General features: G+C 64.2%; 53 protein-coding genes and 1 riboswitch (1 of these 54 only partly in view). Of the genes, 19 read left to right on the forward strand and 34 right to left on the reverse strand.

All coding sequences use genetic code 11. The features are described from left to right. The 6 genes from cobD to CAF78_RS11715 form a co-directional block, all read right to left on the reverse strand. On the reverse strand, positions 1-98 hold the 5' portion of the coding sequence (gene cobD, locus CAF78_RS11690; protein WP_085675351.1) for a threonine-phosphate decarboxylase CobD. The gene continues 895 nt to the left of window position 1, outside the view; only the first 98 of its 993 coding nucleotides appear in the window; the start codon lies at positions 96-98; its stop codon lies off the left edge, out of view. Beyond that, positions 91-999 (reverse strand): adenosylcobinamide-phosphate synthase CbiB, encoded by a 909-nt coding sequence (gene cbiB, locus CAF78_RS11695; RefSeq protein ID WP_085675350.1) that lies wholly within the window; start codon positions 997-999, stop codon positions 91-93. Before cbiB ends, cobD begins: the two co-directional genes overlap by 8 nt. After that, positions 996-1,646: a 5,6-dimethylbenzimidazole synthase gene (gene bluB, locus CAF78_RS11700; protein ID WP_085675349.1), complete on the reverse strand. Its 651-nt coding sequence runs from the start codon at positions 1,644-1,646 to the stop codon at positions 996-998. The genes cbiB and bluB overlap by 4 nt, the downstream gene beginning before the upstream one ends. Continuing rightward, positions 1,643-2,938, reverse strand: a complete 1,296-nt coding sequence (locus CAF78_RS11705) for a cobyrinate a,c-diamide synthase (protein ID WP_085675348.1) — start codon at positions 2,936-2,938, stop codon at positions 1,643-1,645. Before CAF78_RS11705 ends, bluB begins: the two co-directional genes overlap by 4 nt. Next, positions 2,935-3,546, reverse strand: a complete 612-nt coding sequence (cobO, locus tag CAF78_RS11710) for a cob(I)yrinic acid a,c-diamide adenosyltransferase (RefSeq protein ID WP_085675347.1) — start codon at positions 3,544-3,546, stop codon at positions 2,935-2,937. Before cobO ends, CAF78_RS11705 begins: the two co-directional genes overlap by 4 nt. A 118-nt stretch (positions 3,547-3,664) precedes the next feature. Further along, positions 3,665-3,887: riboswitch (cobalamin riboswitch) on the reverse strand. 130 nt (positions 3,888-4,017) lie between these two features. Continuing rightward, positions 4,018-5,079: a tartrate dehydrogenase gene (locus tag CAF78_RS11715; protein ID WP_085675346.1), complete on the reverse strand. Its 1,062-nt coding sequence runs from the start codon at positions 5,077-5,079 to the stop codon at positions 4,018-4,020. Between the two features lie 123 nt (positions 5,080-5,202). Here CAF78_RS11715 and CAF78_RS11720 point away from each other — a divergent pair, with 123 nt between their 5' ends. After that, on the forward strand, positions 5,203-6,120 hold the full coding sequence (locus CAF78_RS11720) for a LysR family transcriptional regulator (RefSeq protein WP_085675597.1): 918 nt from the start codon (positions 5,203-5,205) through the stop codon (positions 6,118-6,120). A 12-nt stretch (positions 6,121-6,132) separates the two neighbouring features. On the opposite strand, the gene CAF78_RS11725 is transcribed toward CAF78_RS11720, so the two are convergent. The 6 genes from CAF78_RS11725 to CAF78_RS11750 all read right to left on the reverse strand — a co-directional run bounded on the left by CAF78_RS11725 (position 6,133) and on the right by CAF78_RS11750 (position 13,255). Beyond that, entirely contained in the window at positions 6,133-8,766 is a 2,634-nt protein-coding gene (locus CAF78_RS11725) for a dermonecrotic toxin domain-containing protein (RefSeq protein ID WP_256573872.1), read from the reverse strand. A gap of 35 nt (positions 8,767-8,801) precedes the next feature. Further along, complete coding sequence (locus CAF78_RS11730) at positions 8,802-9,335, reverse strand: C40 family peptidase (protein ID WP_085675344.1); 534 nt, start codon at positions 9,333-9,335, stop codon at positions 8,802-8,804. A 138-nt stretch (positions 9,336-9,473) separates the two neighbouring features. Continuing rightward, on the reverse strand, positions 9,474-10,112 hold the full coding sequence (locus CAF78_RS11735) for a C40 family peptidase (RefSeq protein ID WP_060483695.1): 639 nt from the start codon (positions 10,110-10,112) through the stop codon (positions 9,474-9,476). 127 nt (positions 10,113-10,239) lie between these two features. Beyond that, complete coding sequence (hda, locus tag CAF78_RS11740; protein ID WP_008092169.1) at positions 10,240-10,947, reverse strand: DnaA regulatory inactivator Hda; 708 nt, start codon at positions 10,945-10,947, stop codon at positions 10,240-10,242. Positions 10,948-11,098: 151 nt separating this feature from the next. Beyond that, positions 11,099-12,172: an AI-2E family transporter gene (locus CAF78_RS11745; protein ID WP_085675343.1), complete on the reverse strand. Its 1,074-nt coding sequence runs from the start codon at positions 12,170-12,172 to the stop codon at positions 11,099-11,101. Between the two features lie 12 nt (positions 12,173-12,184). Then, the gene (locus CAF78_RS11750) at positions 12,185-13,255 is read right to left on the reverse strand and encodes a DUF2066 domain-containing protein (RefSeq protein WP_085675342.1); all 1,071 of its coding nucleotides are present in this window, start codon (positions 13,253-13,255) and stop codon (positions 12,185-12,187) included. Positions 13,256-13,510: 255 nt separating this feature from the next. Here CAF78_RS11750 and purM point away from each other — a divergent pair, with 255 nt between their 5' ends. The 4 genes from purM (at position 13,511) to CAF78_RS11770 (ending at position 16,328) form a co-directional block, all read left to right on the forward strand. Next, positions 13,511-14,569 (forward strand): phosphoribosylformylglycinamidine cyclo-ligase, encoded by a 1,059-nt coding sequence (gene purM / locus CAF78_RS11755; RefSeq protein WP_027918086.1) that lies wholly within the window; start codon positions 13,511-13,513, stop codon positions 14,567-14,569. Further along, positions 14,569-15,222 (forward strand): phosphoribosylglycinamide formyltransferase, encoded by a 654-nt coding sequence (gene purN / locus CAF78_RS11760; protein ID WP_085675341.1) that lies wholly within the window; start codon positions 14,569-14,571, stop codon positions 15,220-15,222. Before purM ends, purN begins: the two co-directional genes overlap by 1 nt. 8 nt (positions 15,223-15,230) lie before the next feature. Beyond that, positions 15,231-15,941 (forward strand): DUF3108 domain-containing protein, encoded by a 711-nt coding sequence (locus CAF78_RS11765; RefSeq protein WP_085675340.1) that lies wholly within the window; start codon positions 15,231-15,233, stop codon positions 15,939-15,941. Positions 15,942-16,145: 204 nt separating this feature from the next. After that, positions 16,146-16,328, forward strand: coding sequence for a hypothetical protein (locus tag CAF78_RS11770; RefSeq protein ID WP_085675339.1), 183 nt, complete (start codon positions 16,146-16,148; stop codon positions 16,326-16,328). 52 nt (positions 16,329-16,380) lie between these two features. On the opposite strand, the gene CAF78_RS11775 is transcribed toward CAF78_RS11770, so the two are convergent. The 7 genes from CAF78_RS11775 to CAF78_RS11805 all read right to left on the reverse strand — a co-directional run bounded on the left by CAF78_RS11775 (position 16,381) and on the right by CAF78_RS11805 (position 24,760). Beyond that, complete coding sequence (locus CAF78_RS11775) at positions 16,381-16,920, reverse strand: DUF2058 domain-containing protein (protein ID WP_085675338.1); 540 nt, start codon at positions 16,918-16,920, stop codon at positions 16,381-16,383. Positions 16,921-16,946: 26 nt separating this feature from the next. Further along, positions 16,947-17,780 carry a nucleoside triphosphate pyrophosphohydrolase gene (gene mazG, locus CAF78_RS11780; RefSeq protein ID WP_085675337.1) on the reverse strand — a complete coding sequence of 278 codons (834 nt, stop codon included), beginning with the start codon at positions 17,778-17,780 and terminating at the stop codon, positions 16,947-16,949. Positions 17,781-17,904: 124 nt separating this feature from the next. After that, positions 17,905-20,145 carry a GTP diphosphokinase gene (gene relA, locus CAF78_RS11785; RefSeq protein ID WP_085675336.1) on the reverse strand — a complete coding sequence of 747 codons (2,241 nt, stop codon included), beginning with the start codon at positions 20,143-20,145 and terminating at the stop codon, positions 17,905-17,907. Between the two features lie 96 nt (positions 20,146-20,241). Continuing rightward, positions 20,242-21,600, reverse strand: a complete 1,359-nt coding sequence (gene rlmD, locus CAF78_RS11790) for a 23S rRNA (uracil(1939)-C(5))-methyltransferase RlmD (RefSeq protein ID WP_085675335.1) — start codon at positions 21,598-21,600, stop codon at positions 20,242-20,244. Further along, positions 21,601-22,500: a cysteine synthase CysM gene (gene cysM, locus CAF78_RS11795; protein WP_085675334.1), complete on the reverse strand. Its 900-nt coding sequence runs from the start codon at positions 22,498-22,500 to the stop codon at positions 21,601-21,603. A 94-nt stretch (positions 22,501-22,594) separates the two neighbouring features. Next, positions 22,595-24,040 carry a sensor histidine kinase gene (locus CAF78_RS11800; RefSeq protein ID WP_085675333.1) on the reverse strand — a complete coding sequence of 482 codons (1,446 nt, stop codon included), beginning with the start codon at positions 24,038-24,040 and terminating at the stop codon, positions 22,595-22,597. 3 nt (positions 24,041-24,043) lie between these two features. Further along, complete coding sequence (locus CAF78_RS11805) at positions 24,044-24,760, reverse strand: response regulator transcription factor (RefSeq protein WP_085675332.1); 717 nt, start codon at positions 24,758-24,760, stop codon at positions 24,044-24,046. A 193-nt stretch (positions 24,761-24,953) separates the two neighbouring features. On the opposite strand from CAF78_RS11805, the gene CAF78_RS11810 reads away from it, so the two are divergent. The 4 genes from CAF78_RS11810 to CAF78_RS11825 all read left to right on the forward strand — a co-directional run bounded on the left by CAF78_RS11810 (position 24,954) and on the right by CAF78_RS11825 (position 29,735). After that, complete coding sequence (locus CAF78_RS11810; protein ID WP_085675331.1) at positions 24,954-27,713, forward strand: response regulator; 2,760 nt, start codon at positions 24,954-24,956, stop codon at positions 27,711-27,713. 162 nt (positions 27,714-27,875) lie between these two features. Beyond that, complete coding sequence (locus CAF78_RS11815; protein ID WP_085675330.1) at positions 27,876-28,865, forward strand: 2-hydroxyacid dehydrogenase; 990 nt, start codon at positions 27,876-27,878, stop codon at positions 28,863-28,865. 31 nt (positions 28,866-28,896) lie between these two features. Continuing rightward, positions 28,897-29,334 (forward strand): hypothetical protein, encoded by a 438-nt coding sequence (locus tag CAF78_RS11820; RefSeq protein WP_054885565.1) that lies wholly within the window; start codon positions 28,897-28,899, stop codon positions 29,332-29,334. Next, a complete protein-coding gene (locus CAF78_RS11825; protein ID WP_085675329.1) occupies positions 29,331-29,735 on the forward strand; it encodes an META domain-containing protein in 405 nt (134 codons plus the stop codon). The genes CAF78_RS11820 and CAF78_RS11825 overlap by 4 nt, the downstream gene beginning before the upstream one ends. Positions 29,736-29,768: 33 nt before the next feature. Here the strand turns inward: CAF78_RS11825 and CAF78_RS11830 are convergent, their stop codons facing one another. Next, on the reverse strand, positions 29,769-30,233 hold the full coding sequence (locus tag CAF78_RS11830; protein WP_085675328.1) for a TlpA disulfide reductase family protein: 465 nt from the start codon (positions 30,231-30,233) through the stop codon (positions 29,769-29,771). An 85-nt stretch (positions 30,234-30,318) separates the two neighbouring features. Between CAF78_RS11830 and arsC the strand changes: the two genes are divergently transcribed. From arsC to CAF78_RS11845, 3 genes are read left to right on the forward strand one after another with little or no spacing between them, the layout of a single operon-like run. Continuing rightward, on the forward strand, positions 30,319-30,672 hold the full coding sequence (gene arsC, locus CAF78_RS11835) for an arsenate reductase (glutaredoxin) (protein WP_085675327.1): 354 nt from the start codon (positions 30,319-30,321) through the stop codon (positions 30,670-30,672). Further along, the gene (gene wrbA, locus CAF78_RS11840) at positions 30,669-31,274 is read left to right on the forward strand and encodes an NAD(P)H:quinone oxidoreductase (RefSeq protein ID WP_054885569.1); all 606 of its coding nucleotides are present in this window, start codon (positions 30,669-30,671) and stop codon (positions 31,272-31,274) included. Before arsC ends, wrbA begins: the two co-directional genes overlap by 4 nt. Next, positions 31,267-31,680: a DUF2069 domain-containing protein gene (locus tag CAF78_RS11845; RefSeq protein ID WP_085675326.1), complete on the forward strand. Its 414-nt coding sequence runs from the start codon at positions 31,267-31,269 to the stop codon at positions 31,678-31,680. The genes wrbA and CAF78_RS11845 overlap by 8 nt, the downstream gene beginning before the upstream one ends. A gap of 103 nt (positions 31,681-31,783) precedes the next feature. On the opposite strand, the gene CAF78_RS11850 is transcribed toward CAF78_RS11845, so the two are convergent. Together CAF78_RS11850 and ttcA are read right to left on the reverse strand one after the other, a co-directional pair. Beyond that, positions 31,784-32,455: a DNA-3-methyladenine glycosylase I gene (locus CAF78_RS11850; RefSeq protein WP_085675325.1), complete on the reverse strand. Its 672-nt coding sequence runs from the start codon at positions 32,453-32,455 to the stop codon at positions 31,784-31,786. Between the two features lie 4 nt (positions 32,456-32,459). Then, the gene (ttcA, locus tag CAF78_RS11855) at positions 32,460-33,284 is read right to left on the reverse strand and encodes a tRNA 2-thiocytidine(32) synthetase TtcA (RefSeq protein ID WP_016715445.1); all 825 of its coding nucleotides are present in this window, start codon (positions 33,282-33,284) and stop codon (positions 32,460-32,462) included. Positions 33,285-33,547: 263 nt separating this feature from the next. On the opposite strand from ttcA, the gene CAF78_RS11860 reads away from it, so the two are divergent. Next, positions 33,548-34,147: a Yip1 family protein gene (locus tag CAF78_RS11860; protein WP_085675324.1), complete on the forward strand. Its 600-nt coding sequence runs from the start codon at positions 33,548-33,550 to the stop codon at positions 34,145-34,147. A gap of 145 nt (positions 34,148-34,292) precedes the next feature. Further along, the gene (locus tag CAF78_RS11865; protein WP_085675323.1) at positions 34,293-34,787 is read left to right on the forward strand and encodes a SprT family zinc-dependent metalloprotease; all 495 of its coding nucleotides are present in this window, start codon (positions 34,293-34,295) and stop codon (positions 34,785-34,787) included. A gap of 57 nt (positions 34,788-34,844) precedes the next feature. On the opposite strand, the gene CAF78_RS11870 is transcribed toward CAF78_RS11865, so the two are convergent. The 4 genes from CAF78_RS11870 to CAF78_RS11885 form a co-directional block, all read right to left on the reverse strand. Continuing rightward, positions 34,845-36,167, reverse strand: a complete 1,323-nt coding sequence (locus CAF78_RS11870) for a dicarboxylate/amino acid:cation symporter (protein WP_060509215.1) — start codon at positions 36,165-36,167, stop codon at positions 34,845-34,847. 414 nt (positions 36,168-36,581) lie between these two features. Next, a complete protein-coding gene (locus CAF78_RS11875; RefSeq protein ID WP_085675322.1) occupies positions 36,582-37,928 on the reverse strand; it encodes an ATP-binding protein in 1,347 nt (448 codons plus the stop codon). Continuing rightward, on the reverse strand, positions 37,925-38,602 hold the full coding sequence (locus CAF78_RS11880) for a response regulator (RefSeq protein WP_085675321.1): 678 nt from the start codon (positions 38,600-38,602) through the stop codon (positions 37,925-37,927). Before CAF78_RS11880 ends, CAF78_RS11875 begins: the two co-directional genes overlap by 4 nt. A gap of 150 nt (positions 38,603-38,752) precedes the next feature. Next, complete coding sequence (locus CAF78_RS11885) at positions 38,753-39,358, reverse strand: outer membrane beta-barrel protein (protein WP_085675320.1); 606 nt, start codon at positions 39,356-39,358, stop codon at positions 38,753-38,755. A 129-nt stretch (positions 39,359-39,487) separates the two neighbouring features. On the opposite strand from CAF78_RS11885, the gene CAF78_RS11890 reads away from it, so the two are divergent. Both CAF78_RS11890 and CAF78_RS11895 read left to right on the forward strand, forming a co-directional pair. Continuing rightward, positions 39,488-40,282, forward strand: a complete 795-nt coding sequence (locus CAF78_RS11890; protein WP_085675319.1) for a dienelactone hydrolase family protein — start codon at positions 39,488-39,490, stop codon at positions 40,280-40,282. A gap of 28 nt (positions 40,283-40,310) precedes the next feature. Then, the gene (locus CAF78_RS11895) at positions 40,311-41,012 is read left to right on the forward strand and encodes a 4'-phosphopantetheinyl transferase (RefSeq protein WP_085675318.1); all 702 of its coding nucleotides are present in this window, start codon (positions 40,311-40,313) and stop codon (positions 41,010-41,012) included. 3 nt (positions 41,013-41,015) lie between these two features. Here CAF78_RS11895 and CAF78_RS11900 read toward each other — a convergent pair whose 3' ends face one another. Both CAF78_RS11900 and CAF78_RS11905 read right to left on the reverse strand, forming a co-directional pair. After that, a complete protein-coding gene (locus CAF78_RS11900; RefSeq protein WP_085675317.1) occupies positions 41,016-42,617 on the reverse strand; it encodes an ATP-binding protein in 1,602 nt (533 codons plus the stop codon). Continuing rightward, on the reverse strand, positions 42,614-43,312 hold the full coding sequence (locus CAF78_RS11905; protein ID WP_085675316.1) for a response regulator transcription factor: 699 nt from the start codon (positions 43,310-43,312) through the stop codon (positions 42,614-42,616). Before CAF78_RS11905 ends, CAF78_RS11900 begins: the two co-directional genes overlap by 4 nt. A 659-nt stretch (positions 43,313-43,971) precedes the next feature. Here CAF78_RS11905 and CAF78_RS11910 point away from each other — a divergent pair. From CAF78_RS11910 to CAF78_RS11920, 3 genes are all read left to right on the forward strand, one after another. Beyond that, positions 43,972-46,851 carry a ribonucleoside-diphosphate reductase subunit alpha gene (locus CAF78_RS11910; RefSeq protein WP_085675315.1) on the forward strand — a complete coding sequence of 960 codons (2,880 nt, stop codon included), beginning with the start codon at positions 43,972-43,974 and terminating at the stop codon, positions 46,849-46,851. A 267-nt stretch (positions 46,852-47,118) separates the two neighbouring features. Further along, entirely contained in the window at positions 47,119-48,369 is a 1,251-nt protein-coding gene (locus CAF78_RS11915) for a ribonucleotide-diphosphate reductase subunit beta (protein WP_028634571.1), read from the forward strand. 195 nt (positions 48,370-48,564) lie between these two features. After that, entirely contained in the window at positions 48,565-49,206 is a 642-nt protein-coding gene (locus CAF78_RS11920) for a Bro-N domain-containing protein (protein ID WP_158090044.1), read from the forward strand. A 358-nt stretch (positions 49,207-49,564) separates the two neighbouring features. On the opposite strand, the gene CAF78_RS11925 is transcribed toward CAF78_RS11920, so the two are convergent. From CAF78_RS11925 to CAF78_RS11950, 6 genes are all read right to left on the reverse strand, one after another. Next, a complete protein-coding gene (locus CAF78_RS11925) occupies positions 49,565-50,401 on the reverse strand; it encodes a hypothetical protein (RefSeq protein WP_085675314.1) in 837 nt (278 codons plus the stop codon). 98 nt (positions 50,402-50,499) lie between these two features. Then, positions 50,500-51,291: an IclR family transcriptional regulator gene (locus CAF78_RS11930; RefSeq protein ID WP_085675313.1), complete on the reverse strand. Its 792-nt coding sequence runs from the start codon at positions 51,289-51,291 to the stop codon at positions 50,500-50,502. Positions 51,292-51,351: 60 nt separating this feature from the next. Further along, a complete protein-coding gene (locus CAF78_RS11935; RefSeq protein WP_085675312.1) occupies positions 51,352-52,662 on the reverse strand; it encodes an MFS transporter in 1,311 nt (436 codons plus the stop codon). A 58-nt stretch (positions 52,663-52,720) separates the two neighbouring features. Continuing rightward, positions 52,721-53,869 carry a galactonate dehydratase gene (gene dgoD / locus CAF78_RS11940; protein ID WP_085675311.1) on the reverse strand — a complete coding sequence of 383 codons (1,149 nt, stop codon included), beginning with the start codon at positions 53,867-53,869 and terminating at the stop codon, positions 52,721-52,723. A 38-nt stretch (positions 53,870-53,907) separates the two neighbouring features. Then, entirely contained in the window at positions 53,908-54,528 is a 621-nt protein-coding gene (locus CAF78_RS11945) for a 2-dehydro-3-deoxy-6-phosphogalactonate aldolase (RefSeq protein ID WP_085675310.1), read from the reverse strand. Positions 54,529-54,540: 12 nt separating this feature from the next. Next, complete coding sequence (locus tag CAF78_RS11950; protein ID WP_085675309.1) at positions 54,541-55,515, reverse strand: 2-dehydro-3-deoxygalactonokinase; 975 nt, start codon at positions 55,513-55,515, stop codon at positions 54,541-54,543. Positions 55,516-55,644: the final 129 nt, after the last annotated feature.

Here is a 55,644-nt window from a genome sequence, read left to right on the forward strand (position 1 = left end):
GGCCAAGGGGCGATGCCGCTGGACAGATCGAGCCAGTCTTCGCGCGCGATCCCGTATTGCCGTACCGCCCGCAACAAGCGGCCACCGTGCTCAAGCATTCACATAGGCTCCCACGCAGATCAGCAATACCCACAACCATACGCCACGCTGCACCAGGCTCCAGCCGCGCTCGATGGCCTCGGCATCGGCCATCGGCCCTTCACCCAGACGCGGGCGCTCGTGCAACTCGCCGTGGTACACCGCCGGGCCGCCGAGCTCGACAGCCAGCGCACCGGCACCAGCGGCCATCACCGGCCCGGCGTTTGGGCTGTCCCACATCGGCGCCTGTTTGCGCCAGCAGGCCAGGGCCAGGCGCGTCTTGCCAAGCAGTGCGTACGTCAACGCCACCAGCCTGGCGGGAATATAGTTCAGCACATCGTCGATGCGCGCCGCGCACCAGCCAAAGCGCTCGAAGCGTTCGTTGCGATAGCCCCACATGGCGTCCAGGGTATTGCTCAGGCGGTACAGCACCACGCCCGGCGCACCGGCCACCACGAACCAGAACAGCGCGGCGAACACCGCATCGCTGCCGTTCTCCAGCACCGATTCGGTGGCGGCACGGGCGACCGCTGGCGCGTCCAGTTCACGGGTTTCACGGCTGACCAGATAACCGACGCGGCGCCGCGCTTCTTCCAGATCGCCCTGGCGCAAGGCGTTGGCCACCGGCAGCACGTGCTCGCCGAGGCTGCGCAAGCCGAGGGCGCAATACAGCGCCAGCACGTCCACCAGCCAGCCGACATAGGGCAGCCAGGACAGGATCAGCGCCACCAGGGTCAGCGGCACCACAGCCAGGAACCAGGCGCTCACACCATGGCTGCGCCAGCCGCGCCCACCGGCATTCAGGCGGCGCTCCAGGTTCGACGCCAGGTTGCCGAAGCCCACCAGCGGGTGCCGGCGCTTGGGCTCGCCCAGCAGCGCATCGAGGGCCACGCCGGCCACAGTCAGCAAAGCGACGCTCATGGGCGCTCTCCCCATTGGTTCTCGAACAGCATTTCACTCAAGGGGCGCTCTTGCGCCCAGTTTTCCTGTACCAGCATCGGCTGTGCGTAGAATTCGCTGACCGGCCCCAGGCACAACACCGCCACCGGCTTGGCCCCGGCAGGCATGCCCAGCAGCGCAGCCAGGGCTTGCGGGTCGAACAGCGACACCCAGCCCAGCCCCAGACCCTCGGCCCGGGCGGCCAGCCACAGGTTCTGGATGGCGCAGGCCAAGGAGGCCAGGTCCATTTCCGGCAAAGTGCGGCGGCCGAAGATGTGCGGCTCGCGGTTTTCCATCAACGCCGCTACCAGTACTTCGGCGCAGTCGCTGATGCCTTCGACCTTGAGCTTCATGAACGCATCAGAGCGTTCGCCCAGCGCTTCGGCGGTACGCACCCGCTCCTCTTCGACCAAGGCCTGGATGCGCCCGCGCAGCTCGCGCTGGCTGATGCGGATGAACCGCCAAGGCTGCATCAGGCCGACACTCGGTGCCTGGTGCGCGGCGGCCAGCAGCCGGCCGAGCAGCTCAGGCGCGACCGTGCCGCCGGCAAAGTGGCGCATGTCGCGGCGCTCACCGATTGCGCGGTAGATAGCGGCGCGCTCGGCAGCGCTGTACGCGTGATCGCTCATGGCCGCAACAGCGCCGCCGCCGCATCAGGGTTGGACGGGAAGTAGAAGTGCACGTAAGAGGCTGTCAGCCGGCCCAGTCGATACACCGCTTCGTTGCCCCGCCCGCCATTGGGGCTCAGGCCTCGCGCGATCGGCTCCAGCTCGGTGCTGGTCAGCGAGTGGTGGTAAGTGTGCCCGCGCAGGGTACCTTCCGGCAACTCCACGGCCTGCAGGGCCAGGGCCGCCAGGCGCTTCTGCATGGTCGCCTCCCCCGGCAGCAGGCCCAGCAGTCTTGCACGCTCGCCAGCGACGTCGGTCAGGGCATCGAGCAGGTACAGCATGCCGCCGCATTCGGCCAGCAACGGCTTGCCCTGGGCATGGTGGGCACGGATCGCTTCGCACATTGGTGTATTGGCAGCCAGTGCGTGGTGATGCAGCTCGGGGTAGCCTCCCGGCAGATACAGGCTGTCCACGGCCGGCAGCTCACGATCGTGCAGCGGCGAGAAGAACACCAGCTGTGCGCCCAGGTCACGCAGCAGGTCGAGGTTGGCGCCATAGGTAAAGGCGAACGCTTCGTCACGCGCCACACCAATGCGCACACCACTCAGCGACGCAGTAGACGCTTTCGGCTCAGGCGCGGCAAAGGCCACCGCCGGCGGCAAGGTGGCATCGCAACTGGCGCCGAGGGCTTCGGCGGCAGCATCCAGGCGGGCATCCAGGTCATTCAGCTCGCTGGCCTGGACCAGCCCAAGGTGGCGGCTGGGCAGCTCGATACCACGCTCGCGCGACAGCCCACCATACCAGCGCAGGCCCTCGGTCAGGCTGCCTTCGAGCAGTTGCGCGTGGCGCAGGCTACCGACCCGGTTGGCCAGCACGCCGGCGAACGGCAGGTCGGCCTGATAACGTGCCAGGCCCAGGGCCAGGGCGCCGAAGGTCTGGGCCATGGCCGTGCCGTCGATCACCGCCAGCACCGGCACGCCGAAGTGGCGGGCCAGGTCGGCGCTCGACGGGGTGCCGTCGAACAGGCCCATCACCCCTTCGATCAGGATCAGGTCGGCCTCCTCTGCAGCTTGCCACAGCAGCCGGCGGCTTTCTTCGGCACCGATCATCCACAGATCGAGCTGGTACACCGGCGCGCCGCTGGCCCGTTCAAGGATCATCGGGTCGAGGAAGTCAGGGCCGCACTTGAACACCCGGACCCTACGCCCAAGGTTGCGGTGCAGGCGGGCCAGGGCTGCGGTCACGGTGGTCTTGCCCTGGCCAGAGGCGGGTGCTGCGATCAGCACCGCCGGGCAGCTGCGCGCTTCACTCACAGTTCGACGCCCTTCTGCGCGCGAATGCCGGCCTGGAAGGCGTGCTTGAGCATGCCCATCTCGGTGACGGTGTCGGCCAGTTCGACCATTTCAGGCTTGGCTGCGCGGCCGGTGACGATCACGTGCTGCATCGGCGGCCGGGCCTGAATGTCACTCAGCACCTGGTCGAGGTCCAGATAGCCGTGCTTGAGGGCGATGTTCAACTCGTCGAGCACCACAAACTGCACGCCCGGGTCTTGCAGCAGCTGGCGCGATACCGCCCAGGCCGCTTCGGCGGCAGCGATGTCACGCTGGCGGTCCTGGGTCTCCCAGGTGAAGCCCTCGCCCATCACGTGGTAGCGCACCTGCTCGGGGAAGCGGCGGAAGAACAGCTCCTCGCCGGTGCTGTTGCGGCCCTTGATGAACTGCACCACACCGCACTGCATGCCATGGCCCAGGGCCCGGGCAAGCATGCCGAAGGCCGAACTGCTCTTGCCCTTGCCGTTGCCGGTGAGCACCAGCAGCAGCCCGCATTCGTTGGGGGAATTGGCGATGCGTTCGTCGATGACCGCCTTCTTGCGCTGCATGCGCGCCAGGTGGCGTTCGTCGCGTTCGGTGGATTCGCTCATGAAGGGTTCTCCGCAGTCTGGCGCCACGCGAACGGCGGCGACAGGTAGTAGGCGAGCAGACGGAGAACGCGCAGGAGCCATGGCCGGAGCCACGGTGCACCGCGCATCACCCTCCGTGATGCCGTTGGCAGTATCAGGCCGGTCTCCGGGCTTGTGAGAGGGCCATTCGGCCCAGGCCTGCGCGCCTTCCCGGGTACCTGTACCCAGTGGCCCTGCGCGGCCGCTACTCACCTACCGTTGCGGGGGCAGCGCCGGAATCGCGCCATGCTGGCGACCACCGGCTTCCCAGTTTCACCCTGCCCAGTCTGGGCTGGCAGGGCACCTGAAACACGCCGCGAAGGTTAGAGGGTTGCACGGGGAGCGTCAAATCGATATGCGGGGTGTCTGGCCTGGTTTTTGCGCCAGGGCATGAATCGAGCGCCGCCCGCGCGGCGCTCGATCTTACAGGCGCTACAAAAACACCGACAGACGCTACCCCCGGCGGAGCAACGCCAGCACCGCGTCGGTCACCTCGCGGGTGGTAGCCCTGCCGCCCAGGTCCGGCGTGTGCAGGCCACTCTCGGTCACCGCCTCGATGGCCGCCATCAGCTCACGCGCAGCGGCGGCCTCGCCCAGGTGCTCAAGCATCATTACCGCCGTCCAGAAGGTCGCGATCGGGTTGGCCACGCCCTTGCCGGTGATGTCGAAGGCCGAGCCGTGGATCGGTTCGAACATCGACGGGAATTCGCGGCTCGGGTTGAGGTTTGCAGTGGGCGCGATGCCCAGGCTACCAGACAGTGCGGCGGCCAGGTCGGAGAGGATGTCGGCATGCAGGTTGGTGGCCACCACCACATCCAGCTGCTCGGGCTTGAGCACCATGGTGGTGGTCACGGCATCCACCAGCTCACGGGTGGTGCGCACATCCGGGTAATCCTTGGCCACGTCCGCGAACACTTCATCCCACAACACCATGCCATGGCGCTGGGCGTTGGACTTGGTCACCAGGGTCAGGTGCTTCGCCGGGCGAGTGCGGGCCAGTTCGAAGGCGAAGCGGTGGATGCGCTCCACGCCCACGCGGGTAAAGGTCGAGACCTCGGTGGCCACCTCGATCGGCAGCCCCGGGTGTACCCGGCCACCGCTGCCGGAGTATTCACCCTCGGAGTTCTCGCGCACGATCACCCAGTCGATTGCCTTGCCCTTGGCCAGCGGGCTGGTAACGCCAGGCAGCACACGCGCCGGGCGCACGTTGGCGTATTGGTCGAAACCCTGGCAGATCGGCAGGCGCAGGCCCCACAGGGACACATGGTCGGGCACTTGCTGGCTGCCCACGGCGCCGAAGAAGATGGCGTCGAAGGCCTTGAGCGACGCCAGGCCACCCTCGGGAATGTACTGGCCCTCACGCAGGTAGCGTTCCGAGCCCCAGTCGAAGTGCTGGACATCAATGCCGAAGGTACCGTGCCTGGCCGCCAGGGCCTGCAGCACTTCCACACCCGCCGCGATCACTTCGACGCCGATGCCGTCACCCGGGATGGCGGCGATCTTGTAATTGTTCATGTCTCGACTCCCATGCTGTTGTGGCCCGCCGGGCTTGTGCCTGCGGGGATGGGGCGAGTATATGTAGTGAAACCAGGGCAGCAGTTAACCCTGCATCACCTCTTAAGTAACCGTGGGTTAATGATGAATCCGACACAGGACCTGGGCTTCTTCCACCTGCTGGCCAAGCAAGGCAGCCTGGCCGCCACGGCCCGTGAACTGGGCGTGACACCCCCTGCGGTGAGCAAGCGCCTGGCCGCGCTGGAAGCACGCCTGGGCATTCGCCTGGTCAACCGCACCACCCGCTCCATGAGCTTGACCGCCGAGGGCGAGCTGTACTTCGCCCATGCGGCGCGGATCCTCGCCCAGGTCGACGAAGTGGAACAGTTGATCGGCCAGCACCGCGCCGAACCCAAGGGGCTGATCCGGGTCAACGCGTCGCTGGGCTTCGGCCGCCGCTACATCGGCCCGGCACTGGCCGACTTCTATGCCCGCCACCCCGACATCGAGGTGCAGTTGGAGATCAGCGACCATCCGCTGGACCTGGCCAGCCATGGCTTCGACCTGGGCATCCGTTTCGGCAGCCTGCCGGATGCATCCTTCCACGCCCGCAAGATCGCCTCCAACCGCCGCTTGCTGTGCGCCTCCCCGCTGTACCTGGAGAAGCACGGCACGCCGCAGAAGCTGACGGACCTGAGCCAGCACAACTGCATTTTCCTGCGCCAGAACGAATCGCCCTATGGCGTGTGGACCTTCACCAATGGCGGCCGTACCCAGAACATCAAGGTGCGCGGGGCATTAAGCTGCAATGACGGCGAGGTGGCGCTGAACTGGGCATTGCAGGGCCACGGCATCCTGCTGCGCGCCGAATGGGACATCGCCCGCTACGTGCGCAGCGGGCGCTTGCGCCTGTTATTGGAGGACCAGACACCCACCCGCGCCGATGTCTATGCCGTTTACCCGCAGCAATTGCACCTCTCGGCACGCGTACGGCGCCTGATCGACTTTCTCATCGAACGCTTTGAACGCATCGACCATCTCGACCTGGAAGACGTGACCTGAGCGCGTGCGCCGTCATGCCGGGAAGAATCGCTGTGGCAGTTGCGCCGATTTGAACTGCGCCCGATAGGCAGCAAGGTCGAAAGCAAGGCCGGTACGCAAGTCGTGAATCGGCCCGGAAGCAGGCGCGTCGATCTGCCTGAGCGTGACCTTGATGAAACGGTAGTGCTCACCATAGACCTGCTCCAGGCCATCAATGCGAAAGTAGTTGCCAGGCAGGAACATCGACTCCGCTTCATCCCAGTAGATGGAGAATGCACTGACCGGCGTCGCATCGCGATAAGCCCCGGCTTGCAGTTCGAACACCACTGAACTGTCATCGAACAACCCCGGCAACCCGCCTGGAGCCTCGGCGAAAGGCAAGGAAGCGAATTCGGCAACCTTGTAGGGATTTTCGGTAAATGAAGTGAAATCGGTGTTCACCAGCACATCACCGAGCCGCAGATGGCCATTGCGATAGAACTCGCCGCTGGTCCCTCGCGAGCGGTGCCCACCGCGATAGAGCGTGACTTCGTTGCTCTTGGGCAGTTGCCCGAGGCTATCGGCCAGATCGTTTATATAGCTGTCTTCATCGCCGTATTTGTAGATACCTGAGCGGAAAACATCATTTACCCTCGATTCGTCACTGGTGTAGTACTCGATCAGGACATTGAAGTATTCGTTGCCGTAGCGATACGAGTAGTTGGGCCGGCCATCCACCATGACGCACTCCAGCCCGTTGGCATCGATGGCGGGGGCCTGGCCGCGCTGGAGTTCGGCCACCGACCAGTGCTTGAGCAACGCTTTCTGCCGTTGCAGGGCACGGCTGGAAAGGCGCTTGCTCTGTTCTGCATTGATGGATGTATAGGTATCCCAGAATGAAGACGATGTGCTGTTCATGCCTTCCACTTCGGGTGGCACACCGCCGGCCAGCCGCGGCGATTGCAACAGTTCCCACTCGCCAAATTCATTCAGGCGCACAGGCCGCAACGGGCCGAAAGCAAACGGATTGTCTGCCGGTACCACCAGCCACACCTCGAGTTCATGGCTGTAGCGCACCCGGTAGGTAAAGCCGTTGAGCTCGATCCAGCAGCTGCCGTCCGCCCGGACCCTGATGCCTTGCAAGCGCCCGGTACGCGCCGCCACGGTATCGGGCAGTCGATTGCTTTCCTGCCCCTGCAGAGGCAAGGTGGCGGACTCCACGACCTCCCAGTCCTCCACGACGACACCTTGCTCATGGGGCGGTGACGGGTAGGCCAAGGCCGTCAGGGTCGACTGGAAACCGATATCGATCATGTTCAAGGTGGCGAAGATGCTTTCGACCATGGCCGAGCGCAGGGCGTCCTTGCGCCCCTGCTCATCCACGGCATGCAACGCCTCATCGACATCCAGCCCGACCTTGCCGATGCTGGCGCCGAGCAGGATCAGCGACATGGGCCACCCCAATGGCGCAAGCCCGCCGAACACGCCCAGAAATGCCGACAGATAACTGCTGCACATCGCCTTGCGCAGCCTGCTGTTGTCCTGCAGCAGCAGGGCATTGCGGCGCATTTCCTCGGCGGCCTGGCTGGCCAGCCAGGCAAAGAGGCTGGAATCAAGTCGGCGCTTGAACAGCGACAAGGCGATCAACCCGGCCTGATCCGTCCGGCTATCAGCAATGCCATGCAGGTGAACGCGAATCAGCTGGTTGACGGCCCTGTCGCGCGGGTTGCTGTGGCAACCTTCGATGAACGCCTCCAGTGTCGCCGCCGCCTGCAGTTGCTCTCGCAACCAACTGGCCATCATCAGCTCGGAATCAAACCCTTTGAGCGCTTCAGTGGCCCATGGCAGGTAGGCCATGGTCCGGCCATCCTCGGCCTGAAAGGTGAACAGCCCGCCCCTGTCTCCCTCGCCGAACACATAACGGTCTATCGCCAGGGCATTGCTTGAGCTGCCACGCTCAAGCTTGGCCAATGTCGGCAGTTCACCTTCGCTGAGATCATCAGCCACCATGGCGCGCAAACGCTGCCAATCGAGCCTGCTGATGTTGCCGTCGCGCAATACCTTTGCCCCCTGCCCCAGCAGGTTGATCTTGGCAAGCACGGCGAAACGGGCGTCGTTGGCGGACCAGAACCGTTCCACCTGTTCACGGAAAAGCACCGCGAAATCCAACGTCCACAAGGCCTTCTGCACATCGCTGCCCAGCATCCGGACTTCGTTTCGTTCGTCGTACTCAGCGGCATGCGGCCCCTGAAAATAAAAGCCCCCCACCTGATCGAGCTGGTCGGATGCGTCCTGGAAATGCAGGTCGAATCGCTCGATCACCAGTTCAGTCATCACCATCGACTTCTGAGGCGGCCCACTGTGGCGCCAGCCCGTGAAGCTGGTGCTACTGGAGCTTTCGGTATTGAACTGGTGCCACCAGACGAACCGGGGATCCAACTGCCTGCCGGTATGCCTGAGCATGATCTGCTGCGCTTGCTCGCTCGCCAGCAGGAAAGGGTCGGGGTAATCACCCAGCAGCTCATCTACCAGGAGCACCAGGGGGCGCCCGGCGTCCAGTGCCGCAAGGCTGCGATTCATGCGTTGCTCGATTGTGCTCATGGCCTCTCCAGGCGGTTGCATTCGGGCAACCAGCCTGGCACCGCCGAGCGAGGGCATTGAGGTAGATGTATGCTGCCGTCGGCGCAATCGGCCGCTCAGGGCAGTGGGGCGTTACACGAGGCTCAGCGGTTTTGCGCCAGGTTGCCCTGCGGGATGACCCGCTTGGCCTGCAGGTAGGCTTTGGACCAGTAGCTGTTGGACAGGTAATCCAGGCGTACCGTGCCACCTGTGCGAGGGGCATGCACGAAGCGCCCTTCGCCCACGTAGATGCCGGCATGGCTGACCTGCGAGCCACCACCGGTGGCGAAGAACACCAGGTCACCCGACTGCAGCGAGTTGATGTCCACGGTGGGCGCGCGCATGACGATCATTTCACGCGTCGAGCGCGGCAGGCTGATGCCCGCCGCATCGCGGTACACGTAACCGATCAGGCCGCTGCAGTCGAAGCCGGAGTCCGGCGTGTTGCCACCCCAGCGATACGGCGTGCCGACCAGGCCGATCGCGCGCATCAGCACGTCATCGGCGAGCGGCGAGCCTTCGGGCTGGCTGTAGGTAATCTGCGGCTGCACCACAGGAGCCGGTGCCGGAGCACGGCTGGAGCAGGCGGCAAGCAATGCCACCAGGGAAAGGAATGCGAAGCGCGCCATCATCGCCATGGCCAGAACTTCCTGTCTGAGACCGAACGGCCGCAGCCGAAAAGAGTTGAGAATTTAGATTAGACGCTTTCTGTAAATGCGCACGGCGGCGAGCTTTTTACAAGCTACGCCGCCGTGGCAGGGTACATCATTTTGATATCAGTTGCGCGCGATATTGGTGGTCGGCGCCATGGCCAAGGCACGCTTGGCTTCGATGAAGGTCTTGCTCCAGTAGCGATCACCGAGGCTGTCGATGCGTACACCACCGCTGCGGCGGCTGCTGGAGTGGATGAACTGATTGTCACCCAGGTAGATGCCGGCATGGCTGACACGGCCACGGCCATTGGTGCTGAAGAACAGCAGGTCACCGGGCTTGAGCTTGTTGCGAGCCACCTTCGGTGCATCGACGTTGATCATTTCGCGGGTCGAGCGCGGCAGGTTCATGCCGGCCTCTTCGCGGAACAGGTAGCCGATGAAACCGCTGCAGTCGAAACCGGAGGCTTCCGAAGTACCGCCGAAGCGGTAGCGGGTGCCGATCAGCGACATGCCGCGCTCGAGGATGCTGTCTGCCAGCACCGGGAGCTGATAAGGCTTGCTGCTGGAGAAGGCCTCCAGGTCATCTTCGGTGGCCTGTTCTTCTTCGCCGAAGACCGACGATGGCGAAGCCTTGGCCTTGTTGACCGATTGCGAGGCAACCGGGGTGTGATCCTGGGGCTGGGAAACCGGGCCTTGAGCCGCGCAGCCAAAAAGCAGGGTCACGAGTGCGAGTGGCACGAGGGGTGCGAAGCGCTTCAGCATGGGCACGACCGTGTCTGTAATCCTTTAGAAGGGTGAAACTATGCCCTCTATCATGGCCATTTGCAAATTTTATCGAAAAAGATGTGACTTTTTTGTTTTGCCCCTCAAAGCCCTGTGTTTACGGGGCTTACCAGCCGAGGGTTTCCTTCAGGAAAGGGATGGTGAGCTTGCGCTGGGCCTGCAGGGAGGCCTGGTCGAGGCGTTCGAGCAGGTCGAACAGCGCACTCATGCTGCGCGTGCCCCGGGTCAGGATGAAATGGCCGACTTCATCGGTCAGGTGCAAGCCGCGGCGCGAGGCCCGCAGTTGCAGGGCCCGCAGCTTGTCTTCGTCGGACAGGCCGCGCATCTGGAAGACCAGGGCCAGGGTCAGGCGAGACTTGAGGTCGGGCAGCTTGATCGGCAGTTCACGGGGCGAGGCCGAAGCGGCCAGCAACAGGCGGCGGCCGCTGTCACGCAGGCGGTTGAACAGGTGGAACATCGCCTCTTCCCAGTCTGCCTTGCCGGCGATCACATGCAGGTCGTCGATGCACACCAGCTCGTACTGAGCCAGGTAATCGAGCAGTTCCACACCACGATCGAGCAATTGCGCCAACGGCAGGTACACCGCAGGCTCGCCACGCTGCTGGAAGCGATGGGTGGCCGCCTGCAGCAGGTGGCTGCGACCAACGCCCTGTTTGCCCCACAGATAGATGAGGCTCTCGGTCCAGCCAGCGTCGGCTTCGCAAAGCCGCTCGACATAGCCCAACGCCGCGGCATTGGCGCCCGGATAGTAGTTGATGAAGGTGGCGTCATCGCGCAGGCGCACACCCAGGGGCAACTGGATCGGTGGTTTCATGCTCGCGGGCGGTCGACGGGACCGCAGGGGGCCTTTGGTGAACAATGTGCAAAGTCTATACCCGCATCGCAGGGCGCACAATCATGCAGGCGGATAGCACAAGTAAAATCAACGAGTTGCGCTGCTGCGGGGCTGCATTGCAGCCCCACCCTCACAGGTCCGGATCGACATCGCCGGCATACATGTCCGATTCCTTGTACAAATCATGCACATGTCGCAGCAGGACCATGATCACCGCCGCCACCGGCAATGCCAGCAACACACCGGTGAAGCCGAACAGCTCGCCGCCGGCGAGAATGGCGAAGATCACCGCCACCGGATGCAAGCCGATGCGGTCGCCGACCAGCAGCGGAGTCAGCACCATGCCCTCCAGCGCCTGCCCGACCATGAATACCGCGACGATGCCGAGCATGGGGTACAGATCACCGCCGAACTGGAACAACCCGGCCACCAACGCCGCGCCGATACCGATGATGAAGCCCATGTAAGGCACGATGGCCGCCAGGCCCGCGAGCATGCCGATCAGCAGGCCCAGCTCAAGCCCGACCAGCATCAGGCCGGCGGAATAGATGACGCCCAGCGCGACCATCACCATCAGCTGGCCACGCACGAACGCCCCCAGCACTTCATGGCATTCACCCGCCAGCCCCACCACCTGCGGCTCACGCTGACGCGGCAGCAGGCCACGCAGCTTGGCCATCATCAGGTCCCAGTCGCGCAGCAGGTAGAAGCCAACCACCGGGATCAGCACCATGTTGGCCAGCCAGGCTATCAGCGCCAGGCTCGAGGCGGTGGCATGGGACAGCAGCATGCCGACGATGTCGGTGGTCTGGCCCATGTGCGCGCCGATGGCGGCCTTGATCTTGTCGAACTTCCAGAACCCGTCGGCCAGGCCCAGCCGCCCCTGTACCCAGGGCAGTGCCACATGCTCAAGCCAGTCGAGCATCTGCGGCGCCAGTTCATACAGGCGCAGCAACTGCTTGGCCAGCAACGGCACCAGCACCAGCAGCAAGGCCAGCAGCAGCAGGGTGAAAAGGCCGAACACCACCACCACGCCCCAGGTACGTGACAGGCCCAGGCGCTCCAGGCGGTCGACCAGCGGGTCGGCCAGGTAGGCCAGCAAGATGCCGACCAGGAACGGCGTCAGAATGTTGTGCAGGCTATAGAGAAGCACGGCAATCAGCAGTGCAGCACCCCAGCCGATCCAGCGACGCATGTCAGTCATCGATAGCGCCCCTTACCAACGGAATCGCAGGCCGTCGAACGGCTTGACTGCAACAGCTGCAGGCGCGGCCGGCTGGCCCGGCGCAGCACCTGGGCCGGGCGCGGGCGTGACCGGGGTAGCCGGCACCTGCTCGACCGGCACCTCCTGCAACTTGGCCAGCCCCAGTTGGGCACGCAGCTGCTCGCGGTTGCCGGTGACCGCATAGGTCAGCGTGCCGCCTTCGGCCAGTTGCAGGCGTGGGCCATAGGGTTCCAGCACTCGGTTCAGCTCGGCATAGCGCTGCAGGTTCATGCCTTGCACCTGCACCTGCAACTGGCTGCTGGCACCCGCCTTGATCACGTAGCGCGGCGCCAGGCGGCTGCTGACCGCCAGCATGACAGCGTCCGCCAGGGCAGCCTGGTCAGCGCCTTCGGCGCTGCCCTGCTCGCGCTGCTCGCCCAGCCACAGCTGCCATTTACCTTGCCATTTGCCATCGGCCTCCTGGGCATGCACCGCCAACAGGGCATCGGCGCCGTAGCGCTCCGCCGCTGCGCGCAGCGGCGCCGGGTCGCTGCCTTCGAGTTGCTTGGCGTTGGCCACCAGTTGCTCCTGCAGATCGGCCAGCGGCAAGCGCAGCGGCAAGCCACGGTGCTGGGCAGCACGGCGCAGCGGCTGGGCGCCGGCCTGGCCGTCACCGACCAGGTTGCTGCCTTCGGCGCTGTCGTTGAGCCACCAGCCGAGGATGGAGGGCCGGTTGCTGCCCCACAGCGCCAGGCCAGCCTTGCGCAAGGCACGTTCGGTGCTGCCGGGGTCGAATTCGACCTGCACCGACTCCGGCGGCCCGGCCTCGGTGCCAACTTGGTTGATGATCTGTTGCGGGTCTTTGCGCAGCTCGGCCAGCGCCGGGTTCTGCGCCGCCTTGGGGTCACCGGTCAGGCGCAGCACCAAGGTCTCGAAGGCCTTGCCAGTGGCTGCCGTACGGGCTTCGGCGCCCTGCCCTTCGACTGGCTCGCGCACTTGATAGAGCCCGGAGACGGTTTCGGCCTGCGCAGCTAGGCTGGCCAGTGCCAGGCACCCTGCTGCCAGGTAATTGAGAAGTCGCATGGGGGATTCCTGTCCGGTTGCGCATGAAGCATGTGGTTTGCAGCTTATACAGAAGGCGGCGTATCAACCACCCGCACACCTTTTTCAGCAATTTACCGCCCTGCCCGTCGGCCTGAGGATGGCCGCTGCACGGCAACCCTGATAAAATCGCGCGCCTTCACAGACCACTGACGTTTCAGGCAGCCGCCGCTTCCCAGCCGGCCTTGGCCGTCATGGTCGTTTTTACGAATCCCTCCCTCTTAAAGGCCTGGATCAATGAGCAAGCAACCCTCCCTGAGCTACAAGGACGCCGGTGTAGACATCGACGCCGGCGAAGCACTGGTCGAACGCATCAAGGGCGTGGCAAAACGCACCGCACGCCCTGAAGTCATGGGTGGCCTGGGCGGCTTCGGCGCCCTCTGCGAGATCCCGGCCGGCTACAAGCAGCCGGTGCTGGTCTCCGGCACCGATGGCGTCGGCACCAAGCTGCGCCTGGCGCTGAACCTGAACAAGCACGACAGCATCGGCCAGGACCTGGTCGCCATGTGCGTCAACGACCTGGTGGTCTGCGGTGCCGAGCCACTGTTCTTCCTCGACTACTACGCCACCGGCAAGCTGAACGTCGACGTCGCCGCGACTGTGGTCACCGGCATCGGCGCTGGCTGTGAACTGGCCGGCTGCTCCCTGGTCGGTGGCGAAACCGCCGAAATGCCAGGCATGTACGAAGGTGAAGACTACGACCTGGCCGGCTTCTGCGTCGGCGTGGTGGAAAAGGCCGAGATCATCGACGGCTCCAAGGTTGCAACCGGTGACGCGCTGATCGCCCTGCCGTCCTCCGGCCCGCACTCCAACGGCTACTCGCTGATCCGCAAGATCCTCGAAGTGTCCGGCACCGACATCGAGAACACCCAGCTCGACGGCAAGCCGCTGACCGACCTGCTGATGGCGCCGACCCGCATCTACGTCAAGCCACTGCTGCAACTGATCAAGAACACCGGTGCAGTCAAGGCCATGGCCCACATCACCGGTGGTGGCCTGCTGGACAACATCCCGCGCGTACTGCCGAAAAATGCCCAGGCCGTGGTCGATGTGGCCAGCTGGCAGCGCCCGGCGGTGTTCGACTTCCTGCAGGAAAAGGGCAACGTCGACGAGCACGAAATGCACCGCGTTCTGAACTGCGGCGTCGGCATGGTCATCTGCGTTGCCCAGGATCAGGTCGAAGCCGCCCTGAACGAACTGCGCGCCGCCGGTGAGCAGCCTTGGGTCATCGGCCACATCGCCGAAGCCGCCGAAGGCGCTGCCCAGGTCGAACTGCAGAACCTCAAGGCACACTGATGCCGAGCAAGCCCTGCAATGTAGTGGTACTGCTGTCGGGTTCCGGCAGCAACCTGCAAGCCTTGATCGACAGTTGCCACGCGCAGGACAGCCTGGTGCGCATCGCCGCGGTGGTCTCCAACCGCGCCGATGCCTATGGCCTGCAACGGGCCCAGGCAGCCGGTATCGACACCGTGGTGCTCGACCACACCCAGTTCGACGGCCGTGAAGCCTTCGATGCCGCGCTGATGGCACGCATCGACGGTTTCACCCCGGACCTGGTGGTGCTGGCCGGTTTCATGCGCATCCTCAGTGGCGACTTCGTGCGCCACTACCAGGGCCGCCTGCTCAACATCCACCCGTCGCTGCTGCCCCGTTACAAGGGCCTGCATACCCACCGCCGGGCACTGGAGGCAGGCGACGCCGAGCACGGCTGCAGCGTACACTTCGTCACCGAGGAACTCGATGGCGGGCCTCTGGTCGTACAGGCTGTGGTACCGGTGCTGTCTGAGGACACGGTGGAAAGCCTGGCCCAAAGGGTCCACCATCAGGAACACCAGATCTACCCGCTGGCGGTGCACTGGTTTGCCCAAGGTCGCTTGCGCCTGGGTGAACAGGGTGCGTTACTGGACGACCAGCCGCTGCCGGCCAGTGGTCACTTGATTCGACCCTAGGAGAACTTATGCGTCGCGCCCTGCTATTGGCCCTTACCGTGCTCGCCCTGCCCCTCCAGGCAGCTGACCTGAAGCCGTTCTCGGCAAGCTACACCGCCGACTGGAAGCAACTGCCCATGAGCGGCACCGCCGAGCGCAGCCTGGTCAAGAATGCCAACGGTACCTGGGACCTGAATTTCAAGGCTTCCATGATGATCGCCAGCCTGACCGAGCAAAGCACCCTGCGCCTGGACAACGACACTTTGCTGCCGCAGAAGTACCACTTCGAACGTGGCGGCCTGGGCAAGGCCAAGAAAGTCGACCTGACCTTCGACTGGAGTGGCAAGAAAATCACCGGCAGCGATCGTGGCGATGCGATCAACCTGCCGCTCAACCGCGGTGTGCTGGACAAGTCATCCTACCAGCTGGCCCTGCAACACGATGTGGCCGCCGGCAAGAAGAGCATGACCTACCAGGTGGTCGACGGTGACGAGATCGACGCCTACGACTTCCGCGTATTGGGCACCGAGAAAGTCACCACCAAGACCGGCCAGGTCGAGGCGGTGAAGGTCGAACGCGTTCGCGATCCGAGCCAGAGCAAGCGCATCACCGAACTGTGGTTCGCCAAGGACTGGGACTACTTGCTGGTGCAGTTGCGCCAGGTCGAAACCGATGGCAAGGAATACGTCATCGTGCTGCAGGATGGCACGGTCGATGGCAAGTCGGTGAAGGGTAACTGATCCGATACAGCCCGCAATCTCCGGAGCCCCGCCAGTGCGGGGCTTTTTTGTGTCCGGATGATGGCCGCTCCTACAAAGTTGACCGCATTCGGGTCTTCATGAAACTTGTTTCATGGCCGTTTTATTTACTTAGCCTGCTAACAAACTCTATAAAGGGGTTGTGCGACACAGTGTCGCAGCAAACCCAAGCAGTGGAGTTTACCGATGACAGTCCAAGTAACCGAACGCGACGAATCGAAAATGTCCCACGAAGGCCTGGCCGCTGGCGTGCGGATCTGGGATGTGCACCAGCAGGGCCAATTGGTCGGGATGTTCCACAATGAACACGAAGCCCACCAGTACCGGGCGGAGCTGGAAGACCTGGAAAACCAGCGCACTACCCAATGACAAATGACACCGCCTTCAATAAAAAACCCCGCCTGAGCGGGGTTTTTGCTGTTTACCACATCAGATCGTCAGGGATCTTGTAGGCCGCGTACGGATCGTCCTCGTCCGCTTCCTCGACATGGGTGTTGAGCAGCAGAATGCGGCTCGGGTCGCGCTCCTGAATCTTCACCGCCGCCTCACGCGGGATCACTTCGTAACCGCCAGCATGCGACACGATGGCCAGCGCGCCGTTGCTCAGGCGGGTGCGCATCAGGGCGTTGACGGCAATGCGCTTGACCTTCTTGTCGTCGACGAAGTTGTAATAGTCCTCGGTGGTCAGCTTGGGCAGGCGGGTGGCTTCGATCAACTGCTTGATCTGCGCCACACGGGCCTTCTGCTCGGCCTTTTCCTGTTGCTGGCGATTCAGCTCCTGGTCACGCTTGGCCTTCTCGGCCATGGCTTCCTTGGCCATGCGCTGCTGGCTGTCGTCGACGTCGACCTGGCCCTTGTGCTCCAGGCGTTTCTGTTTCTTCTCGGCTTTGTTGGTCTGCGAGACCTGTTTCTGGTTGACCAGACCGGCTTTGAGCAATTGGTCGCGAAGGGAAAGGCTCATGAATGTTCACTCACTTATGCAACAGCTCAGCCGCAGCTGGGCAGGTTCTTTTCCTGACGCTTGGCTTCGCCCCAGAGGGCGTCCAGCTCGTCAAGGTTACAATCTTCAATCGGCCGGCCGCTGTCGCGCAATGCCTGTTCGATGAAGCGGAAACGCCGCTCGAACTTGCGGTTGGCGCGGCGCAGGGCGTTTTCCGGGTCTTGCTTGAGGTGGCGGGCCAGGTTCACGGCGGCAAACAGCAGGTCACCGACTTCATCCTCGAGGGCATCAGCGTCGTTGTCGGCCATGGCCTGCAACACTTCGTCGAGTTCCTCGCGCACCTTGTCCAGCACCGGCAGTGCCGCTGGCCAGTCGAAACCGACGGTGGCCGCGCGCTTCTGCAGTTTGGCCGCCCGCGACAGCGCCGGCAATGCCGCCGGCACGTCATCGAGCAGCGACAGTTGTTCAGGGGTGCTTTTCTCGGCGCGTTCCTCGGCCTTGATCTCCTCCCAGCGAGACTTGACCTGGGCTTCGTTCAGGCTGGGGGTGTCCAGCGGCGCGTACAGCTCGCCGGTCGGGAACACATGGGGGTGACGGCGGATCAGCTTGCGGGTGATGCTGTCGACCACGCCATCGAACTCGAAGCGCCCTTCTTCCCGGGCCAGCTGGCTGTAGTAGACCACCTGGAACAACAGGTCGCCGAGCTCGCCCTGCAGGTGCTCGAAATCGCCGCGCTCGATGGTGTCGGCGACTTCGTACGCCTCTTCGATGGTGTGCGGGACGATGCTCGCGTAGTTCTGCTTGAGGTCCCATGGGCAGCCGTACTGCGGGTCGCGCAGGCGGGCCATGAGGTGCAGCAGGTCTTCGAGGGTGTAGGTCATTTATGCAGGTCCTTCGGTGAAGCCTTCTTCGCGGGCAAGCCCGCTCCCACAGATACAGCGCACATCAGACAGATTGCACTCATCCTGTGGCAGCGGGCTTGCCCGCGAAGCAGGCGCCGCGGTCTCAAGGGGTACGGTTACGCCGCGTCTCGATGATGTTCGGCAACTGCGAAATCCTGCCCAGCAAGCGCCCCAGCGCATCCAGGCCCGGAATCTCGATGGTCAGCGACATCAGCGCGGTGTTGTCTTCCTTGTTCGAGCGGGTGTTGACCGCCAGCACGTTGATCTTCTCGTTCAGCAGCACCTGCGAAACGTCGCGCAGCAGCCCTGGGCGGTCGTAGGCGCGGATGATGATGTCGACCGGGTAGGTCTGCACCGGGATCGGCCCCCAGCTTACCTGGATCATCCGCTCCGGCTCGCGGCCGGCCAACTGCAACGCCGAGGCGCAATCCTGGCGGTGGATGCTGACGCCTCGGCCCTGGGTGATGTAGCCGACGATGGCATCGCCCGGCAGCGGCTGGCAGCAGCCGGCCATCTGCGTGAGCAGGTTGCCGACGCCCTGGATCTGGATGTCGCCACGCTTGCCGGTACGCGGGCCGGTAGGCTTGCGCGGCACCAGCTCGATCTGCTCGATGCGCTCGGGCTCGAGCAGCTGCTGAGCGGCGTTGACCAGGTGCGCCAGGCGCAGGTCACCGGCACCGAGCGAGGCAAACATGTCCTCGGCGGTCTTGACGTTGGTCTTCTCGGCCAAGCGCTCGAAGTCCACCTGCGGCAGGCCCAGGCGGCTGAGCTCGCGTTCGAGCAAGGTCTTGCCGGCGGCGACGTTCTGGTCACGCGCCTGCAGCTTGAACCAGTGGACGATCTTGGCCCGGGCCCGCGAGGTGGTGACGTAGCCCAGGTTGGAGTTCAGCCAGTCGCGGCTCGGGTTGCCGTGCTTGCTGGTGATGATCTCCACCTGCTCGCCGGTCTGCAGGCTGTAGTTGAGCGGCACGATGCGCCCGTTGATCTTGGCGCCACGGCAGTTGTGGCCGATCTCGGTGTGCACGCGGTAGGCGAAGTCCAGCGGCGTGGCACCCTTGGGCAGGTCGATGGCATGGCCATCGGGGGTGAACACGTAGACCCGGTCGGGCTCGATATCGACCCGCAGCTGCTCGGCCAGGCCACCGATGTCGCCCAGCTCTTCATGCCATTCGAGCACCTGGCGCAGCCAGGAGATCTTCTCTTCGTAGTGGTTGGAGCTCGGCTTGACGTCGGTGCCCTTGTAACGCCAGTGGGCGCAGACGCCGAGCTCGGCCTCCTCGTGCATGCCGTGGGTACGGATCTGCACTTCCAGCACCTTGCCCTCGGGGCCGATCACCGCGGTGTGCAGCGAGCGATAGCCGTTTTCCTTGGGGTTGGCGATGTAGTCGTCGAATTCCTTGGGGATGTGCCGCCACAGGGTGTGCACGATACCCAGCGCGGTGTAGCAGTCGCGCACCTCCGGCACCAGCACGCGCACCGCACGCACGTCGTAGATCTGGCTGAATTCCAGGCCTTTGCGCTGCATCTTGCGCCAGATCGAATAGATGTGCTTCGCCCGGCCGCTGATGTCGGCCTTGACGCCCGTGGCCAGCAACTCGTTCTGCAGCTGGTTCATCACATCGCTGATGAAGCGCTCACGGTCCAGCCGGCGCTCGTGCAACAGCTTGGCGATCTGCTTGTACTGGTCGGGCTCCAGGTAGCGGAAGGACAGGTCTTCCAGCTCCCATTTGATGTGGCCGATGCCCAAGCGGTGGGCCAGCGGCGCATAGATGTCGAACACCTCGCGTGCCACGCGCAGGCGTTTTTCGTCATCGGCGGACTTGACCGCACGGATCGCGCAGGTGCGCTCGGCCAGCTTGATAAGCGCCACGCGCACGTCGTCGACCATGGCCACGAGCATCTTGCGCAGGTTCTCGACCTGCGCCTGCGAGCCCAGCACCAGCGACTGGCGCGGGCTGAGGCTGGCGCTGATGGCGGCCATGCGCAGCACACCGTCGATCAGCTTGGACACCACCGGGCCAAAGCGCTGGCCGACTTCGGCCAGGGTCACCTTGCCTTCACGTACCGAGCGATAGATCACCGCCGCGACCAACGAATCCTGGTCGAGCTTGAGGTCGGCGAGGATCTCGGCGATTTCCAGGCCAGCCTGGAAACTGGACGTACCGTCGGCCCAGGAATGCTTGGCCGGGTTGCCCTTCTTCTCGATCTCCTGGGCGAAATCGCACGCTTCCTTGAGCGCCACGCGATCCAGTGCCGAATCGACGCTCACCACATGATCCAGCCATGCTTCGAGATTGATACTGCCGTCTGTGTTGACCGGCTGGTGCACTCTCACCTGTACCATCTTTGTTTTACCTTTCCATACAGCGCACCACACGGGTGCACTGGCTATCACCGTGCAGCTTCGCTTCCGTGGAAGCCGCACCAAGGGGCCAGCCTGCTAGCCCGCTTCGAATAACGCCATGGCTTCGACATGCGCCGTCTGAGGAAACATGTCGAGAATCCCGGCCCTTTTTAACCGGTACCCTTGACCGACCAGCACCTGGGCGTCTCGCGCCAGCGTGGCCGGGTTGCACGATACATACACCAAGCGCTTGGCATTGAGGCGGGCGATGCCTTGCACCACCTCGTAAGCACCGTCGCGCGGTGGATCCAAGAGTACCGCAGAAAAGCCTTCGGCGGCCCATCCGGCGCCTGCCAAAGGCTGCGATAAATCGGCCTGAAAAAACGCGGCGTTATGCACATCGTTGTTCCGGGCATTGGCCGCGGCCCGATCGACCATGGCCTGCACACCTTCCACTGCCACCACCTCACGTGCCTGGCGCGCCAGCGGCAGGGCGAAGTTGCCCAGGCCGCAGAACAGGTCCAGCACGCGCTCGTCAGCCTGCGGTGCGAGCCAGGCCAGGGCCTGCTCGATCATCGCCGTGTTGACCTGGGCGTTTACCTGGACGAAATCGCCCGGGCGCCAGGCCAGCTCCAGCTGCCAAGGCGCCAGGGCAAAGCCCAGCTTCGCCTCGGCATCCACCGGGGCCGGCTCACCCTCGCCTTGCAGCCACAGCTGCGCCCCGGCCTCGTCGCAGAATGCCTGCAGGCGCGCCAGGTCGTCTGCCGGCAGCGGCGCCACATGGCGCACCAGCACGGCTTCGGCGGTGCCACTGAACAGCTCCACGTGGCCGATCGCCTGCGGCTTGCCCAGCGAGCGCAACACCGTCGGCAAGTGGCGAAGAATAGATTGCAAAGGCTGTACCAGCACGGCGCAGTCATCTATGGCGACAATTTCCTGGCTGGCTTCAGCGCGGAAACCGACATCCAGGTGCTTGGCCTTGACGTCCCAGCGCACCGCCACCCGCGCCCGGCGCCGGTAACCGAATTCCGGCCCGCTGAGCGGCGCGGCCCATTCTTCGGGCTGCACGCCGGCCACCCGCTGCAACTGTTCCGCCAGGGTGCGCTGCTTGAGCGCCAGCTGGGCATCGTGCGGAAGGTGCTGCAGGTTACAGCCACCGCAACGGTCGTAGTGGCGGCACGGTGCCTGGCGGCGCTCGGGGCTGGCCTGCAGCACCCGCTCCAGGCGCGCCTCGACCACCTTGCCACGGGCATTGAGCACGCGTGCCTCGACCGCTTCACCGGCCAGGGCGCCACTGACGAACCAGGTGCGCCCCTCGAGGAAGGCGATGCCGCGGCCGTCACCGGCCAGGCGCTCGATATCCAGGCGCTGCTTCTTGCCCACAGGGACCTGGGGCGTGCGGTTGCCGCCGGCCGGCTGGAAGCGCAGGCTGCTGTTGCTTTTTTTCTTGGACATTTAGCTCGGGTCGAACAGGCCGGTGGACAGGTAACGGTCGCCGCGGTCACAGATGATCGCGACCATCACGGCGTTCTCCACTTCGCGGGACAGGCGCAGCATGGCTGCCACCGCACCACCGGAAGACACGCCACAGAAAATGCCCTCTTCGCGAGCCAGGCGGCGCGTGGTGTCCTCGGCCTCTTGCTGGGACATGTCCATCACGCGGTCGACGCGCGTGGCATCGAAGATCTTCGGCAGGTACTCCTCGGGCCAGCGGCGGATGCCTGGGATGGCCGAGCCTTCCATCGGCTGCAGGCCGACGATCTGCACGTTGGGGTTCTGTTCCTTGAGGTACTGCGAGCAACCCATGATGGTGCCGGTAGTGCCCATGGAGCTGACGAAATGGGTAATGGTGCCCTGGGTCTGCTGCCAGATCTCAGGGCCGGTGCTGCTGTAGTGGGCGATCGGGTTGTCCCCGTTGGCGAACTGGTCGAGGACCAGGCCGCGGCCTTCGGCCTGCAGCTTCTCGGCGAGGTCGCGGGCGCCTTCCATGCCCTCCTCCTTGGTCACCAGGATCAGCTCGGCGCCGTAGGCGGTCATCGCTGCCTTGCGTTCGGCGGTGGAGTTGTCGGGCATGATCAGGATCATCTTGTAACCCTTGATCGCCGCTGCCATCGCCAGGGCGATGCCGGTGTTGCCGGAGGTGGCTTCGATCAGGGTGTCGCCTGGCTTGATCTGGCCGCGCAGTTCGGCGCGGGTGATCATCGACAGTGCCGGGCGGTCCTTCACCGAGCCGGCGGGATTGTTACCTTCGAGCTTGAGCAGGAGGGTGTTGCTGGTTTCGCCAGCGATGCGCTGCAGGCGAACCAGAGGCGTATTGCCGACGCAATCGGCGATGGTTGGGTACTGCAAGGTCATGGCGTATTTCACAATCCGGACGGCAGGGGTGCCTATCATACCGGCAAACCCTTCCCGGCCATATCACGCAATCTGTGGTCGCTATAGCTACAAGCTATAACGGTGTCGCCTGCTTCGCGGGCACGCCCGCTCCCACAGGGACCGCGCAACCCTGTGGGAGCGGGCGTGTCGAGGCGTCGAACCGCCGCGAAGAGGCCGCCACATGAATCGGAAGTCTCATGCACAACCTGAGCCCTGACTTGCCATTCTCAGCCCACAAGGTCCCCCCCTGGCGCTGGATGGCACTGCGAGCGATGCTCAGCCCCAGACCAAACCCGCCATCTCCAGGTCGTGAACCATCGAGCCGGGAAAACGGCGCAAAGATCCGCTCCAGGTCTTCATCGGCCACTCCGCCACCCTCATCTTCAAGCCACAAATGCCAGTAACCACCCTCGCGCTGCCCGCCCAGGCGCACCAGGCCATCCTGCGGCGAATGGCGGATGGCATTGCGCAGCATGTTTTCCACGGCCTGGGCCAGGTGGTTGAGGTTGCCTTGCACCCAGCAATGGCCCGGCAGTTCGCAGCGCAAGCGCTCGGGTGACCAGCCGCTTTCGTAGCAGGCGTCTTCAACCAGCAGGTCCCACAGGGCCTGAACCTGAATTGGCTCAAGGTTCATCGGCGCGCGCTCGGCATCCTGCCAGGCCAGTTGCAGGGTGTTCTCGACCAGCTGCTGCATGCAGTCCACCTCGCGGCCCAGGCGCTCACGCAGGCGCGCAAGGTCAGTCTCACCATCGCAGGCCACGCGCAGGCGGCTTAGCGGGGTACGCATTTCGTGGGACAGGTCGCGCAGCAGTTGCTGCTGCAGCATCACGGTGCCTTGCAGGCGCTCGGCCATCTGATCGAAGGCCCGGGCCAGTTCGCCCAGCTCGTCGTGCCGGGCTGTGGTGCGGGAATCCAGGCGTGCGCTGAGCTGGTCGGCGCGCCAGGCATTGGCCTGTTCGCGCAGCTGGTTCAGGGGCACGATCAGCATGCGGTACAACCCCACGCACAGCAGCAAGGTGAACAGGCCGGGGATGATGCCATTGGTGACGATTCGCCAGAACACCCGATACTGGCCAGGGTTGAACCGCTGCGGCAGCTCGATGACCAGCATGCCCTGCTCTGGCGCGCCGGGGAACGGAATACGCAACCACGGCTGGTCGACGCTGCGCCGGCTCATGGGCCAGTCGACACCCCGCAGGCGGGTGAGCCGTTGCATGATCTGGGGGCCGAGCACGGCACTGTCCAGGGGCCGCAGGTTGATGTCGAGCACACTGATCCAGCCGCGCTCGCGCTGGTGCATCGCTGCCACCCAGCGGTCCAGCCCCTCACGCCCACCGCCGCGCCAGGCTTTTTCCGCCTCGCTGGCATAGTCGCGCAGCACCTGGCGCGCCGGCTCGTCGAGGAAGGCGTTCTGGGTTTCCATATGGCGGCCCCAAGTGTAGCTGAGGCCAATCATCAACAGGCAGAAGCCCACCAGCAAGATGGCCAGCTTCCAGAACAGCGAATGGCGATCGAGCATGGCTTACTCCGCTTCGCTGGCGCTGAGCACGTAGCCTTTGCCCCACACGGTGCGGATCTGCCGCTCGTGGTAGCCGATGCCCTTGAGCTTGCGGCGGATCTGGCTGACGTGCATGTCGAGGCTGCGGTCGTGCCGCGAGTAGCCACGCTGCAGCACCTGCTGATAGAGGAAGGGCTTGCTCAGCACTTCTTCTGCATTGCGGTAAAGGGTGTCGAACAGGCGGTATTCGCTGGGGGTCATGCCGGCTGGATGTCCGCCCAGGCTGACGTCGCACAGGCCTTCGTCGAAGTGCAATTCGCCGCCAGTAGCCTCCAGCACGGGATGATGGCGGCGCTCAAGGGCAACCCGGCGCAGGATCGCCTCGATCCGTACCTGCAGTTCGGCCATGCTGAAGGGCTTGGGCAGGTAATCGTCGGCACCGCGCTGAAAGCCGCTGATGCGGTCGGCTTCGGCGCCCAGCGCCGACATCAGGATCACTGGCGTGGCACTGCGCTGGCGCAGGCGGGCCAAAGCGTCCAGGCCGCTGAGGCCAGGCAGCAGGATGTCCATCAGCACCACATCGAAAACGTGCCGGCCGGCCGCCTCCAGGCCTTCCAGGCCATTGCGGCACCAGGTGACCCGGAAGCCGCCACGCTGCAGCTCTTCGTGCAGGTAGGCACCCAGGACTGGATCGTCCTCGATGGCCAGGATGTGCGAGGCGTGATTAGTTACAGGATTCATTGGCAACTGCCATCCATTCTCAGTTGCGCGATTATTGTGCATGCTTTCCTTCCAGGCAACCGCCCTGCGACCAATGCCTTGGCCAGGCAATGAATTCACATGCAAAAGGTGCATTAGCGCAGCCAGCGGAGTAACTTTCCGCTTTGTTCCGTCGCATTGACGACGGCGTACAGGCACATCACAGGAGGCGAGTGTGCTCGATCGTTTGGGAATCAGAAGCCGGGTACTGCTGCTGGCACTGCTGCCGGCCAGCCTGATGGCACTGGTGCTGGGCAGCTATTTCACCTGGCTGCAGCAAGACCAGTTGCGCACCCAGCTGCTGCAGCGCGGCAAGATGCTCGCCGAGCAGCTGGCCCCCCTGGCCGCGCCGGCCCTGGCACGGCAGGCGCCAGCCCAGCTGGAGCGGATCGCCGCGCAAACCCTGGAGCAGGCCGACGTGCGCGCAGTGGCTTTCCTCGCCCCCGACCGCAGCCGCCTGGCCCACGCCGGCCCGAGCATGATCAACCAGGCCCCCAGCGGCGGCACCGGCACGCAGTTGCTGCAGCGTACCGGCAACGACGCCACCCGCTACCTGATGCCGGTGTTCGGCCACCACCGCGACCTGGCCACCGATGCCGTACCGGCCGAAGCCGAGCGCCTGCTCGGCTGGGTCGAGATCGAGCTGTCCCACGACGGCACCTTGCTGCGCGGCTACCGCAACCTGTTCACCAGCGTGCTGCTGATCCTCGCCTGCCTGGCCCTCAGTGGCCTGCTGGCGATGCGCATGAGCCGCACCATCAATGACCCGATCGCACGCATCAAGCATGCGGTCAACCAGCTCAAGGACGGCCACCTCGACGAACGCCTGCCCGCCATGGGCAGCCATGAACTCGACGAGCTGGCCCGCGGCATCAACCGCATGGCCGAAACCCTGCATGGCGCCCACGAAGAGCTGCAGCACAGCATCGACCAAGCCACCGAGGATGTTCGCCAGAACCTGGAGACCATCGAGATCCAGAACATCGAGCTGGACATGGCGCGCAAGGAAGCCCTGGAGGCCAGCCGTATCAAGTCGGAGTTCCTGGCCAACATGAGCCACGAAATCCGCACCCCGCTCAATGGCATCCTGGGCTTCACCCACCTGCTGCAGAAGAGCGAGATGACCCCGCGGCAGCTGGACTACCTGAGCACCATCGAGAAGTCTGCCGACAACCTGCTGGGGATCATCAACGAGATCCTCGACTTCTCCAAGATCGAAGCCGGCAAGCTGGTGCTCGACAGCATTCCGTTCAACTTGCGCGACCTGGTGCAGGATACCCTGACCATCCTCGCCCCCGCCGCTCATGCCAAACAGCTCGAACTGCTCAGCCTGATCTACCGCGACACGCCGTCGTCACTGATCGGCGACCCATTGCGGCTGAAGCAGATCCTCACCAACCTGGTGAGCAACGCGATCAAGTTCACCCGCGAAGGCACCATCGTCGTCCGGGCCATGCTCGATGATGAACAGGAAGACAGCGCCCAGCTGCGCATCAGCGTGCAGGACACCGGTATCGGCCTGTCGCCGCAGGACGTGCGCACCCTGTTCCAGGCCTTCAGCCAGGCCGACAATTCGCTGGCTCGCCAGCCCGGTGGTACCGGCCTGGGGCTGGTGATTTCCAAGCGCCTGATCGAGCAGATGGGCGGTGAGATCGGCGTCGACAGCACGCCGGGGGAAGGCTCGCAGTTCTGGATCAGCCTGAGCCTGCCCAAGGCCCACGACGACATCGAGGAGCAGCCGCTGCAACCCTTGCTGGGCCGCAGAGCGGCCATCGTCGATGGCCATGAGCTGGCGCGCCAGGCGCTGGAGCACCAGCTCGAAGATTGCGGCTTGAGCGTCAGCCTGTTCGCCTCCTACGACCAGTTGCTGCAGGGTGTGCAGGCCGGCTTGCAGGCCGGCATGCCTTTCGAGTTCGCGGTGCTCGGCGCCAACCTCGGCACGCTTTCGCCGGAGCAGCTCGGCCACTACAACCAGCAGTTGGAGCGCTTGCACTGCCAGTGCGTGGTGCTGTGCCCGACCACCGAGCAGGCGCTGTACCACCCCTACCTGCCTAACGGCCATGGTCAATTGCTGTCCAAGCCGACCTGCACGCGCAAGTTGCGCCGCCTGCTGCTGGAACTGGTGCACCCGCGCCGGCCACTGGCCGAGCCGGGCCATGCCAGCAGCGGCCAACGCCGGGCAAAGATACTCTGCGTCGACGACAATGCCGCCAACCTGCTGCTGGTGCAGACACTGCTCGAAGACCTGGGTGCCGACGTGCTGGCGGTCGACAACGGCTATGCCGCCGTGCAGGCGGTACAGGCCGAACCCTTTGACCTGGTGCTGATGGACGTGCAGATGCCTGGCATGGACGGCCGCGCCTGCACCGAGCAGATCCGCCTGTGGGAAAAGACCCAGAGCGGCAGCCCGCTGCCGATCGTCGCCCTGACCGCCCATGCCATGGCCAACGAGAAACGCGCCCTGCTGCACAGCGGCATGGACGATTACCTGACCAAACCGATCAGCGAGCGCCAGTTGGCCCAGGTGGTGATGAAGTGGACTGGGTTGAGCCTGGGCGCGTCGCCGCTGGAGCACGCCAGCGAACAGCAAGGCGACAGCCATGAGCTGCCGGTGCTGGACCCGGACGAAGGCTTGCGCCTGGCAGCTGGCAAGCCGGACCTGGCTGCCGACATGCTGGCCATGCTGCTGGCATCACTGGAAAGCGACCGCCAGGCGATTCGCAGCGCACGCGAGGCGGATGACAGCGCGACACTGATCGAGCAGGTGCACCGGCTCAACGGCGCCTCGCGCTATTGCGGCGTGCCGCAGTTGCGTGCGGCGTGTCAGCGCAGCGAGACCTTGCTCAAGCAGGAAAGCCCACAGGCACAGCAGGCGCTGGATGAGCTGGATGCGGCGATCAACCGGCTGGCGGCGCAGGCGCGCCTGAGCGCCTGACACCGGCACTCAGGCAACAAAGCCCCCTGTGGGAGCGGGTTCACCCGCGAAACAGGCGACGCGGTGGTTGGCACGGGCTACGCCCGTGTTCGCGGGTAAACCCGCTCCCACAGGGTTCGCGCCGGCCATTGGAAATTGAGCAAGACCGTTGAGGACTGCACCATGCGCACCCTGTTGTTCAGCAGCCAGCACTACGACCAGGAAAGCTTCACCCAAGCCGGCAGCGGCAATGCCCTGGACCTGCACTTCCAGTCCGCCCGCCTGACCCTCGACACGGCCGCCCTGGCCCAGGGCTACGAGGTGGTCTGCGCCTTCATCAATGATGAACTCGATGCCCAGGTGCTGCAGCGCCTGGCCGCCGGTGGCACGCGGCTGATCGCCCTGCGCTCGGCCGGCTACAACCACGTCGACCTGGCCGCCGCGCAGCGTCTTGGCCTGGCCGTGGTGCGCGTGCCGGCCTATTCGCCCCATGCCGTGGCCGAGCACGCCGTGGCCCTGATCCTGGCGCTCAACCGCCGCCTGCACCGCGCCTACAACCGCACCCGCGAAGGTGACTTCACCCTGCACGGGCTGACCGGCTTCGACCTGCATGGCAAGACCGTCGGCGTGGTCGGCACTGGCCAGATCGGCGCGGCCTTCGCCCGTATCATGGCCGGCTTCGGCTGCCAGCTGCTGGCGTACGACCCCTACCCCAACCCCGAGCTGCTGGCCCTGGGGGCCCGCTACCTGGACCTGCCCGAACTGCTGCGCGAGGCGCGGATCATCAGCCTGCACTGCCCGCTGACCGAACACACCCGGCACCTGATCAATGCGCAAAGCCTGAGCCAGCTGCAGCCGGGCGCGATGCTGATCAACACCGGCCGCGGTGCACTGGTCGACACCCCTGCGCTGATCGATGCGCTGAAAAGCGGCCAGCTCGGCTACCTGGGCCTGGACGTCTATGAAGAGGAGGCCCAGCTGTTCTTCGAGGACCGTTCCGACTTGCCGCTGCAGGATGATGTGCTGGCGAGATTGCTCACCTTCCCCAACGTGATCATCACCGCCCACCAGGCATTCCTGACCCGCGAGGCACTGGACGCGATCGCCGCCACCACCCTGGACAACATCATCCGCTGGGCGGCGGGTAAACCGCAGAATCTGGTCAGCGGTTGATGCTAGGATACGCGGCATTTCTGGAGGACCCATGGTCGAGCACGATTTCCGCTACACCCTTTTCAACCCGCAACACACCTTGATCGAGTGCCGCGCCCTGGTTCCGGGCCGTTACCAGGTGACCGGCAACGGCGGCTCGATGCACAAAGGCGACGTCCTGATCGTGACCCTCAAGGGCAGCAAGGACCTGGCCATGCGCCTGACCGTGGAGAGCGTGCGCCACCTGATCAACCCACGCGGCCAGTGGGTTGCCGTGGCCAGCGGCCCGGTGTTCAACGAGCTGGAGATTCTCACCTGGAAGGTCGAGTGCGACAGCTGCGACGCGGTACTGGACTTCGAGTTCGCCGTCGACGCCAAACTCGGCAAGGCGGCCCGCCAGCCAGCTGCCAGCGCCCGTGTCGCCGAACTGGGCTGGGCCAGCCGTGGCGACAAGCACCTGTGCCCGCGTTGCCAGGAGAGCGCCGAGTGAAGAATCTGCTGACCGGCGTGCTGATTGCCACCGGCCTGCTGGGCTGTGCCGCCGAACCTTCGAAGCTGCAGCAGGAGCGCAGCTACGTGCTGGAGTGGATCGGCGAGCGCCCGCTGATCGACTACAGCCACCTGACCCTGACCTTGGCCAGCGATGGCCGCGCCTATGGCAATGCCGGCTGCAACCACTGGTTTGCGCCGTACACGCTGGACGGCGAGCACCTGAGCTTCGGCAAGGTCGGCAAGACCCGCAAGCTGTGCGCGCCAGCCCTGATGGAGCAGGAAAAGCATTTCCTGCAGGCACTGGAAACCGTGCAGCGCTGGGATGTGTCGCCCATCGAGCAGATGCGCTTCTGGCCGGCCGAAGGCAAGCCGCTGCGCTTTTGGCCTGAGGAAGGCTGAGGATTGCCGGGGCTGCTTTGCAGCCCCAGGGCATCAGGCGCCTTTCAGGGCCTTGATCTTGGCCTGCAACCCTTCCAGGGTCTGTTCGCCCATCAACTGCTCACGCACCTTGCCCTTGTCGTCGATGATGTAGGTCACCGGCAGCGCCTCGCTGCGTGGCAGGTCATAGCGCTCGGCCGGGTCCTGGGCCAGGACCGTGAAGCCGATGCCCAGGGCCTGCGCCGCCTGCTTCAGCTCCGGCCCCTGCAGGCCATCGAAGTTCACCCCGACCACCTTGATGCCATCGCCCGCCCACTGTTTGGCCGCCTGATTCAGTTCAGGGACCTCGGTGCGGCACGGGCCACACCACTCGGCCCAGTAATTGAGCACTACCCAGTGCCCGTCGAGCTGTTCCGCCTTTACCGCCTTGCCATCTTGGTCCACGCCGTAATCGGCACCGCAACCACCGAGCAAAAGGCTCGCGGTGATGGCCAGTACTGCTGCCAGACGCCTTGCCATGGGTCAATCCTTCTCGAAGTTTCAAGCAAATAGGTCAGTCGCTGCGGTTAGAATAGCCGCCACACCCAGCTGGATGCGACCCGACATGACTGACTTGACGCTCTATCATAACCCGCGCTGCTCGAAATCCCGCGGCGCGCTGGAACTGCTCGAACAACGTGGCCTGGCACCGACCATCGTGCGCTACCTGGACACTCCGCCCGACGCTGCCACCCTCAAGGCCCTGCTCGGCAAGCTGGGCATCGCCCCGCGCCAGCTGCTGCGCAGCGGTGAAGACGAATACAAGGCCCTCGACCTGGCCAACCCAGCGCTGACCGACGCGCAGCTGATCGACGCCATGGTCCAGCACCCCAAACTGATCGAACGGCCGATCCTGATCGCCGGTGACAAGGCCGTCATCGGTCGCCCGCCGGAGAAGGTGCTGGAGATCCTGCCGTGAGTGCGCCGTACATCCTGGTGCTGTATTACAGCCGCCATGGCTCGACCAGCGAGATGGCCCGGCACATCGCCCGCGGCATCGAGCTGGCCGGCATGGAAGCGCGCCTGCGCACGGTACCGGCGATTTCCACCGAGTGCGAAGCGGTGGCCCCGGACATCCCGGCCAGCGGCGCGCTGTATGCCACCCTCGACGACCTGCGCCACTGCGCCGGCCTGGTGCTGGGCAGCCCGACCCGCTTCGGCAACATGGCCGCACCGCTGAAGTACTTCCTCGATGGCACCAGCAGCCTGTGGCTGGGTGGCGAACTGGTCGGCAAACCGGCTGGCGTGTTCACCTCCACCGCCAGCCTGCACGGCGGCCAGGAAACCACCCTGCTGTCGATGATGCTGCCGCTGATGCACCACGGCATGCTGGTGATGGGCCTGCCGTACAGTGAATCGGCGCTGCTGGAGACCCGTGGCGGCGGCACGCCTTATGGCGCCAGCCACCATGCCGGTGCCGATGGCAAGCGCGAGCTGGACCCACATGAAATCGCTTTGTGCCGTGCCCTTGGCCAACGCCTGGCGACCACGGCCAAGGCCCTGGAGGCCGCGCGTGGCTAAAAAGCCCAAGGTGTTGCCGCCACTTGAATGGCTGGCGCCGCGCCTGCGCCTGACGCGGGCGTTGAGCCTGGCGTTCTTTCTTGGCCTGATCGCCTTGCTGGTGGTGAACAACCTGTGGTTCGCCAACCTGCATGGGGCGCGGGTCGAAGTGATCCTGGCGATCGAACTGGTGCCGCTGCTGCTGTTGCTGCCGGGCATGCTGACGGGCAGCGCCCGGGCACATGCCTGGACCTGCTTCGTGGTGAATATCTATTTCATCAAGGGCGTGCTGGCGGCGTTCGACCCGGCGCGGGCGGTGTTTGGCTGGGTCGAAGTGCTGGTGAGCCTGGGGCTGTTCATTGCCGGGTTGCTGTATGTGCGCTGGAAGTTCCAGTTCGAACGGCGCATGGCAGGCGAAGGCAGTTAACTTCTTCGCGGGCAAGCCCGCTCCCACAGGATCTTCACTGCTCTCAGGCGCTGTGCAATACCTGTGGGAGCGGGCTTGCCCGCGAAGAAAGCACTGCAAAAACTCAATGGTTGACGGTATGCGCCAGCATCACCGACAACTGGCACAGCGGCCGACCGCTCTCTTCGTGCCATTGATTGAACGCTTGCTGCACCAAGGCCAGGTCGCGCTGACTGGTCGGCTGCTTGTCGATCACCTTCTGCGCGATCAACGCCGCCGCCATGTCTTCGGTAGGGATGAACGTGTCCTTGCCAACCATGCGCAGGAAGCGCGGCGCCGACAACCCTCCCAGCTGGTTACCGTGCTTGGCCAGGTATTTCCACAACCCCACGATATCGGTCACCGGCCAGTCGGCGATGAACGCAGCGAAGCTGCCCTTCTCCTTCGCCACGTCCAGGATCATCTGCGCGTTGCGCGGCACGCTCTTGAGCTTGCCCAGGTGGCGGATGATGCGCTCGTCGTGCATCAGCCGCTCCAGATGCTCGGCGCCCATCAGCACGACCTTTTCCGGGTCGAAGCCAAAGAACACCTGCTCGAACGCCGGCCACTTGGCATCCACCAGGCTGTGCTTGAGGCCGGCGCGGAACACGCGCAGGGCCAAGGTCGACAGATAGCGGTCGTCAGTAATTTCGCGCAACTGCGCCGGTGTGCGCGGCTGCGGCAAGAACGCCTCCAGCGCCTGGGCAGAGCCGAAGCGGTTCAGGCAATACGCGTGCAGCCACTGGTAATCGCGCATGGCCTCAGATGTTCACCACGTCGAGGAAGCGCGGGGTGGCGTTCTCGTCGATCTTCAGGCTGGTGAAGTCGAACAGGTTGCGGTCGGCCAACTGCGACGGCGCCACGTTCTGCAGGGCGCGGAAGATGCTCTCGGTACGGCCCGGGTGCTTGCGCTCCCACTCCACCAGCATGTCCTTGACCACCTGGCGCTGCAGGTTCTCTTGCGAGCCGCAGAGGTTGCACGGGATGATCGGGAATTCCTTCATGTCCGAGTAGGCCTGGATGTCCTTCTCGCTGCAGTAGGCCAGCGGGCGGATCACCACGTTGCGGCCGTCGTCGGCGCGCAGCTTCGGCGGCATGCCCTTGAGCGCGCCGTTGAAGAACATGTTGAGGAAGAAGGTTTCGACGATGTCGTCGCGGTGATGCCCCAGGGCCATCTTGGTCGCACCGATCTCATCGGCGAAGGTGTACAGGGTGCCGCGACGCAGGCGCGAGCACAGCGAGCAGGTGGTCTTGCCCTCGGGTACCAGCTCCTTGACCACCGAGTAGGTGTCCTTCTCGACGATGTGGTACTCGACGCCCAGTTCCTTGAGGTAGGCCGGCAGCACATGCTCGGGGAAGCCCGGCTGCTTCTGGTCCATGTTCACCGCGACGATCTCGAACTTGATCGGTGCCACCTTCTGCAGGTGCAACAGAACGTCGAGCATGGTGTAGCTGTCCTTGCCGCCGGACAGGCAGACCATGACCTTGTCGCCATCCTCGATCATGTTGTAGTCGGTGATGGCTTCGCCGGCGAGACGACGCAGGCGTTTTTGCAGTTTGTTCTGGTTGACCGAGAGGGTGCCCATAGCGCTTGGATCCGCGAGGTGTGACAAAAGGCGGCTATTTTACGCACAAACCACGCGCACCTGTAGGGATTCCGATAAAGACTTCAAGGTAATCAACAACGGCGCTGACAGCGCAATTTGCTCTAAAAAGGCGGGTTTGTGCAGGGATTGACTTCCTATACTGCGACATAAGGCCACATTACCGTTCTGCTTCGGTGCCTTGGCCTCGGGCCGCTTGCGCTCCATGTGGGGGGCGATTGGCAACATTGAGAGGAGTGACCGGCATGATTCATCACGTTGTGGGGCTGTTTACCCATCCCGACCAGGAATGGCGGGAGATTCGTGGCGAAGAAGAAAGCATCAGCCACATGTACCTGACTCATACCCTCATCCTGGCGGCGATTCCCGCCATTTCGGCCTTTATCGGCACCACCCAGGTGGGCTGGGTGATCGGCGGCCGACCGGCGGTGATGCTGACCTTGGAAAGCGCGATCTGGATGAGCATCATGTCCTACTTGGCGATGCTCGCCGGCGTCGCGGTCATGGGGGCCTTCATTCACTGGATGGCCCGCACCTACGACGCCAACCCGTCCATGGCGCAATGCATCGCCTTTGCCACCTATACCGCCACCCCGCTGTTCCTCGGCGGCCTGGCGGCGCTCTATCCGCACCTGTGGCTGGGCATGCTGGTGGGGACCGCTGCCATTTGCTACACCGTGTACCTGCTGTATGTCGGCTTGCCGACCTTCATGAACATACCGTCAGATGAAGGCTTCCTGTTCTCCAGCTCGGTGCTGGCGGTAGGCCTCGTGGTGCTGGTGGCGATCATGGCCGCAACCGTGATCATCTGGGGTTTGGGCGTGGGGCCCGTGTACACCAACTAGATCAGATCCAGCCAACATAGGGCATCAAGCCAGGGGCCGCCGCAAGGCGGCCTTTGTCTGCCAGCTGAGACCTGCCTGCTGACCGGTGGCTCGGCAGCGGCGCCATGCTTGCGGCATAATGCCCGGCCAGGAGAACCACCCCGCCATGCCCGAGCTGCTCAAACAACGCGTCGAAACCTGTTACCAGCAAGCCGAAGCCTTCTTCAAACGCCCCTTTCCACGCCCGGAAGTCAGCTTCAAGCTGCGCGGCCAGAAAGCCGGCGTCGCCCACCTGCACGAGAACCTGCTGCGCTTCAACCTGCAACTGTATCGCGAGAACCAGGACGACTTCCTGCGCCAGACCGTGGCCCATGAAGTGGCGCACCTGGTGGCCCATCAGTTGTTTGGCGAGCGGATCCAGGCCCATGGCGAGGAATGGCAGCTGATCATGCGCGGGGTCTATGAACTGCCGCCCAATCGCTGCCACAACTATGCCGTGCAGCGGCGCGTGGTGACCCGCTACATCTACCGCTGCCCATGCCCGGAAGGTGATTTCCCGTTTACCGCGCAGCGGCACAAGCTGGTGCGCCAGGGGCGGCGCTACCTGTGCCGGCGCTGCCGGGCGATATTGGTGTACAGCGGAGAAACCCGCGTCGAATGAATAACCAGGCACAAGAAAGGCGACCCGAGGGTCGCCTTCTTTTTTACCGCATCAGGCTCAACGAACCGGGGTTTCTGCAACGCCCAGGTCATCGGTAGGTACCGACAACTCCAGCGGCGCGCCACCGGAGGCCAGCTCGGAGGCCAGCTTGTCGTCGTCCATCTCTTTCACCCACTTGGCCACGACCACAGTGGCCACGGCGTTGCCGACCAGATTGGTCAGTGCACGGGCTTCGGACATGAAGCGGTCGATGCCGAGGATCAGCGCCAGGCCGGCAACCGGCAGGTGGCCAACGGCCGACAGGGTGGCAGCCAGCACGATGAAGCCCGAACCCGTGACGCCGGCAGCGCCTTTGGACGCCACCAGCAGCACCAGCAGCAGGGTGATCTGGTGGGTGATGTCCATGTGGGTGTCGGTGGCCTGGGCGATGAACACCGCAGCCATGGTCAGGTAGATCGAGGTACCGTCGAGGTTGAACGAGTAGCCGGTCGGGATCACCAGGCCGACGACCGACTTCTTGGCACCCAGGCGCTCCATCTTGGCCAGCATGCGTGGCAGGGCCGACTCCGAGGAGGAAGTACCCAGCACGATCATCAGCTCTTCACGGATGTAGCGGATCAGCTTGAGGACACTGAAGCCATGGGCACGGCAGATACCGCCCAGCACCACCAGCACGAACAGCAGGCAGGTGATGTAGAAGCATGCCATCAGGTAGCCCAGCTGCACCAGCGAACCCACGCCGTACTGGCCGATGGTGAAGGCCATGGCGCCGAAGGCACCGACCGGTGCCAGCTTCATGATCATGTTGATGATGTTGAACATCACGTGGGCGAAGCGGTCGATCAGGTCCAGCACCGGCTTGCCGTAGCTGCCCAGGCGGTGCAGGGCGAAGCCGAAGATCACCGAGAACATCAGCACTTGCAGGATGTCGCCGTTGGCGAAGGCACCCACCACGGTGTTCGGGATGATGTTGAGCAGGAAGCCGACGGTGGTCTGCTGCGCGCCGGCGGCGGCGTAGGCGGCCACGCTGCTGGCGTTCAGGGTGCTGACGTCGATGTGCATGCCAGCGCCCGGCTGGACCACGTTGACCACCACGAGGCCGATGATCAGAGCGATGGTGGAGACGATTTCAAAGTACAGCAGCGCGTAGCCGCCAGTCTTGCCGACCGACTTCATGCTCTGCATGCCGGCGATGCCGCTGACCACGGTACAGAAGATGATGGGCGCGATGACCATCTTGATCAGTTTGACGAAACCATCACCCAAAGGCTTAAGGGCGACGCCGGTTTCGGGGTAGAAGTGGCCGAGCAGGATGCCGATGGTGATGGCGACCAACACCTGGACATACAGGGATTTGTACAGCGGCTGACGTGTCGTCATGGCTCAATTTTCCTCAAGTGTGCCAGCTTCACCCTTCCCAGGGTGTTTGGGCACCTGAATCGCTAACCCTCCTGCACCTGGAGGGATTTGTCGTTGTGTTCGAGCTGCCTGGGCAGGCCTCTGCCAACCTAGATAGCAAGGGCGATGCCAAAATGCCCATCTTGAGTGCAGAAGCAATGTTTACAGGGTTTTAATGCCCAACGACGGGGCGACTTTTCAGAGGAAAGGTGGCGGATTTCCGCCCGGTGGCGGAAAATGTACAGCGGATATGGCGGGAATCCGCCCTGCCTGGTCTTTGCTGCACCGGCCCTTTCGCGGGCAAGCCCGCTCCCACAGGGGCGCCACAGATGCTGAATCTTGTGTGGCACCTGTGGGAGCGGGCTTGCCCGCGAAAGGGCCGGTGCAGGCTACAGGTCAGTCAAGGCGGAAGGTGATGCGAAATGCTGCGCCACCCAACGGCGAGTCCTGCAGGCTCAACTCGGCGTCGTAGCTGTCGACGATGTCCTTGACCACCGCCAGCCCGATCCCCTGCCCCGGGTGCTGCCGGTCCAGTCGCTCGCCGCGCTCCAGAATCCGCTCGCGCTGGTCGACCGGCACCCCCGGCCCGTCATCTTCGACCCACAGCGTCAGCACCCCAGGCTCGTCCTGCAATACAACCCGCACCTGCCCAAGGCTAAGGCGATAAGCGTTCTCCAGCAGATTGCCCAGCAACTCCAGCAAGGCGCCTCGCTCCATCGGCACCCGCGACTGTTCAGACACCTGCAGATCGACATCGACCTGCTTGTCGCGATAGACCTTGGCCAAGGTGCTGCACAGGCTTTGCAGTACCGGCAGCAACGGCACGCTATGGCGCACCAGGCCACTTTTGCGCATGCTGGCGCGCTGCAACTGGTAATCGATCTGCTGGCTCATGCGCTCGATCTGGCTTTGCAGTACCCGCGCCTGCTCACGCTCGCCGTCACGTTGCTGCATGCTCTCGCCAACACCCTGCAACACTGCCAGCGGTGTCTTCAAGCTGTGCGCCAGGTCCCCCAGCGAATCCCGGTAGCGCGCGCGTTGCTCGCGCTCACTGCGTAACAGCCGGTTCAGCGAGCGGGTCAGGCGCAGCAGTTCACGCGGGTGCTCGCCGCTGAGGCCGTCACGTGCACCAGATTCCACCTCATCCAGCTCAATGCTCAACCGGCGCAACGAGCGCAGCCCCCAGGTCAGCCCGGCCCAGAGCAGTGTCAGCAAGGCCAGCAGGGCCGCGCCAAAACCCAGGTAGAGTTTTTCACGCAGGCCACTGAGCGTGGCCTTGTACTCACTCACCGGCTGCAGCGCCACGATGCTGTAGGCCGCGCTCTGGCCGCCGAGCAACTTGATTTCGACGTCATAGACGAAGAACTCTTCGCCATCCTCCTGATGGATGCGGGCGAACTCGTTGCCGCGCCCATCGTAGCGCGGGCGGTAATTGATATGGCGGTCGGCGGTGGCACGCGAACGCCAGACCAGGTTGCCGTCACGGTCGAAGATGTAACCCAGCAGCCCGGTGTACGGCAGGTTGTAGCGCTCGTCCGGCAGCAACTCGGGCATCTGCAGCTGGTCGTGCTCGATGCGCGCGGCTGAGATCAAGGTGGTCACGTCCGAGGCCAGGCGCTGCTCGATCGACTCCTGCAGGGCCAGGCTGAAGGCCTTCTGCAGGGCCGGCAGCAGTGCCAGCATGAACAGCAGCGCCAGCACTGCCGCCGCGAGCATCAGGCGCACCCGCAGCGAGCGGATCATCGGCAGCGCTCGGTGAACAGGTAGCCCAGGCCGCGCACCGTGTCGATCGGTTTGAAACCGCTCTCGCCCTCGAGTTTGCGGCGCAGGCGGCCGACCAGTACCTCGATGACGTTAGGGTCGCGCTCCTCGTCGCCGGGATAGAGCTGCTCCATCAGGCGGTCCTTGGCCACCACCTGCTGGTGATGACGCATGAGGTACTCGAGGATGCGGTACTCGTAGGCCGTCAGTGCCAGCGGCTGTTCATCCAGGGTTGCCTGCTTGCGGTTGAGGTCCAGCACCAACGGGCCGGCGGCGATGGTCGACTGGGTGAAACCGCTGGACCGGCGCAGCAACGCGTTCAGCCGCGCTTCGAGTTCCTCGAACTGGAACGGCTTGACCAGATAATCATCAGCACCGGCAGCCAGGCCTTCGACCTTGTCCTGCCAGTTGCCACGGGCGGTGAGAATGAGGATGGGGAACGCCTTGCCCTGGCTGCGCAGGCGGCCGATCAGCTCAAGCCCGCTGATGCCGGGCAGGCCAAGGTCGACGATGGCCAGGTCGAAGTGGAAGTGTTCGGACTGGTACAGCGCTTCTTCAGCGTCGGCCACGGCTTCGACCACATGGCCGCTTTCGCCCAGGCGTGTGTGGAGGTGGTGCCGCAGCAGGGCTTCGTCCTCGACCACCAGCAATTTCATTGAAGGCTCCTCTTGTTGTGTTGCCTGTACCGGCCTCTTCGCGGGCACGCCCGCTCCCACAGGGACGGCACAAGCTTTGAGGGCTGTGCAGTCCCTGTGGGAGCGGGCGTGCCCGCGAAGAGGCCGGTACAGGATAACCCGGCTCGCTGGTCAGAACTTGTAGGTTGCGGCCAGGTAAGTTTGTGCACTGCTGGTCAGGCGCAAGGTGCCTTCCTTCGGCCCGCCGCTGGCGCCCACTTCGGTGGCGGCATTGGTGCGCAGGTAACGGTACCCCAGCTCCATCGAAGCATTGTTGGTGATCTCCTGAATCACCCCGGCCTGCAGGCCCACTGCATAACCGTAGTCGGTATCACGGCTGGCCCCGGGCGAATCCTGGGTCAGCTTGGTCATGCCCAGGCTGCCACCGCCGAACAGCTTGGTGGTGTCGCCCACCGGCAGGAACAGGTCGTAGCTGCCGAGCAGGTTCTCCTGGCGCAGCTTGAGGCCGCTGTGGTCGCCGGAAACGTTGTCGTACGTCATGTAGTAGCGGCCCTGGTCATTGACCTTGCCCAGGCGCACGCCCCAGGTATCGTCCTTGCCGATGATGCCGTCGGCGTTCAGATGATCGGTGTTGCGCTGCAGCAAGCCAGACTTGCGCACCTTGTCGCTGGTCTGGCCGTAGGTCAGGCTGGCGAAGTTGTCATCGGCGGCCTGGGCGGTGGTCATGCCAGCGGCGCACACGGCCATGGCAGCGAGCAGGGAATTGAAGGTTTTCATGCTGTCGTACTCCAGATGAAGGCACTGTTGCGGTCTGGAAGCTAGAGTAAGCAGGGTGCCCTGAACCGCGGCTGAACCTTGACTGAACCTCGGCTGAACGATCTGTTTGCAAAACAAGGAGTAGTGAACATGCGCGCCCTGCTGGCCCTGACCCTGATGTGCAGCGCCGCCCTCGCCCAAGCGGCAGTGCAAACCCGCGAGATCCGTTACCAAGATGCCGACGGCACTGCGCTGATCGGCTATTACGCTTACGACGACGCCGTAAAGGGCGAGCGCCCGGGCGTGCTGGTGGTGCACGAATGGTGGGGTTTGAACGACTATGCCAAACGCCGTGCCCGCGACCTTGCCGCGCTGGGTTACAGCGCGCTGGCCATCGACATGTATGGCGAAGGCAAGCATACCGAGCATCCTCAGGATGCCCAGGCGTTCATGGCCGAGGCGACCAAGGATTCGGCAGCATCGGCCAAGCGCTTCGACGCCGGGCTGGACCTGTTGAAGAAGCAGCCCTACACCGACAAGCACAAGCTCGGCGCAGTAGGTTACTGCTTCGGCGGCAAGGTGGTACTCGATGCCGCACGCCGCGGCGCCAGGCTTGATGGCGTGGTGAGCTTCCATGGTGCGCTGGCCACCCAGACACCGGTCACCAAGCCAGGCGTTGTGCGAGCCTACCTATTGGTCGAACACGGTGCTGCAGACAGCATGGTCACCCCGCAGCAGGTGGACGCATTCAAGAAAGAGATGGACGCGGCCAAGGTCAACTACCAGTTCGTCAGCATCCCGGGCGCCAAGCACGGGTTTACCAATCCGGATGCGGACCGGCTGAGTCATGGCGATCATGGTGGCCCTGACATCGGCTACAACGAGGCGGCGGACAAGAGCTCCTGGGCTGACATGCAGGCGTTCTTCAAGCAAGTGTTCAAGTAGGGTGCGACGGGCCGCTACAATAGCGGCCATGAAGACACTCCCCACCTGCTGCGCCCCGCTCCAGCACCACTGGCCCCTGCCCCGCCCGCTGCCCGGCGCGGTGCTGGTCAGTTGTGCCTTCGACCCCGCCCGGCTCACCGCCGATGATTTCCAGCGCGCGGGCATCGTGCCCAGCGCCAGCCTGCAGCGCTCGGTGGCCAAACGCCAGGCGGAATACCTGGCGGGGCGAGTCTGCGCCCGTGCTGCGCTGCAGCGCCTGGACGGCCGCGACTACGTGCCCGGCACCCACGAGGATCGCTCGCCGATCTGGCCCGCTGGCATCCATGGCTCGATCACCCATGGCAAGGGCTGGGCCGCCGCCGTGGTGGCAGCCGATGGCGCTTGCCGCAGCCTGGGCCTGGATCAGGAAGCGCTGCTCGATGACGCACGCGCCGAACGGCTGATGGGCGAGATCCTGACGCCCGCCGAACGCGAGCGCCTGGACCGCAGCCAGCTTGGCCTGACAGTGACGCTGACTTTCTCGCTCAAGGAAAGCCTGTTCAAGGCGCTCTACCCACTGACCCGGCAGCGCTTTTATTTCGAGCACGCCGAGGTACTGGCGTGGTCCGCCGATGGCCTGGCGCGCCTGCGCCTGCTTACCGACCTGTCGCCGGCATGGCGAAACGGCGCCGAAGTCCAAGGCCAGTTCTGCCTGCAAGACGGCCACCTGCTCAGCCTGATCAGCGTCTGAACCTTACTGCGGCGCCTGCTCGCGCGGCCAGCTGAGGCTGAAGCAGGCCCCACCCAGCGCCTCGCTGCGCCCCACCGTGGCGCGGCCAGCGTGCCAGTAGATGATCCGCCGCACGATCGACAGGCCCAGGCCATGCCCGCCGGAGGCGCGTGTACGGCTGTCGTCGAGCCGGGTGAAGGGGGTGAAGATGCGATCCCAGACACCCTCCGGGATACCCGGGCCGTCGTCTTCCACATCGATACGGCAACGCTGCTGGCCCAGCTGGTAGCTCAGGCGCACCTCACTACCGGCATGGCGCAGGGCGTTGCTCACCAGGTTCTGCAGCGCACGGTGCAAGTAACGCGGCTCGGCTTCGACCCAGCAGCCGTCGTTGCCCTGGCACGCCCCACGCAGCAGGCGGACACTGCTGTTGAGCGGCGCCAGCTCTTCGATCACCCGGTCGAACAAGGCATCCAGCTCGACACGCTGGAACTTCAGCGCCGGGGCGCCCTGCTCCAGGCGGGCGTAGGTCAGCATCTCGTCAACCAGCTTGTCCAGATCCTGGATATCGCCATCCATGCCGGCCAAGTGCTTGGCGCGGGCCTGCTCGGTGGTCGCGCTTTCGATCATTTCCAGGCCAAAGCGCAGGCGTGCCACGGGGGTGCGCAGTTCGTGGGACACCGCGCGCACCAGTTCGCGCTGCATGTTCAGCGAGCGCTGCAGGTGCTCGGCCATGCCATTGAACGCAGCAGCGAGGTGCCCCACCGAATCGGCATCACCGGCCGGCACGCGCGTGTCCAGGCTGCCCTGGGCGATGCGGGTGGCGGCGATTGCCATGCCCGACACGCGCCGTTCCAGCTGGCGCACCAGCAGGTACACCACCAGGCCGATCAGGCACAGGCCGAGGAAGGCGATCAGGATCAGCAGCTGCGGCGGATAGGGGTTGAGCTGATACAACGGCCCGATCTCCAGCACCAGCGGCGAGCCCGGCAGGCCGGCGAACACCCGGATCGAATCACCGTCGCGGCCCAGCGCCATCACCGTGTCGCCCTCCTCCACCCGGCGCCGCTGGTCATCGTCCAGGCCGGCCCGCTCGATACGCTGCAGGGCAACGCCGAAGCCAAAGCCCTTGCTCTGGGTGATTTCCGCCAGGCGCTGCTGCTGCTCGGTCACCGGGTAGCGCACCAGCTCATCGGCCAGCAGATAAAGCGTGGCGCGGGCCAGCTGTTCGCTTACCTGTTTGACCTGGGCCACCAGCAACAGGTCTTCCTGGCCCACCTTGCGCAGCACCTGGGCGGCGTGCGGCCCGGTCTTCTCCACCACCACCAGGCCTCGGTACAGGCGCGCGCGCTGGCCACCCTCCAGCGAACGGGCCGACATCGGTTGCAACGCCAGCGGCACGCCCAGCAGGCGCTCCCACATCAACAACGAGCGCTTGCGCTCGGTGTCGTTCTGCTGCGCCAGGTTGTCGGCCATCAGGCTGAACGTGCCCTGGGCCAGGCGCTCGCGATGCTGGGCCGCGCGCACTTCGTTGACCAGGTGCAGGCTGAGCACGCCAAGCAGTGCCACCAGCACCAGCACCGCCAGCATGCCGCCATAGATGCGCAGGAAGATCGAGTGCTTCATGGGGCGTCGCCGACGAACAGGTAGCCCTTGCTGCGCAGGGTCTTGATCAGCCGCGGGTGGATCGGGTCGTCGCCGATCTTGGGGCGAATCCTGGAAATGCGCACGTCGATGGAGCGGTCCTGGCCGTCGTAGCCGACCCCGCGCAATGCGGTGAAGATCTGCTCGCGCGACAGCACCCGCCCGGCGTTGCTGGCCAGCAGCCAGAGCAGGTCGAATTCAGCGCCGGTGAGGTCGATCTGCTGCGCGCCGAGCCAGGCTTCGCGCAGGCGGTTGTCGATGCGCAGCGGGCCGAAGGCCAGGTCATGGCGCTTGCTGTCCGGGCTTTCGCTGCGCCGCAGCAGGGCCTGAATCCGCGCCAGCAGCAAGCGCGGGCGCACCGGCTTGCACACGTAGTCGTCGGCGCCCAGGTCCAGGCCCTGGACCTGGTCGAGTTCGTCGCTACGGGCCGTCAGCATCAGAATCGGGCCGGGGTACTGGCCGCGCACGCGGCGGCAGATGCTCAGGCCGTCTTCGCCGGGCAGCATCAGGTCGAGAATCACCAGGTCCGGCTGGCTGTCGACGATACGCCGGGCGGCGCGGGCGCCATCGCCCTCCACGGCGACGTCATAGCCGTTGGCCTGCAGGTATTCGGCGGTGAGCTCTGCCAGGCGCTGGTCGTCTTCGACGATGAGGATACGGTTGCTGGGTTGGTCCATGGCCCCTGCCTTTTACTTGTTGTTTTTCTGTCGGTACCGGCCTTTAACCAAAAGGCAACATCACCCGCGGATACTACGTGCCGCCCCCGGCACTGCCAACCAGCCTGGGGCAGCCTCGACTGAACCGATTCTTGTGATAAGGTGCGCCCCCGAAAATTTCTGCCTCGGGCCAGCAGGCCTGTGAAAAATAGTGCAAACCTCTTGGCACAAGGCCTACAGCGAATACCCACTATTCACTCACAAAGTACGCACAACTTATCCACAGGCGATTGCCTTGCAAAGGGCCTGATACCGCATTATCTTGTATCCCCATCGCAACGAACCACTAGATGTTGGGTTTGACCGCCAGTCTCCAACACCAGTCAGCGCAGAAATTCAAGCGATATTTCTGGCAGAACTTTACGTGGTTTCATCAGCCAAACCGCTCCAGCGGAAGCATTGAGAGCAACAGCTTTCGGGGTCAGCCCCTGAGCATTTGACTTCGGCCAGGGAGCGGCAGGTTATTGCCCCTTATTCCTGATCTGTCCCGAAGTCGGTACGCCCGAGCGGGCGGATGCGCGTGCATGACGCATCCCCGCGAAGGCCATCGAGCAAGTGGACGGAACGGTGGGCGCCCAAAAGGCGCCTGAACACTATAGAAACTGTGGAGACACCCACCCATGCAAACCGACACAACTCGCGAGAACCCGCAGGCTTTGGCGCCGCAGGCCGCCGATTCCAACCAGGATCTGGCTGCCACCGCTCCGGGCCAACTGCGCGTGATCAAGCGCAACGGCACTGTCGTCCCCTACACCGACGACAAGATCACCGTGGCCATCACCAAGGCGTTCCTCGCAGTTGAAGGCGGCACCGCCGCTGCCTCGTCGCGCATCCACGACACCGTCGCGCGCCTGACCGAGCAGGTCACCGCCACGTTCAAGCGTCGCATGCCATCGGGTGGCACCATCCACATCGAAGAAATCCAGGACCAGGTCGAACTGGCCCTGATGCGTGCCGGCGAGCAGAAAGTCGCCCGTGACTACGTGATCTACCGCGAACAGCGCGCCAAGGAGCGTGCCACCCGCGTCAACACCGAGTCCGTGGTCGAGCCGCACCCGAGCATCCGCATCACCCTGGCCGACGGTAGCCTGGCGCCGCTGGACATGGCGCGCCTGAACACCATCATCAGCGAAGCCTGCGAAGGCCTGGCCGAAGTCGATGGCGACCTGATCCAGCGCGAAACCCTGAAGAACCTGTACGACGGCGTGGCCATCAAGGACGTCAACACCGCCCTGGTGATGACCGCCCGTACCCTGGTCGAGCGTGAGCCGAACTACTCGTTCGTCACCGCCCGCCTGCTGATGGACACCCTGCGCGCCGAAGGCCTGGGCTTCCTCAACGTCGCCGACAGCGCCACCCACCACGAGATGGCCGACCTGTACGCCAAGGCCCTGCCGGCCTACGTCGCCAAAGGTATCGAGTTCGAGCTGCTGAACCCGGCGCTGGCCGACTTCGACCTGGAAAAACTGGGCAAGGCGATCAACCACGAGCGCGACCAGCAGTTCACCTACCTGGGCCTGCAGACCCTGTACGACCGTTACTTCATCCACAAGGATGGCGTGCGCTTCGAGCTGCCGCAGGTGTTCTTCATGCGTGTGGCCATGGGCCTGGCGCTGGAAGAGAAAGACAAGGAAGCCCGTGCGATCGAGTTCTACAACCTGCTCTCGTCGTTCGACTACATGGCATCGACCCCGACCCTGTTCAACGCCGGTACCCTGCGTCCGCAGCTGTCGAGCTGCTACCTGACCACCGTGCCGGACGACCTGTCGGGCATCTACCACGCGATCCACGACAACGCCATGCTGTCGAAATTCGCCGGTGGCCTGGGCAACGACTGGACCCCTGTGCGTGCACTGGGCTCCTACATCAAGGGCACCAACGGCAAGTCCCAGGGCGTCGTACCGTTCCTGAAAGTGGTCAACGACACCGCCGTAGCCGTGAACCAGGGTGGCAAGCGCAAAGGCGCCGTGTGTGCCTACCTGGAAACCTGGCACCTGGACATCGAAGAATTCATCGAGCTGCGCAAGAACACCGGTGATGACCGTCGTCGTACCCACGACATGAACACCGCCAACTGGATCCCTGACCTGTTCATGAAGCGCGTCTTCGATGACGGCAAGTGGACCTTGTTCTCGCCATCGGAAGTGCCTGATCTGCACGACCTGACCGGCAAGGCCTTCGAAGAGCGCTACGAGTACTACGAAGCCCTGACCGAGTACAACAAGATCAAGGTGTTCAAGACCATCCAGGCCAAAGACCTGTGGCGCAAGATGCTGTCGATGCTGTTCGAGACCGGCCACCCGTGGCTGACCTTCAAGGACCCGTGCAACCTGCGTTCGCCGCAGCAGCACGTGGGCGTGGTCCACAGCTCGAACCTGTGCACCGAGATCACCCTGAACACCAACAAGGACGAGATCGCGGTCTGCAACCTGGGCTCGATCAACCTGCCGAACCACATCGTCGACGGCAAGCTGGACACCGCCAAGCTGCAACGCACCGTGAACACCGCCGTGCGCATGCTCGACAACGTGATCGACATCAACTACTACTCGGTGCCGCAAGCGCGTAACTCGAACTTCAAGCACCGCCCGGTCGGCCTCGGCATCATGGGCTTCCAGGACGCGCTGTACCTGCAGCACATCCCGTACGGCTCCGACGCTGCCGTCGAGTTCGCCGACAAGTCGATGGAAGCGGTCAGCTACTACGCGATCCAGGCTTCCTGCGACCTGGCCGACGAGCGTGGCGCCTACGAGACCTTCCAGGGTTCGCTGTGGTCCAAGGGCATCCTGCCGCTGGATTCGCAACAGATCCTGATCGAAGCCCGTGGCCAGAAGTACATCGACGTCAACCTGGAAGAGTCGCTGGACTGGGCGCCGGTCCGTGCCCGCGTGCAGAAAGGCATTCGTAACTCGAACATCATGGCCATCGCGCCAACCGCGACCATCGCCAACATCACTGGCGTGTCGCAGTCGATCGAGCCGACCTACCAGAACCTGTACGTGAAGTCGAACCTGTCGGGCGAGTTCACCGTGATCAACCCGTACCTGGTCCGCGACCTGAAGGCCCGTGGCCTGTGGGACTCGGTGATGATCAACGACCTGAAGTACTACGATGGTTCGGTGCAGCAGATCGAGCGTATCCCGCAAGAGCTGAAGGACCTGTACGCCACCGCGTTCGAAGTCGAGACCAAGTGGATCGTCGACGCCGCCTCCCGTCGCCAGAAGTGGATCGACCAGGCCCAGTCGCTGAACCTGTACATCGCCGGCGCCTCGGGCAAGAAGCTGGACGTGACCTACCGCATGGCCTGGTACCGTGGTCTGAAGACCACCTACTACCTCCGTGCCCTGGCCGCGACCAGCACCGAGAAGTCGACCATCAACACCGGCAAGCTCAACGCCGTTTCCAGCGGCGGCGACAGCGCCCCGGTCCAGGCAGCGGGCCCAGCGCCAGTGCCGAAGGCCTGCGCGATCGACGAGCCGGATTGCGAAGCCTGCCAGTAAGGCTTGGCTGAGGCTTCCCCCGGGAAGCCTCTTTTCCGTGTAGCCACACGGAACCCTGTGGGAGCGGGTTTACCCGCGAAGAGGCCGGCACTGCCGCCTCCTGCCACACAGCCAAACACAACAGGCCTGGGCGCCAATACCGAGGTCAGCCCCTCACAGGGCATTCAGATTTGCGTGCACCGCTGTACCCCATCCGGGGCCAAAGCAACGCAACCAAGATCCACCGGCCATACTTCACAGATGGCCCTCAAGCAGGAGAATCTCACCATGCTGAGCTGGGACGAATTCGATAAAGAAGACGGCGAAGTCGCCGCCAAAGGCAACACCCCTGCGCAGGCCACTGCCGCCGCCACCCTCGACAAGCTCGACAGCGCCGGCGGTGCCGCCGCCCTGGAAGCCCGTGCTGCCACCGCCGCCGACTCCGAGGCGGTGAAGCGCGCCAAGGCCGCCCTCGACGCCCTCGACATCGCCGAAGGCCTGGCCGAGCTGGAAGGCTCCTCGGCCCGTGTCGCCGTTGACGAGAAGCGCATGATCAACTGCCGCGCCGACCTCAACCAGCTGGTACCGTTCAAGTACGACTGGGCCTGGCAGAAGTACCTCGACGGCTGCGCCAACCACTGGATGCCGCAAGAGGTCAACATGACCGCCGACATCGCCCTGTGGAAGAGCATGGACGGCCTGACCGAAGACGAGCGCCGCATCGTCATGCGCAACCTCGGCTTCTTCTCCACCGCCGACTCGCTGGTTGCCAACAACCTGGCCCTGGCCGTGTACCGCCTGATCACCAACCCGGAGTGCCGCCAGTACATCCTGCGCCAGGCCTTCGAAGAGGCGATCCACACCCACGCCTACCAGTACTGCATCGAGTCGCTGGGCATGGATGAAGGCGAGATCTTCAACATGTACCACGAGATCCCGTCGGTCGCGAAGAAAGCCGCCTGGGGCCTGAAGTACACCCGCGCCATCTCCGACCCGGAATTCAACACCGGTACCGTCGAGACCGACAAAGAGCTGCTGCGCAACCTGATCGCCTACTACTGCGTGCTGGAAGGCATCTTCTTCTACTGCGGCTTCACCCAGATCCTGTCCATGGGCCGCCGCAACAAGATGACCGGCGTGGCCGAGCAGTTCCAGTACATCCTGCGTGACGAGTCGATGCACCTGAACTTCGGTATCGACGTGATCAACCAGATCAAGATCGAGAACCCGCACCTGTGGGACGCGGCGATGAAGGAAGAAGCGACCCAGATGATCCTGCAAGGGACCCAGCTGGAGATCGAATACGCCCGCGACACCATGCCGCGCGGTGTACTGGGCATGAACGCAGCGATGATGGAGGACTACCTCAAGTTCATCGCCAACCGTCGCCTGACCCAGATTGGCCTGAAGGAAGAGTACCCGGGGACTACCAACCCGTTCCCATGGATGAGCGAGATCATGGACTTGAAGAAAGAAAAGAACTTCTTCGAGACGCGCGTGATCGAGTATCAGACTGGTGGTGCGTTGAGCTGGGACTGATCGTCCGCGCTGAACATCGAGAAGGCTGCCGAATGGCAGCCTTTTTTATGCGAAGTGAAAACAGGACGTGTCCTACAGCGTCCGGCATTGCCTGTGCCCGGGCATCGCGATAACGTTCTCCGGCGCTTAAGAACGCTCACATAGCGGAATCCCGTTCCCGTCAGAAACGGCTCTCCCACATCAGGATGGCCAAGCATGGACAGTGTTTATACCCCTACCCTCTTCACCCGCCACAACCGCCCCCTTCACACCCTTTGGCTCGAATCCCAGGCCTGGTTCTGCGCCCACGAACTCGGCCGGCTGAGCGCTCGCTTCTTCGACGAACACTGCATCCGCAAGCTCGACCCGGATCAGTACCGCACCGTGCAGCTGCTGCGCTACGGGCAGTACCAGGAGGCCACGATGGTCAGCGAGTCCGGGGCCTATACCTTGCTGGCGCATCACCATGTTCCGGAGAACCGCCATCTGCGCTGGTGGCTGACCCATGAGGTGGTGGCGGTGTTGCGTGATGGGCAGGTGGATGGGAATGCGGATTCGCCGCGGCTGGGGCGGATGTGCTGGCCCGGAGGGCGGACGGCGACGTTGTTGTATTGGCAGAGTGAACCTTGGGTGAGGATGCGGGATATGCCGGTGGTGATGGCGGCTGAAGACGCAGAGATGGCGCCACTGGTGAAGCGCAGGATGAACTGGCGGGAGTGTGCTCAGCGGGCACTCAGGCTACACGGGTCTAGCTGGGCTGCGCCGGTACTACAGGAGCGGGCCTGCCCCGCGAAGCAAACGACGCGGGGCTTGGCACCGGCTTCGCCGGTGTTCGCGGGCAAGCCCGCTCCCACATGATTTGCGTGTCGCCTTGGGCCTGGATATGCCTGCACCGGCCTCATCGCCGGCAAGACCAGCCCCACAAGTACTGAGAGATCCCTGAGCAAACGGGGATCCCGTGCGAGTTCATCGAAGCGTCGAACCGCCGCGAACACCGGCGCAGCCGGTGCCATTCACCCTGCCGCCTGATGTGAGCAGTGGGTCATGTATAACGCCCGGACAAGCAAAAAACCTTAGCCGTAAGACCTGTTATAGTAGTTTTTATCTCGCATAAGCACTTTTCCGTTCTTCAGCGGGCTACCGGCTCCGCATGATCGATCGCAGAGGGCGCTTTGCGTCCTTTTCCGACCGGTCCGGCGCCCCGGCAAGGCCGCTCCTACACGGTCACCTGTGCCTGTTGGGCTTCGAGCAAGTTGTGCAGCGTGTTGAGGAACAGGTCGAAGCTGATGATGCCCGTAGCAACGGTCGACAGCACGGTCTGGCCATTCTCGTCCTTGATCACCACCAACTCGGTCCACTGGCTCAGATCAACGTTGCGCAGGCTGCTCAGCGGGACTTTGCGGCCGTCCACTTCGAGTGCGTCGGGGGTGATGATCAATGGCTTGGTGGCGATGTTGAAGAAATCGCCGCTCATGCGCTTGCCCCACACCTGCGAGGTTTCAAGGTAGTTGAACTGCACTGCTCCGCCGCTCTCCAGCGTGGCGAACACCGCTGGCAGGCGTTCGTTCAGGTACTGCTCACGCACCTGCTCCAGGAACACGTACAGCTTTTGCAGATGGGGATTGACCCGGCGGAAGGGTTCGCTGGCGTTGCGGCGGTACGCCAGGTTGTTGATCAGGCCGGCAATGGCGGTCTGGCCCGAGGCGAACAGGTAGAAGTCGCCCATCTCGCTGAACGGAACGTAGTCGCGCTGGTTGCCGATGATCTGGCAAATGCCTTTCTCGTACACCTCATAACGTGCAATGCGCAGTTTTTTCTGCCACAGGGCCAGGGCGAACATCACCCCACCGAGCACCGCAAGCAGGGCAATAGTCGAGTAGAAAAGGTTCTTCGGGCCGTTGAAATTCTGGGAGCTGTCAACACTCAGGAAGCAGACGAAGGCGGCCAGACCGAGGAAAATACTGCCTAGGACGAGCATGCTGATGATCAGCGCCTTGCCGTAGCCATAGCTGCCCAGCAGCTTGCCGGTGGACGCAGGTGGGGTGGGTTGCATGGTGGAGCCTCCTTGCTTGGGGAAATGAAACGTCAATGTCTCTGCTGGCGATGAGACATGACTTGTTTCAATTTGTTCAGCGAAGAAGGCTGTTAAGGCTAATTTTTCAGCCCGAGTTCTGCCGACAGGCGCGCAGTCACGTCTTTGATCACCGGAATCAGCTCACGCATCTTCTCTTCCGGCATGTACGGCACCGTACTCGCCACACTGATCCCCGCCACGATCCGCCGACTCGCATCGCGCACCGGGGCCGCCACACAGCGGATCGATGGCTCATTGTCTTCCAGATCGAAGGCATACCCGCCCGCTACATACTCGACCATGCGCTGCTCGAACTGCGCCCAGGTCTGCTCGGTGTGGTGCGGCCAGAACGCACTCTTGCCACCCACCGGCAGGCTGGTTTCATACAGGCGCTGCCATTCGGCCGGGGTGTCGTCGAGCATCAGCGCCTTGCCGATACCGGTGCGCGCCAGTGGCATGCGGTGGCCGACCCGCGAGCGCATTTCCGGGCCGTTGCGCCCTGGGGTCTTGTGCAGGTACAGCACTTCGTCGCCTTCGCGGATCGCCAGGTGGATGGTGTCGCCAGTCAGGGCCGACAGCTCATCAAGGTAAGGACCGGCCAGGGTCACCAGCGGCAACTCCTCGCGGGCCTGAAAGCCGAGTTCGATCAGCTTGGGGCCCAGCAGATAGCCGACCTGCGGCACCACGCGCAGGTAGCGTTCGTCCACCAGGCAACTGACCAGGCGGTGGGTGGTGCTGCGGGTGGTGCCGATGTGCCGGGCGATGTCCTTGAGGTCGCGCGCGCCAGCGGCCACGGCCTGCACCACGGCCAGGCCGCGCAGCAGGGTCTGGGTGCCGGTGGGGGCGGTTTTTGCGGGGTCTTCCTGCATGTGCGGCCTTTATCGTTGAGCGAGTGGGCGGGCGACATTATGTTCGCCCGCAGGGCACGCCTACAACTCGATGCGCTCGACCTTGCCCAACAGCAGGATGTACGACAGCGCACCGACCAGGGCCAGCGCCGCAACGTAGGTGATGGCCGGGGCGAAAGAATCGCCGCTGGCCAGGAAGCCGATCACGATCGGGGTAACGATCGCCGACAGGTTGCCGATGAAGTTGAACACCCCGCCCGTCAACCCGAGCAAGCGCGCCGGGGCCAGGGTCGAGACCAGCGACCAGGTGATCGAAGCCAGGCCGTTGCCGAAGAACGCCAGGGCCAGGAAGGCGATCACCAACGGCGTCGAATCGACGAAATTGGCGCCGATGATCGCGGTGGAAATCAGCAGGCCGCTGATGATCGGCAGCTTGCGTGCAAAGCCCACGCTGGCGCCACGGCGGATCAGCCAGTCGGAGAAGAAGCCCGAGCACAACACGCCGACGAAGGCCGCGAGGAATGGCAGCGAGGCCAGCATCCCGGACTTGATGAAGTCCATGCCGCGGTACTTCACCAGGTAGGTCGGGAACCAGGTGAGGAAGAACCACAGCGTCGAGTTGAGGCAGAACTGGCCGAGGTAGATGCCCCACAGCTTGCGTTTGGTCAGCACGATGCCAAGGTCGGTCCAGCTGAACCTGGCCTTGACCTTGGCCTGCTCGTCCTGGATGTCCACCAGCCCGCCGCCCTCGCGGATCAGTGCGATCTCGGCGTCGTTGGCACCCTTGAAATCGCGCGGTTCGCGATACACCGCGTACCAGATCACACCCCAGAGGATGCCCACCGCACCGGTCACGACGAACACCATGTGCCAGCCGAACTGATGCTGCAGCCAGGCCAGCACCGGCGTCAGGAACGCCAGGCCGACGAACTGCCCGGAGGTGTAGAAGCCGATGGCAGTAGCCCGCTCGCGCTCAGGGAACCAGGTGGTGACCACGCGGCTGTTGATCGGGTAGGCCGGCGCCTCCAGAGCGCCGACTGCCATGCGCAGCACGAACAGCGCGATGAAGCTGGCGGCAAAGCCGAGCATCACCGTGGCCAGCGACCACAGCACCAGCGCCACGGTATAGAGGATGCGCGGCGGCACCCGGTCGACCAGCCAGCCACCGGGGATCTGCATGGCGGCGTAGGTCCAGCCGAACGCCGAGAACACCAGGCCGACGTGGATCGGGTCGATGCCCAGCTCGCTAGTCAGGGCAGGCGCGGCAATCGACAGGTTGCTGCGGTCCAGGTAGTTGATCACCACGGTGATGAACAGCAGCACCATGATGAAAAAGCGCTTGCGGCTGGGCGCCACCAGGGTGGCCTGCCCGGTGAGGGTGTGCGGGAGCATGAGAAGTGCCTCTTGTTATGGTTATTGAGGTCGTTTCAGCGCGCTTGTCAGGGCGCCATCACCACTCGGCGAAGCTGCCGTCGGCGTGGCGCCACACCGGATTGCGCCAGCGGTGGCCGACAGCGGCGCGCTCGATGACGTATTCCTCGTTGATCTCGATACCCAGGCCCGGGCCGTTGGGGATCTTCACCATGCCCTGCTCATAGTCGAATACGCCGGGGTCGCGCACGTAGTCGAGCAGGTCGTTGCTCTCGTTGTAATGGATGCCCAGGCTTTGCTCCTGGATGAAGGCGTTGTAGCAGGCGGCATCCAGCTGCAGGCAGGCCGCCAGGGCAATCGGGCCCAGCGGGCAGTGCAGCGCCAGCGCGACGTCGTAGGCCTCGGCCATGTTGGCGATCTTGCGGGTTTCGGTGATGCCGCCGGCGTGGGAGGCGTCGGGCTGGATGATGTCGACATAGCCTTCGCTGAGCACGCGCTTGAAGTCCCAACGCGAGAACAGCCGCTCGCCCAGGGCGATCGGGGTACTGGTCAGCGGCGCCAGCTCTTTCAGTGCTTCGTAGTTTTCGCTGAGCACCGGTTCTTCGATGAACATCAGCTTGAACGGGTCGAGCTCCTTCATCAGCACCTTGGCCATGGGCTTGTGCACCCGGCCATGGAAGTCGACACCGATGCCAACGTTCGGGCCCACCGCATCGCGCACGGCAGCGACATTGGCCAGGGCCTGATCGACCTTGTCGAAGGTGTCGAGAAATTGCAGCTCCTCGGTGCCGTTCATTTTCACGGCAGTGAAACCCCGGGCAACGGCCTCTTTCGCCGCACGGGCGGTGTCGGCCGGGCGGTCGCCGCCGATCCACGAATACACCCGGATCTTGTCGCGCACCTGGCCGCCCAGCAGGTCGCTGACCGACACGCCCAGCGCCTTGCCCTTGATGTCCCACAGGGCCTGGTCGATACCGGCCAGGGCGCTCATGTGGATGGCGCCACCACGGTAGAAGCCGCCACGATAGAGCACGGTCCAGATGTCTTCGATGTTGCGTGGGTCCTTGCCGATCAGGTAGTCGGAAAGCTCTTCGACGGCAGCGGCAACGGTGTGCGCCCGCCCTTCGACCACCGGCTCGCCCCAACCGGTCACGCCCTGGTCGGTCTCGACCTTGAGGAAGCACCAGCGTGGCGGAACGATGAAGGTGGTCAGCTTGGTAATTTTCATCTGCTTGTCTCTCTTGTTGGATGCAGCGCAGGAATGGATCAGCGCAGGGCTTGCCAGGCGGTCACGTAAGCCTCGGCAGCGGCCGCGACCTGCCTGGGTGTCATGCCCGGCTTGTACAGGCCGGAGCCGAGGCCGAAGCCTCTGGCGCCAGCGTCGAAGAACTGCTGCAGGTTGCCGGGCGTGATGCCGCCAACCGGCGCCAGCACGGTGCCGGCGGGCAGCACGGCCAACCAGGCCTTGACCACCGCCGGGCCCATCTGCTCGGCCGGGAACAGCTTGAGCACGTCGGCACCTTCGGCCAGGGCGGCGAACGCTTCGGTCGGCGTGGCGACACCTGGCGCCAGGTACAGGCCCGCCGCCTTGGCCGCACGCAGCACCTGTGGGTCACTGTGTGGCATGACGATCAATTGCCCGCCCGCCGCTTTCACCTGGGCCACCTGCGCGGGTGTCAGCACGGTGCCTGCGCCGATCACGCAATCGGCGGGCAAGCTGCCGCGCAGGATGCGGATGCTTTCGAAGGGCTCGGGCGAATTGAGCGGCACTTCGATGACGCGAAAGCCGGCGCCGTAGAGGACTTCACCGATGGCGGCGGCTTCGTGCGGTTGCAGGCCGCGCAGGATCGCGATCAGGCCGTTCTGTGCCAGTGCGTGTTCAAGCATGTCGGGCTCCCTTCAGGATGGATGAGTAAGGCCGGCGGCGAGCGCCAGCTGCCACAAGCCGCGTTCGGTGGCCTGCTCGGCCACGCTCACGTGGCTGAAGCCACATGACTGCAGGGCACGGCTGTAGCGCATGCAGAGCGGACCGTTGCCGATCAGCAGGATCGCCGGCAGGTGCACGCTGTTGCGTCGCTGGCGTTGCACCTTGGCCAGGGCGCAGAGTTCGTGGCCGATCAGCAGGCCGGAGAGGTAATCGGGCTGGGCGCTGGCGCTCAGCTCACCGGTCAGGCCCAGGCTGCGGGCACTGAACACGGTGGACAGCGGGCCGATCTCGCCCTCGGCGGACAGCGCGACCTGCACGCCGTGGTCGAATGCCGGGGCATCGAACGCTGCGCCGCGTTGCTGGGTACGGCCGAGGATGCTGTGCTCGCTGAGCACGGCGAACACTTCACCGGTCATGAAGGTATCGAACTGCACGATGCAGCCGTCGGCCACCTGCACCCATTTCGAATGGCTGCCAGGCAGGCCGATCAGCAGGTCATCCGTGGAGACGCTGGGCAGTGCGCCGAGCACCTGGGTTTCTTCGCCGCGCATGACATTGGGTAGCCGGGAACGCTGGATCACACCGGGCACGATGTGCACATCGACACCGCGGCGGCTGCGCACGGTCTGCAAGGATGCACCCAGGCTGGCGACATTGGCCGGGGTGTCGCGGTAGGCCGCTTCGCGCCAGCCCTGGGCGCTGCCGACCATGCCGCAGGCAATCACCGGCAGGCCCGGCTGGGCGTCGAGCCAGTCGCCGCAGGCATTGTCGAAGGCCAGTTCGAAACCGTCGTTGCAGCGTTCGCCGTTGATCAGGCGCGGGGCCTTGGGCAGTTGCATGATGCCACTGGGCAGCGCGCGCACGTCCTGTACCTGGCCGTTGGCGCCGAGTTTGTAAGCACGAAGGGAGGTGGTTCCCCAGTCGAGCGCGATCAATTGCGCCTGCATCGCTTCACCTGTTCTGTTCTTGGCAGTGAGTGAGGGCGACTATAAACCTGGGGAACGTGAAATTCCAATATGTAAAATACAATCCCATATATAGGGATTTTTCAATTCAGGATTTTTGTCAGGCCATTC

Origin of the sequence: Pseudomonas sp. R28(2017), from assembly GCF_002112505.1 — a bacterium.
GTDB lineage: Bacteria > Pseudomonadota > Gammaproteobacteria > Pseudomonadales > Pseudomonadaceae > Aquipseudomonas.

What these genes read in the sequence shown, in the direction of transcription:
- cbiB (WP_085675350.1), bottom strand. Translation starts at nt 999, where the DNA reads ATGAGCGTCGCTTTGCTGACTGTGGCCGGCGTGGCCCTCGATGCGCTG.
- bluB (WP_085675349.1), bottom strand. Translation starts at nt 1,646, where the DNA reads ATGAGCGATCACGCGTACAGCGCTGCCGAGCGCGCCGCTATCTACCGC.
- cobO (WP_085675347.1), bottom strand. Translation starts at nt 3,546, where the DNA reads ATGAGCGAATCCACCGAACGCGACGAACGCCACCTGGCGCGCATGCAG.
- CAF78_RS11715 (WP_085675346.1), bottom strand. Translation starts at nt 5,079, where the DNA reads ATGAACAATTACAAGATCGCCGCCATCCCGGGTGACGGCATCGGCGTC.
- CAF78_RS11720 (WP_085675597.1), top strand. Translation starts at nt 5,203, where the DNA reads ATGAATCCGACACAGGACCTGGGCTTCTTCCACCTGCTGGCCAAGCAA.
- CAF78_RS11730 (WP_085675344.1), bottom strand. Translation starts at nt 9,335, where the DNA reads ATGGCGATGATGGCGCGCTTCGCATTCCTTTCCCTGGTGGCATTGCTT.
- CAF78_RS11735 (WP_060483695.1), bottom strand. Translation starts at nt 10,112, where the DNA reads ATGCTGAAGCGCTTCGCACCCCTCGTGCCACTCGCACTCGTGACCCTG.
- hda (WP_008092169.1), bottom strand. Translation starts at nt 10,947, where the DNA reads ATGAAACCACCGATCCAGTTGCCCCTGGGTGTGCGCCTGCGCGATGAC.
- CAF78_RS11745 (WP_085675343.1), bottom strand. Translation starts at nt 12,172, where the DNA reads ATGACTGACATGCGTCGCTGGATCGGCTGGGGTGCTGCACTGCTGATT.
- CAF78_RS11750 (WP_085675342.1), bottom strand. Translation starts at nt 13,255, where the DNA reads ATGCGACTTCTCAATTACCTGGCAGCAGGGTGCCTGGCACTGGCCAGC.
- purM (WP_027918086.1), top strand. Translation starts at nt 13,511, where the DNA reads ATGAGCAAGCAACCCTCCCTGAGCTACAAGGACGCCGGTGTAGACATC.
- purN (WP_085675341.1), top strand. Translation starts at nt 14,569, where the DNA reads ATGCCGAGCAAGCCCTGCAATGTAGTGGTACTGCTGTCGGGTTCCGGC.
- CAF78_RS11765 (WP_085675340.1), top strand. Translation starts at nt 15,231, where the DNA reads ATGCGTCGCGCCCTGCTATTGGCCCTTACCGTGCTCGCCCTGCCCCTC.
- CAF78_RS11770 (WP_085675339.1), top strand. Translation starts at nt 16,146, where the DNA reads ATGACAGTCCAAGTAACCGAACGCGACGAATCGAAAATGTCCCACGAA.
- CAF78_RS11775 (WP_085675338.1), bottom strand. Translation starts at nt 16,920, where the DNA reads ATGAGCCTTTCCCTTCGCGACCAATTGCTCAAAGCCGGTCTGGTCAAC.
- mazG (WP_085675337.1), bottom strand. Translation starts at nt 17,780, where the DNA reads ATGACCTACACCCTCGAAGACCTGCTGCACCTCATGGCCCGCCTGCGC.
- relA (WP_085675336.1), bottom strand. Translation starts at nt 20,145, where the DNA reads ATGGTACAGGTGAGAGTGCACCAGCCGGTCAACACAGACGGCAGTATC.
- rlmD (WP_085675335.1), bottom strand. Translation starts at nt 21,600, where the DNA reads ATGTCCAAGAAAAAAAGCAACAGCAGCCTGCGCTTCCAGCCGGCCGGC.
- cysM (WP_085675334.1), bottom strand. Translation starts at nt 22,500, where the DNA reads ATGACCTTGCAGTACCCAACCATCGCCGATTGCGTCGGCAATACGCCT.
- CAF78_RS11800 (WP_085675333.1), bottom strand. Translation starts at nt 24,040, where the DNA reads ATGCTCGATCGCCATTCGCTGTTCTGGAAGCTGGCCATCTTGCTGGTG.
- CAF78_RS11805 (WP_085675332.1), bottom strand. Translation starts at nt 24,760, where the DNA reads ATGAATCCTGTAACTAATCACGCCTCGCACATCCTGGCCATCGAGGAC.
- CAF78_RS11815 (WP_085675330.1), top strand. Translation starts at nt 27,876, where the DNA reads ATGCGCACCCTGTTGTTCAGCAGCCAGCACTACGACCAGGAAAGCTTC.
- CAF78_RS11820 (WP_054885565.1), top strand. Translation starts at nt 28,897, where the DNA reads ATGGTCGAGCACGATTTCCGCTACACCCTTTTCAACCCGCAACACACC.
- CAF78_RS11830 (WP_085675328.1), bottom strand. Translation starts at nt 30,233, where the DNA reads ATGGCAAGGCGTCTGGCAGCAGTACTGGCCATCACCGCGAGCCTTTTG.
- arsC (WP_085675327.1), top strand. Translation starts at nt 30,319, where the DNA reads ATGACTGACTTGACGCTCTATCATAACCCGCGCTGCTCGAAATCCCGC.
- CAF78_RS11850 (WP_085675325.1), bottom strand. Translation starts at nt 32,455, where the DNA reads ATGCGCGATTACCAGTGGCTGCACGCGTATTGCCTGAACCGCTTCGGC.
- ttcA (WP_016715445.1), bottom strand. Translation starts at nt 33,284, where the DNA reads ATGGGCACCCTCTCGGTCAACCAGAACAAACTGCAAAAACGCCTGCGT.
- CAF78_RS11860 (WP_085675324.1), top strand. Translation starts at nt 33,548, where the DNA reads ATGATTCATCACGTTGTGGGGCTGTTTACCCATCCCGACCAGGAATGG.
- CAF78_RS11865 (WP_085675323.1), top strand. Translation starts at nt 34,293, where the DNA reads ATGCCCGAGCTGCTCAAACAACGCGTCGAAACCTGTTACCAGCAAGCC.
- CAF78_RS11870 (WP_060509215.1), bottom strand. Translation starts at nt 36,167, where the DNA reads ATGACGACACGTCAGCCGCTGTACAAATCCCTGTATGTCCAGGTGTTG.
- CAF78_RS11875 (WP_085675322.1), bottom strand. Translation starts at nt 37,928, where the DNA reads ATGATCCGCTCGCTGCGGGTGCGCCTGATGCTCGCGGCGGCAGTGCTG.
- CAF78_RS11880 (WP_085675321.1), bottom strand. Translation starts at nt 38,602, where the DNA reads ATGAAATTGCTGGTGGTCGAGGACGAAGCCCTGCTGCGGCACCACCTC.
- CAF78_RS11885 (WP_085675320.1), bottom strand. Translation starts at nt 39,358, where the DNA reads ATGAAAACCTTCAATTCCCTGCTCGCTGCCATGGCCGTGTGCGCCGCT.
- CAF78_RS11890 (WP_085675319.1), top strand. Translation starts at nt 39,488, where the DNA reads ATGCGCGCCCTGCTGGCCCTGACCCTGATGTGCAGCGCCGCCCTCGCC.
- CAF78_RS11895 (WP_085675318.1), top strand. Translation starts at nt 40,311, where the DNA reads ATGAAGACACTCCCCACCTGCTGCGCCCCGCTCCAGCACCACTGGCCC.
- CAF78_RS11900 (WP_085675317.1), bottom strand. Translation starts at nt 42,617, where the DNA reads ATGAAGCACTCGATCTTCCTGCGCATCTATGGCGGCATGCTGGCGGTG.
- CAF78_RS11905 (WP_085675316.1), bottom strand. Translation starts at nt 43,312, where the DNA reads ATGGACCAACCCAGCAACCGTATCCTCATCGTCGAAGACGACCAGCGC.
- CAF78_RS11910 (WP_085675315.1), top strand. Translation starts at nt 43,972, where the DNA reads ATGCAAACCGACACAACTCGCGAGAACCCGCAGGCTTTGGCGCCGCAG.
- CAF78_RS11915 (WP_028634571.1), top strand. Translation starts at nt 47,119, where the DNA reads ATGCTGAGCTGGGACGAATTCGATAAAGAAGACGGCGAAGTCGCCGCC.
- CAF78_RS11920 (WP_158090044.1), top strand. Translation starts at nt 48,565, where the DNA reads ATGGACAGTGTTTATACCCCTACCCTCTTCACCCGCCACAACCGCCCC.
- CAF78_RS11925 (WP_085675314.1), bottom strand. Translation starts at nt 50,401, where the DNA reads ATGCAACCCACCCCACCTGCGTCCACCGGCAAGCTGCTGGGCAGCTAT.
- CAF78_RS11930 (WP_085675313.1), bottom strand. Translation starts at nt 51,291, where the DNA reads ATGCAGGAAGACCCCGCAAAAACCGCCCCCACCGGCACCCAGACCCTG.
- CAF78_RS11935 (WP_085675312.1), bottom strand. Translation starts at nt 52,662, where the DNA reads ATGCTCCCGCACACCCTCACCGGGCAGGCCACCCTGGTGGCGCCCAGC.
- dgoD (WP_085675311.1), bottom strand. Translation starts at nt 53,869, where the DNA reads ATGAAAATTACCAAGCTGACCACCTTCATCGTTCCGCCACGCTGGTGC.
- CAF78_RS11945 (WP_085675310.1), bottom strand. Translation starts at nt 54,528, where the DNA reads ATGCTTGAACACGCACTGGCACAGAACGGCCTGATCGCGATCCTGCGC.
- CAF78_RS11950 (WP_085675309.1), bottom strand. Translation starts at nt 55,515, where the DNA reads ATGCAGGCGCAATTGATCGCGCTCGACTGGGGAACCACCTCCCTTCGT.